At 64.0% G+C, this 49,973-nt stretch carries 38 protein-coding genes and 1 pseudogene; 29 read left to right on the forward strand and 10 right to left on the reverse strand.

The annotated features are described in order from the left end of the window. The 23 genes and pseudogenes from AB3X99_RS38700 to AB3X99_RS38810 all read left to right on the forward strand — a co-directional run. Positions 1-858, forward strand: an 858-nt coding sequence (locus tag AB3X99_RS38700) for an FUSC family protein (RefSeq protein WP_368661812.1), incomplete at its 5' end; no start/stop codon positions are given. After that, on the forward strand, positions 855-2,369 hold the full coding sequence (locus AB3X99_RS38705; protein WP_368661813.1) for an efflux transporter outer membrane subunit: 1,515 nt from the start codon (positions 855-857) through the stop codon (positions 2,367-2,369). The genes AB3X99_RS38700 and AB3X99_RS38705, both read left to right, overlap by 4 nt. Next, positions 2,353-2,553 carry a DUF1656 domain-containing protein gene (locus tag AB3X99_RS38710; protein WP_254316574.1) on the forward strand — a complete coding sequence of 67 codons (201 nt, stop codon included), beginning with the start codon at positions 2,353-2,355 and terminating at the stop codon, positions 2,551-2,553. The genes AB3X99_RS38705 and AB3X99_RS38710 overlap by 17 nt, the downstream gene beginning before the upstream one ends. Before the next feature lie 25 nt (positions 2,554-2,578). Next, positions 2,579-3,538 carry a biotin/lipoyl-binding protein gene (locus AB3X99_RS38715; RefSeq protein ID WP_368602956.1) on the forward strand — a complete coding sequence of 320 codons (960 nt, stop codon included), beginning with the start codon at positions 2,579-2,581 and terminating at the stop codon, positions 3,536-3,538. A gap of 282 nt (positions 3,539-3,820) precedes the next feature. Then, a complete protein-coding gene (locus AB3X99_RS38720; protein WP_368602955.1) occupies positions 3,821-5,035 on the forward strand; it encodes an MFS transporter in 1,215 nt (404 codons plus the stop codon). Between the two features lie 59 nt (positions 5,036-5,094). Further along, positions 5,095-6,231 carry an alkene reductase gene (locus tag AB3X99_RS38725; RefSeq protein ID WP_368661814.1) on the forward strand — a complete coding sequence of 379 codons (1,137 nt, stop codon included), beginning with the start codon at positions 5,095-5,097 and terminating at the stop codon, positions 6,229-6,231. A 13-nt stretch (positions 6,232-6,244) separates the two neighbouring features. Beyond that, complete coding sequence (locus AB3X99_RS38730) at positions 6,245-7,531, forward strand: c-type cytochrome (RefSeq protein WP_368661815.1); 1,287 nt, start codon at positions 6,245-6,247, stop codon at positions 7,529-7,531. After that, a complete protein-coding gene (locus AB3X99_RS38735) occupies positions 7,528-8,013 on the forward strand; it encodes a (2Fe-2S)-binding protein (protein WP_254316579.1) in 486 nt (161 codons plus the stop codon). Before AB3X99_RS38730 ends, AB3X99_RS38735 begins: the two co-directional genes overlap by 4 nt. Continuing rightward, positions 8,010-10,274 carry a molybdopterin cofactor-binding domain-containing protein gene (locus tag AB3X99_RS38740; RefSeq protein WP_368661816.1) on the forward strand — a complete coding sequence of 755 codons (2,265 nt, stop codon included), beginning with the start codon at positions 8,010-8,012 and terminating at the stop codon, positions 10,272-10,274. The genes AB3X99_RS38735 and AB3X99_RS38740 overlap by 4 nt, the downstream gene beginning before the upstream one ends. 6 nt (positions 10,275-10,280) lie before the next feature. Next, positions 10,281-11,201, forward strand: coding sequence for a LysR family transcriptional regulator (locus tag AB3X99_RS38745; RefSeq protein WP_368661817.1), 921 nt, complete (start codon positions 10,281-10,283; stop codon positions 11,199-11,201). A gap of 102 nt (positions 11,202-11,303) precedes the next feature. Continuing rightward, the gene (locus AB3X99_RS38750; protein WP_368602950.1) at positions 11,304-12,023 is read left to right on the forward strand and encodes a TetR/AcrR family transcriptional regulator; all 720 of its coding nucleotides are present in this window, start codon (positions 11,304-11,306) and stop codon (positions 12,021-12,023) included. Between the two features lie 211 nt (positions 12,024-12,234). Continuing rightward, positions 12,235-13,251 carry an XdhC family protein gene (locus tag AB3X99_RS38755; protein WP_368661818.1) on the forward strand — a complete coding sequence of 339 codons (1,017 nt, stop codon included), beginning with the start codon at positions 12,235-12,237 and terminating at the stop codon, positions 13,249-13,251. Positions 13,252-13,387: 136 nt separating this feature from the next. Beyond that, entirely contained in the window at positions 13,388-14,521 is a 1,134-nt protein-coding gene (locus AB3X99_RS38760; RefSeq protein WP_368661819.1) for an NADH:flavin oxidoreductase/NADH oxidase, read from the forward strand. 138 nt (positions 14,522-14,659) lie between these two features. Then, the gene (locus tag AB3X99_RS38765) at positions 14,660-15,154 is read left to right on the forward strand and encodes a VOC family protein (protein WP_368661820.1); all 495 of its coding nucleotides are present in this window, start codon (positions 14,660-14,662) and stop codon (positions 15,152-15,154) included. A 1-nt stretch (position 15,155) separates the two neighbouring features. Beyond that, positions 15,156-16,379, forward strand: a complete 1,224-nt coding sequence (locus tag AB3X99_RS38770; RefSeq protein ID WP_368602946.1) for an FAD binding domain-containing protein — start codon at positions 15,156-15,158, stop codon at positions 16,377-16,379. A gap of 80 nt (positions 16,380-16,459) precedes the next feature. Then, positions 16,460-16,822, forward strand: a complete 363-nt coding sequence (locus AB3X99_RS38775; protein ID WP_368661821.1) for a DUF485 domain-containing protein — start codon at positions 16,460-16,462, stop codon at positions 16,820-16,822. Further along, positions 16,819-18,459: a cation acetate symporter gene (locus AB3X99_RS38780; protein WP_368661822.1), complete on the forward strand. Its 1,641-nt coding sequence runs from the start codon at positions 16,819-16,821 to the stop codon at positions 18,457-18,459. The genes AB3X99_RS38775 and AB3X99_RS38780 overlap by 4 nt, the downstream gene beginning before the upstream one ends. A gap of 44 nt (positions 18,460-18,503) precedes the next feature. After that, positions 18,504-19,619 (forward strand): amidohydrolase family protein, encoded by a 1,116-nt coding sequence (locus AB3X99_RS38785; RefSeq protein WP_368661823.1) that lies wholly within the window; start codon positions 18,504-18,506, stop codon positions 19,617-19,619. A gap of 69 nt (positions 19,620-19,688) precedes the next feature. Continuing rightward, a pseudogene (locus tag AB3X99_RS38790) lies at positions 19,689-20,009 on the forward strand (porin); the annotation flags it as partial. A 38-nt stretch (positions 20,010-20,047) separates the two neighbouring features. Next, entirely contained in the window at positions 20,048-20,527 is a 480-nt protein-coding gene (locus AB3X99_RS38795; protein WP_368661824.1) for a substrate binding domain-containing protein, read from the forward strand. 107 nt (positions 20,528-20,634) lie between these two features. Then, positions 20,635-22,104 carry a winged helix-turn-helix domain-containing protein gene (locus AB3X99_RS38800; protein WP_368661825.1) on the forward strand — a complete coding sequence of 490 codons (1,470 nt, stop codon included), beginning with the start codon at positions 20,635-20,637 and terminating at the stop codon, positions 22,102-22,104. Between the two features lie 305 nt (positions 22,105-22,409). Then, positions 22,410-27,641: an AAA family ATPase gene (locus tag AB3X99_RS38805; RefSeq protein WP_368661826.1), complete on the forward strand. Its 5,232-nt coding sequence runs from the start codon at positions 22,410-22,412 to the stop codon at positions 27,639-27,641. Between the two features lie 58 nt (positions 27,642-27,699). Next, the gene (locus AB3X99_RS38810) at positions 27,700-28,353 is read left to right on the forward strand and encodes a response regulator transcription factor (protein ID WP_368602939.1); all 654 of its coding nucleotides are present in this window, start codon (positions 27,700-27,702) and stop codon (positions 28,351-28,353) included. 24 nt (positions 28,354-28,377) lie between these two features. Here the strand turns inward: AB3X99_RS38810 and AB3X99_RS38815 are convergent, their stop codons facing one another. From AB3X99_RS38815 to AB3X99_RS38835, 5 genes are all read right to left on the reverse strand, one after another. After that, entirely contained in the window at positions 28,378-29,043 is a 666-nt protein-coding gene (locus AB3X99_RS38815) for a YoaK family protein (RefSeq protein ID WP_368603058.1), read from the reverse strand. A 154-nt stretch (positions 29,044-29,197) separates the two neighbouring features. Then, on the reverse strand, positions 29,198-29,860 hold the full coding sequence (locus AB3X99_RS38820; protein ID WP_368602938.1) for a phosphohydrolase: 663 nt from the start codon (positions 29,858-29,860) through the stop codon (positions 29,198-29,200). Positions 29,861-29,955: 95 nt separating this feature from the next. Beyond that, entirely contained in the window at positions 29,956-31,848 is a 1,893-nt protein-coding gene (locus AB3X99_RS38825; protein ID WP_368661827.1) for an amidohydrolase, read from the reverse strand. Between the two features lie 238 nt (positions 31,849-32,086). Continuing rightward, positions 32,087-33,079, reverse strand: a complete 993-nt coding sequence (locus AB3X99_RS38830; protein WP_368661828.1) for an alpha/beta fold hydrolase — start codon at positions 33,077-33,079, stop codon at positions 32,087-32,089. A 214-nt stretch (positions 33,080-33,293) separates the two neighbouring features. Then, the gene (locus AB3X99_RS38835; protein WP_368661829.1) at positions 33,294-36,188 is read right to left on the reverse strand and encodes a winged helix-turn-helix domain-containing protein; all 2,895 of its coding nucleotides are present in this window, start codon (positions 36,186-36,188) and stop codon (positions 33,294-33,296) included. Positions 36,189-36,755: 567 nt separating this feature from the next. Here AB3X99_RS38835 and AB3X99_RS38840 point away from each other — a divergent pair. From AB3X99_RS38840 to AB3X99_RS38855, 4 genes are all read left to right on the forward strand, one after another. After that, positions 36,756-37,676 (forward strand): helix-turn-helix transcriptional regulator, encoded by a 921-nt coding sequence (locus AB3X99_RS38840; RefSeq protein WP_368661830.1) that lies wholly within the window; start codon positions 36,756-36,758, stop codon positions 37,674-37,676. A 121-nt stretch (positions 37,677-37,797) separates the two neighbouring features. Then, the gene (locus tag AB3X99_RS38845) at positions 37,798-38,439 is read left to right on the forward strand and encodes a DsbA family oxidoreductase (protein ID WP_368661831.1); all 642 of its coding nucleotides are present in this window, start codon (positions 37,798-37,800) and stop codon (positions 38,437-38,439) included. Continuing rightward, a complete protein-coding gene (locus tag AB3X99_RS38850; protein WP_368661832.1) occupies positions 38,436-39,605 on the forward strand; it encodes an FAD binding domain-containing protein in 1,170 nt (389 codons plus the stop codon). The genes AB3X99_RS38845 and AB3X99_RS38850 overlap by 4 nt, the downstream gene beginning before the upstream one ends. Positions 39,606-39,626: 21 nt before the next feature. Further along, a complete protein-coding gene (locus tag AB3X99_RS38855; protein ID WP_368661833.1) occupies positions 39,627-40,760 on the forward strand; it encodes an FAD-dependent monooxygenase in 1,134 nt (377 codons plus the stop codon). A 39-nt stretch (positions 40,761-40,799) separates the two neighbouring features. Here the strand turns inward: AB3X99_RS38855 and AB3X99_RS38860 are convergent, their stop codons facing one another. Beyond that, positions 40,800-41,705 (reverse strand): LysR family transcriptional regulator, encoded by a 906-nt coding sequence (locus AB3X99_RS38860; RefSeq protein WP_254316601.1) that lies wholly within the window; start codon positions 41,703-41,705, stop codon positions 40,800-40,802. A gap of 349 nt (positions 41,706-42,054) precedes the next feature. Between AB3X99_RS38860 and AB3X99_RS38865 the strand changes: the two genes are divergently transcribed. Continuing rightward, positions 42,055-43,485 carry a winged helix-turn-helix domain-containing protein gene (locus tag AB3X99_RS38865; RefSeq protein WP_368661839.1) on the forward strand — a complete coding sequence of 477 codons (1,431 nt, stop codon included), beginning with the start codon at positions 42,055-42,057 and terminating at the stop codon, positions 43,483-43,485. Positions 43,486-43,497: 12 nt separating this feature from the next. On the opposite strand, the gene AB3X99_RS38870 is transcribed toward AB3X99_RS38865, so the two are convergent. Then, positions 43,498-44,025 carry a DsbA family protein gene (locus AB3X99_RS38870; protein ID WP_368661834.1) on the reverse strand — a complete coding sequence of 176 codons (528 nt, stop codon included), beginning with the start codon at positions 44,023-44,025 and terminating at the stop codon, positions 43,498-43,500. Further along, on the reverse strand, positions 44,022-44,534 hold the full coding sequence (locus tag AB3X99_RS38875) for a redoxin domain-containing protein (protein WP_368661835.1): 513 nt from the start codon (positions 44,532-44,534) through the stop codon (positions 44,022-44,024). Before AB3X99_RS38875 ends, AB3X99_RS38870 begins: the two co-directional genes overlap by 4 nt. A gap of 290 nt (positions 44,535-44,824) precedes the next feature. Between AB3X99_RS38875 and AB3X99_RS38880 the strand changes: the two genes are divergently transcribed. Continuing rightward, a complete protein-coding gene (locus AB3X99_RS38880; RefSeq protein WP_368661836.1) occupies positions 44,825-46,405 on the forward strand; it encodes a cation:proton antiporter in 1,581 nt (526 codons plus the stop codon). Between the two features lie 641 nt (positions 46,406-47,046). Here AB3X99_RS38880 and AB3X99_RS38885 read toward each other — a convergent pair. Then, positions 47,047-48,180, reverse strand: a complete 1,134-nt coding sequence (locus tag AB3X99_RS38885; protein WP_368661837.1) for a hypothetical protein — start codon at positions 48,178-48,180, stop codon at positions 47,047-47,049. Positions 48,181-48,290: 110 nt separating this feature from the next. Continuing rightward, positions 48,291-49,466: an SIR2 family protein gene (locus AB3X99_RS38890; RefSeq protein ID WP_368661838.1), complete on the reverse strand. Its 1,176-nt coding sequence runs from the start codon at positions 49,464-49,466 to the stop codon at positions 48,291-48,293. Positions 49,467-49,973: the final 507 nt, after the last annotated feature.

Consider the following 49,973-nt stretch of genomic DNA (forward strand, 5'->3'; position numbering starts at 1 on the left):
GCCGCGTGGCAAATCTTCATGGGCTGTCTGGCGGGTTGGCTCACCGGCTTCGGCTTCAGCTTTTTCGCGCTGCCCCATCTCGGCACCTTCACGCTGCTTGCGGCGGCGACCGCCATCGTCGTGATGGTCGGCGGCTACCTCAACACGTTCCCGAGGACGGCCGTACTAGGGCTCGGCTTCAACATCTACTTCTGCTTCATCGTCGGCATTTCGAATCCGGCCGTCTATAACCCGAGCGCGTATCTCGACACGGGCTTTGCGCTGCTGTGCGGGATCGCCACCGCCGCCGTGGCGTTTTCCGTGCTCGCGCCGCGCGCGGGCGAATGGATTGCGCGCCGCTACCTCGCGGACGTGCGCGCCCTCATTACCAGCGACGCGCGCGACGGCGAACTGGACGACGATCTGCTCTACGCGTTCGAACAGAAAGTGCGCGACTGCATCATGCAGATCGCCTCCGCGCCCGCCGATCCGCGCGTGGATCGCGAGCGTATGATCGCGTGGGCATTTGCCGTGCTCGAAGCGGGCCGCGCGATGATCCTGATGCGCCTCGACACGCAGCAGCTTGGCGACTCGCTGCCCGCGGCGTGGGCCGATCGTCTGCAAGCGTGGCTCCAGGCGCTGGCCGAATTGTTCGATGCGCCCGCGCCCGAGCGCGCGAGACGTGCGCTCGCCGCCACCGACGAAGCGCTCGCGGCGCTGCCGCCGGGCATCGATCCGGGCCCGAATGCGCAGGGTGACGCCCCGGCCGATCACGAAGCGCTCATTCGTTGCCGCATGCAGGCGTTGCTGCACTTCACGGAACTGGGGCTGCGCGACGACGCGCTCGCACTCTGGGCGCACACGGAGCGTTCCGCATGAAAACGCGTACCGTGCTGTCCTTTTTCGGTCGGCGCACAGTCGCATTCGCGGCGGAGGTGTCGGCGGCGCTCCTGCTCGGCGGGTGCATCAACAGCGGCGGCATCCACACGCACGCGACGATGGTCGATGCAAGCACGCTCGATCCCGGCGCCGCCTTGCGCGAGACGCAAGCCGATGCGCAATGGCCGCCAGACGACTGGTGGCGGCACTGGGGCGACGAGCAACTCGATCGCGTGGTGGGCGACGCCACGGCGGGCAATCCCGACCTGCAAGCGCTCGCCGCGCGGGTGGAGGCCGCGCGCTTCCAGACGGAAATCGCCGGGGCGAGCGCACTGCCGCAGGCGAACATGGACGGCTCGTTGGAGCGCCGCCGCTACGCGCGTTACACCACGCCCGCGCCGCCGGGAGGCACGACAGTGTGGAGCAACGACATCGGCGCGACGCTGTCTTACGACCTCGATCTCTGGGGCAAACAGCGTGCGATCCGCGCGGGCGCGCTCGACAATCTGCACGCCACAGCCGCCGACGCGCGCTTTGCCATGGTCGAACTGCAAACCAGCGTCGTGCGCACCTATGTCCAGCTTTCGCTCGACTACGCGCTCGCCGACGTGTATCGCGCGGTTCAGGACGAGGAGCGGCGCACCTTCGAGATCGCGACGCAGCGCTGGCGCGCGGGCATCGGCAGCCGCCTCGAAGCGACCCAGGCGCAAACGCAGCTCTCCATGAGCGCGACGCGCCTGCAACGCGCGCAGCAGCAAATCGCGCTGGATTGTCTCGCGATTGCCGCGCTGTGCGGCAAAGGCCCCGGTTACGGCGACGCGCTCGCGCGGCCAACGCTCGCCCTGAGCGTGCCGCTCGCGCTGCCGGATGCGTTGCCGGCGGAGCTGGTCGGTCATCGCGCGGACGTCGTGGCGGCGCGCTGGCGCGTGCTCGAAGCGGACAAGCGCATCGACGCCGCGCACGCCGACTTCTATCCCGACATCAATCTGCTTGCGACGGCTTCGCTCGGTTCGGCGGCCACCTTCGGCGGCTTCTTCAACTTCCTCAATAGCGACGGCATCGGGCATGGCGTCGGCGCGGCGATCTCGCTGCCGATTTTCGACGGCGGACGCCGGCGCGGTCAGTACGGCGTGGCGGTCTCGTCGCGCGACGCCGCCGTGGACGTCTACAACCGCACGGTCGTGAACGCGATGCGCGACGTGGCCGTGCAGGCGGTGTCGCTGCGCGCGCTGGAGGATCAGCAGGCCTCGACCCAGTCGACGCTCGACGCCGCGCGTACGGCATACCGCCTGGCCGACGCGGGCTACCGCAGCGGCATCAGCGAGTTTCTCAACGTGCTGGCCGCGCAGAACACGCAGTTGCAGCAGGAGCAGAGTCTCGCGCAGGTGCAGGCGCAGCGGCTCGACGCGTGGGCGTTGCTGATGAGCGCGCTGGGCGGCGGCTATGACGCCGCGCGCTCCGTGAATTCAGCCCGACCCAATCCAGGAGCGAGCGATGCCGCGCGAGATTGAGTGCTTTTCGCTGCTCGTGCCGGGCTTGCTGCCCATTCTCGCGGCCTGCGCGCTGTTGTTCGTCGCGCTCGATCTCGCGTTCGCGCGGCTCGGCCTGTATCGCTTCGTTTGGCATCCTGGCCTCTTTCGCGTCGCACTGTTCGCGGCGCTGTTCAGCGGCGCGTCACTGCTGTTGCGTCAGTGACCGCGCCCACACTGTGTGACCCACGATGAATACCCGAACCCTCCTGCGCGCCGCCACCACGCTCGTGCTGCTCGCCGTGTCCATCGCGCTCGTGCGAGCGCTGTGGCTCGACTACATGTTCTCGCCCTGGACGCGCGACGGACGCGTGCGCGCCAAGGTCGTGCAGATCGCAACCGACGTGTCCGGTCTCGTGAGCGACGTGCGCGTGCGCGACAACCAGTACGTGCACAAGGGCGACGTGCTGTTCGTGCTCGACCCGGCGCGCTTTCAGTACGCCATCGCCCAGGCCGATGCCGACCTCCAGCGCGCCCAGGCGCAACTCGCCGAAACGAAGGCGCGCATGGCGGCGGCCCAGACCGAGTACGGGATGAAGCGCGCCCAGGCCGCGCGCCGCGCAAGTCTCGCTGGCGACGCGATTTCCGAGGAAAACCGCGCCGACGCCGATTCGCTCGCCCTGCAATCCCAATCGTCCTATGAAGGCGCGGCGGCAGCGTACGCGTCGGCGCAGGCGCAGGTGAAGGCGGCCCAGGTTGCGCAGCGCACGGCCGTGCTCAACCTCGCGCGCAGCGAGGCGCACGCCCCCGCCGACGGCTATATCACCAACCTCGACCTGTACCCCGGCGACTTCGCGAGCGCGGGCGTCGCGCGCGTGGCGCTGATCGACGCGCATTCCTTTTGGGTGTACGGCTATTTCGAGGAAACGAAACTGCCTTCGGTGCGGGTGGGTGACCCGGCGCAGGTGCGTCTGCTCTCGGGCGGCACGCCGATCGATGGACACGTGGAGAGCCTCGCCAGCGGCATTGCCGATCGCGACAACCCCACGAGCCGCGGCGACCTGCTCGCCGACGTCAATCCGATCTTTACGTGGGTGCGCCTCGCGCAGCGCGTGCCCGTGCGGATTCACCTCGACCGTGTTCCCGATGGCGTCAAGCTTGCCATGGGCATGACCTGCACCGTGACACTCACGCCGTCGGCGCGGCCCTAACGGCTCACGCAACGCATGCCCAACCGGCATCGTGCGAATCCGCAAAGCGGGCCGCAGCGCGCAAACACAAGCTTTCCGGCGTGCGCACACTGCGCCTGAAACCGCGTTTTCATTGCGATTTTTGCAACGTGGGGTTGCGTGGCGTCCGGCTTCCGCAGGGCTGGCGCCTCTTCTAACCTTCCGATCTGACAAATGTTGCCCTTTATCCGCGCCAGAGGTCGCCGGCGGCGAATACGGGGTCCCGCCTCGCCAGACCGGGAGGCCATCGTTCAAGGAGTTAGCATGTCCACGCCCTCACGGACCCTCGGCGGCAAAAGCGAAACGGTCCGGCTCACGTCGGGACTCGTCGCGCTGTTCGCCTTCGCCTGCGGCGCCATCGTCGCGAACCTGTACTACGCGCAACCGATCACGCTGCTGATCGGCACCTCGCTTCATATGTCCGGCGACACCGCGAGCCTCGTCGTCTCGCTCACGCAGATCGGCTATGCGCTCGGGCTGTTCTTCATCGTTCCGCTCGGCGACCTGCTGGAAAACCGCAAGCTCATGATCGCGACCGCACTGGTCTCGATCGCGAGCCTCGCGGCGGCCTCGGTCGTGCATTCGGCGAGCTGGTTTCTCGTGCTCTCGTTTCTGATCGGCTTCAGCTCCGTCGCCGTGCAGATCCTGATTCCGCTCGCGGCGCACCTCGCGCCCGACCACTCGCGCGGACGCATCGTCGGCACCATCATGGGCGGCCTGCTGCTCGGCGTGCTGCTCTCGCGCCCGCTCGCGAGCGTGGTCGCCGACCACCTGGGCTGGCGCGTGGTGTTCGGCGGCGCCGCGGTTCTGATGGCGCTCGTCACGGCCGTGCTCGCGCTCACGATCCCGCAGCGCCGTCCCGAGCATCGCGCCACCTACCTCGAACTGCTCGGCTCGCTCATCGCGCTTACGCGCAGCCTGCCCGTGCTGCGTCACCGGGCGCTCTACCAAGGCCTCATGTTCGCCACGTTCAGCCTCTTCTGGACGGCGGTGCCGATCGAATTGACGCGTCAGTACGGCCTCACGCAGTCGGAGATCGCACTGTTCGCACTCGTGGGCGCGATCGGCGCCACCTCCGCACCGGTGGCGGGACGCCTTGCCGACGCCGGTCATTCCGTGCGCGCCACGCTCGTCGCCCTGAGCACGGCCGCGCTGTCGTTCCTGCCCGCGCTCGTGCATCCCGCATGGGGCGTATTCGGCCTCGTCGTCACCGGCATCACGCTCGATTTCGCCGTGCAAATGAACATGGTGCTCGGCCAGCGCGAGATCTATGCCCTGCATGCGTCGAGCCGCAACCGCCTCAACGCACTTTACATGACGAGCATCTTCGTGGGCGGCGCGATCGGCTCGGCGCTCGCCAGCACGCTGTTCGAGCGCGGCGGATGGACGCTCGTTGCCAGCGTTGCCCTCGTTTTCCCGCTCATCGCGTTCGTCCACTTTCTGTTTGTCGGACGCGCCCACGTGCGCAGCAGCCGATAGAACGCGCAGTTCGTACCCGCAGTTCAATTTCGAGAACGTGCCCCCACAGGAAACTCGCCATGTCGTCCTTGCTTACTCCTTACGATCTGTCCGGCCTCGCGCTGCCCAACCGCGTCGCGATGGCGCCCATGACGCGCGCCCGCGCGCCGCATCGCGGCGAAGCCACCGCGCTGATGGCGCAGTATTACGCGCAGCGCGCGTCGGCGGGCCTCTTGATCAGCGAGGCGACGAACGTCAGCCCGCACTCCGCCGCGTTCGAACTCGCGCCGGGCCTCGTGACCGACGCCCAGGTAGCGGCCTGGAAGCCCGTGACCGAAGCGGTGCACGCGAAGCACGGCCACCTCTTCGCGCAACTCTGGCATAGCGGCCGGGTCAGTTCGATGGCGCTGCTCGACGGCAATCAGCCGCTCTCGCCCTCGGGGCTCAACGACGACCTCGAACAACTGCAGGTGTGGGGCCAACTGCAAAACGGCTACTACACGAAGATCCACGCCACGCCCTCGCGCGCCATGACGACCGACGAAGTCATCCAGGCCATCGCCGAGTACAAGCGCGCCGCCGTCAATGCGCTCGCCGCCGGTTTCGATGGCGTCGAAATCCACGCCGCCAACGGCTATCTGCTGCATCAGTTCCTCTCATCGACAACGAATACGCGCGACGACCAATTTGGCGGCTCGCTCGCCAACCGCGCGCGCTTTCTCGCCGAAGTCGTCAAGGCCGTGGGCGAAGTCATGCCGCTCGCCAAAGTGGGCGTGCGCGTCTCGCCGTATGCGGGCTACAACAACGTGCGCGACGCGGACCCCGATGGCACCTACGCCTACGTCGCGCGGATGCTCGACGAAGCGGGCATTGCGTATCTGCATGCGGCCGACACGAACGGCTGGAGCGGCCAACCCGACTTGCCCCGCATGATCGAGACCCTGCGCCCCGCGTTCCAGGGGACGCTGATGCTCAACGGCTCCATCACGCCTGCGGCGGCTGATCGCCTGATCGCCACGGGCGACGCGGATCTCGTCGCGTTCGGCCGCGCGTATATCGCGAACCCGGACCTCGTCGAGCGCATCGCCGCGAACGTCGAACTGGCCGCGCCGCGCCCGGTGGGCTGGTATGGCGGGGACAACGTCGGCTATGTCGATTACCCGCCGCATGGCGCCCCCTCCGGCGAACCGGCTGCGGCAAATGCCCTCCCCTCGTGAACGAGGAGATTGCATGAATCGCAAACACATTGTGCTGGCCGTTGGCGCGCTCGCGGTCGTGGGGCTGGCGGTGGCGGGCGCCATCATGTACGAGCCTGCCATCGCGCCCATCACGCCCCCAGCCCCCGACAGCTTCGACGCCCAGCTCAAGCAGGAAGGTGCGCGCGTTGTCGCCCTGGGCGACTGCGTGGTGTGCCACACCGCGAAGAACGGCAAGCCGTTCGCGGGCGGCCTGCCGCTCGCCACGCCGTTCGGCACGATCTACGCGACGAACATCACGCCCGACTCGCAAACGGGCATCGGCAACTGGTCGGAGGCTGCGTTCGCCCGTGCCCTGCGCCACGGCATCGCGCGCGACGGGCACCAGCTTTATCCCGCCTTTCCGTACGTGCACTTCACGCACATGACCGACCATGATGTTTCGGCGGCCTACGCCTATCTGATGAGCCGCGAGCCGGTGCAGGCCACCGTGCCCGCGAACGCACTCATCTTTCCGCTGAACTTCCGCCCGCTCGTGGCCTTCTGGAATGTGCTGTTCCTGCGCCCCGGCCCGCTCCAGCCGGACCCGGCGCAAGGCACGCAATGGAACCGCGGCAAGCTGCTGGTGGACGGGCTCGGCCACTGCGCGTCGTGTCACTCGCCGCTCAACGCCATTGGCGGAGAAAAGTCGGGGCAGGCGTTCGACGGCGGCATTGTCGACGGCTGGGAAGCGCCTCCCCTCAACGCGCTCTACGGCGCATCGAGGCCGTGGACGCGCGAGCAGCTCGTCACGTACCTGCGCACTGGCCGCGCCTCCGAGCATGGCGCGGCCGCGGGCCCGATGCTGCCCGTCACGCGCGACCTCGCAACCGTGCCGCAGTCGGACGTCGAGGCGATCGCCACGTACATCCTGTCGCTGCAAAAGGGCGAGCCGCCGCATCCGTCGCCAACGGTCGCGACGAGCACCTCGCATGAGGCTACACCGGCCGAGCAACGCGGTGCGGTGCTGTTCGCCGCATCCTGCGCGCAGTGCCACGGCAACGGCTCGCCCATGCAGACGATCGGCGAACGCCCCACGCTCGCCTTCAGCACGGCCGTCAACGCCGACACGCCGCGCAACGCGATCCAGATGATCCTGAACGGCATCAACTGGCACGGCGAGGACGCGATGAACTACATGCCCGCATTCAGCGGCGTTTATGACGACCGGCAGGTTGCCGATCTCCTCGCTTACGTGCGCGCAACGTGGTCCGCGAAACCCGCGTGGCCCGACGCCACCCCGCTCGTCGCCAAGCTCAGAAAGGAGGACAGTGCGCGATGATTACCCTGAATGTCAACGGCGTCCCGCACACGCTCGATATCGATCCGTCCACGCCGCTGTTGTATGCACTGCGCAACGATCTCGAACTGCACGGCGCGAAGTTCGGCTGCGGCCTGGGTCAATGCGGCGCGTGCACGGTGATCGTCGACGGCGAGGCCACGTTCTCCTGCCTCGTGCCGGTGAGCGCGATTGGCGCGCGCCCCGTACGCACACTCGAAGGACTGGGCAGCGCCGCGCATCCCGGAGCCTTGCAGAACGCCTTCATCAAGCACCAGGCGGCGCAATGCGGCTATTGCATCGCGGGCATGATCATGCGCGCCCAGGCGCTGCTCGACAAGAACCCGCACCCAGGCGAGCAGGAACTGCGCGATCACATGGAGCCGAATCTCTGCCGCTGCGGCACGCACATGCGCATTCTCGCAGCCGTGCGCGAAGTTGCAGGCATCGCTCAACCCCACACCGAAACGAAGGCGCAACGATGAGCCACCAGGACGATTTCGTCGACGAAGGCCGCCGCCACTTCATGATTTCGGGCGCGCTGTTCGTTGCCTTCAGCATGGCGCCGGGCGCAAAGGCGTTCGCCCAGGAGGTGATCGCCGACGAAGGCGCGGCGGTGCATGTCTCGAAGGAGACCCAGGCGCTCGCGGGCAGTCTCAAGACCAACCCGATGCTCGACGCGTGGATCAAGATCACGCCCGAAGGCAAGGTCACCGTATTCACGGGCAAGGTCGAACTCGGCACGGGCGTGCGCACGGCGCTGCTCCAGGTCGCGGCGGAAGAACTGAACATGGCGCCCGCGCTCATCACCTTCCTGACCGCCGACACCGGCGCGTCGCCCGACGAAGGCCTGACCGCGGGCAGCCACACCATCGCGGATAGCGGCACGGCCTTGCTCAACGCCGCCGCCCAGGTGCGCGGACATCTTGTGGAAGCCGCCGCGAAGCACTTCGACGTGGACAGCGCGACGCTCGTCGCGAACAACGCCGTGATCCGCGCGCGCGACGGCCGAATGATGAGCTATGGCGAGGCCGTCGGGCTCGTCAATCTCCATCGCAGCGCCACGCCCGCCTCGCCGCTCAAGGACCCGAAAACGTTCCGCGTAATCGGAACCTCGCTGCCGCGCGTGGATATCCCCTCGAAAGTCACCGGCGGCATGAGCTACGTTCAGGACATGGCGTTGCCGGGCATGCTGCACGCGCGCGTGGTGATGCCGCCGGTCTACGACGCACGCCTCATGGCGTATGACGAAGCCACGGTCATGAAAATGCCGGGCGTGGTCAAGATCGTGCGCAACGGCAGCATGCTGGCCGTCGTGGCGAAAGGCGAATGGCAAGCGGTCAAGGCGCAACGCGCGCTCGCCGCGGGCAGCACCTGGACGAATGGCCGCGCGCTGCCCGATCCGCACACGGTGCATCGCGACCTGAAAGTCATCTCGACGGAGCCGATCAAGATCGCGGATCACCACGCGCCCATGGCGCCCGCCGTCACGACGCTCAGCGCACAGTTCACGAAGCGCTACATGATGCACGGCTCGATCGGTCCGTCGTGCTCGGTCGCCCTGTTCGACGGCACGCAGATGACCGTCTGGACGCATTCGCAAGGGGTGTATCCACTGCGAGAGGCGCTCGCCGAAATGCTCTCGCTGCCCAAGATGCAGGTGCGCTGCGTACACGTGGAAGGCTCGGGCTGCTATGGCCACAACGGCGCCGACGACGTCGCCGCCCATGCGGCGCTGATCGCCGCGGCCATGCCGGGCCATCCGGTTCGCGTGCAATGGATGCGCGAACAGGAACATACCTGGGACCACTACACCCCCGCCATGGTGACGGAGGTGAAAGCCGCGATCGACGCGAACGGCCGCATTGTCGACTGGAACTACGCGCTGTGGAGCAGCTCGCACAACGAGCGCATCGTCAACGCGGGGCGTCTGCTGCCCGCGCGCATGCTGGAAAAGCCATTCGTCTCCGCGCCGTCCACCCCGATGCTGCAACCCGAAGGCGGCGGCGACCGCAACGGCATTCCGCTTTACGTGTTGCCGAACATCTACGTGATGAACAACTTCTCGCCGACCATGCCGCTGCAAACCTCGGCCATGCGATCGCTCGGTGCGCACATGAACGTGTTCTCCATCGAAAGCACGATGGACGACCTCGCCCATATGGCCGGCCTCGATCCCGTCGAGTTCCGCTTGCGGCATCTCGACGACGAGCGCGCGAAGGATGTCATCAAGCTCGCCGCGAAACAATTCGGCTGGCCGCGCGCGCCGCGCGCCCGCAATCATGGCGTGGGCTTCGGATTCGCCAAGTACAAGAACCTCATGGGGTACGTGGCCGTTGCCGTTGAAATCTCGATCGAGCCGGAGACGGGCCAGGTGACGCTCGAACACGCGGAAGCGGCGGTCGATTGCGGGCAGATCGTCAATCCCGATGGCATCCGCAACCAGATCGAGGGCGGCATCATCCAGTCTGCGAGCTGGACACTGCACGAGTCCCTGCAATTCGACACACAGCGCATTCGCAGCTTCGACTGGGGCACGTACCCCATCCTGCGCTACTCGTCGGTACCGAAACAGATCAACGTGCACTTGATCGACCGCCCCGGCGCCCCCTTTCTCGGCGCGGCCGAAGCGGCCATGGGACCGACCGCCGGCGCGCTCGGCAACGCGCTGTTCGACGCGAGCGGCAAGCGCGTTCGCGACATGCCGCTGGCCGGCGACTCGCTGCGCAAGCTCATCGAGGTGTGAACGACCATGGATACGCTATTGTCGATGCGCGTGTTCGCACGCATCGTCGAAACCGGCAGCTTCACCCGCGCTGCCGAACTCACGGGGTTCACTACGCCGCGCGTTTCCGCGCTCCTGCGGCAACTGGAGCAGCACTTGCGCTGCAAGCTGCTCAACCGCACCACGCGCCGTGTGTCGCCAACGGAAGACGGCAGCACCTACTATCAGCGCTGCGTTGCGGTACTGGGCGAGATCGATGACATGGAGGCCTCGCTGTCACGCGCGCGTGTTGCGCCCAGAGGCAAGCTGCGGGTCAATATGCCGACGGCCATGGCCAAACGCGTCGTGATTCCCGCTCTGCCCGAGTTCGTCGACCGCTTTGCCGACATCTCGATCGACCTGGCGGTCACCGACCGCCAGGTGGACCTCGTGGGCGAAGGCGTGGATTGCGTCGTGCGCGTGGGCGAATTACCGGACTCCGCCATGGTGGCAAGACGCATAGGCAGCATGTCCACCTGTACCTGCGCGACGCCCGCCTACCTGGAGCGGCACGGCACGCCCGAGAACGTGGACGACCTGACGCATCATAGCGCCGTCGCCTACGTATCGGCGGACACGGGGCGCCCGCGCCCCTGGGAGTATGTGGTGGACGGCGCGTGGCGCACGGTGCCCATGCGCGGAGCGATAGCAGTGAGCGACGCCGACGCGCAGGTCGAGTGCGCGCTCGCCGGTCTCGGCCTCGTCAAAACGTCGCTCTACCTCGTGGAGCCCGCGATTCGCGCCGGCCGGTTGCAGGAAGTGCTGGCCGAGTTCAACACGCCGCCACGACCGGTTTCCGTGGTGTATCCGCCCAATCGCCACATGCCACCGAAGCTGAAGGTGTTCATCGAATGGCTCTCGGCGCTCTACGCGGGCATTCCGGCGTTGCAGGGGCAGCGTCTTTCATGAGCGCGCGCTCACATGGGTACCGGAGAGCGAGGCATGGCGCCTGCTAGCCATCGGCGGACAATCTTTGTATGATCCCCACGACGCAACCAGTGGTGATCCAGCATGCCGCGAAAGAAAACGGAGGAAGCCGCGACGCCGCAAGCGCAACCGGCCACGGCGCGCCGCCTCGCGCCCGAAGTGCGCGAGCGGCAGATCCTGCTCAAGGCTGTCGACCACTTCGCCACGCACGGCTTTTCGGGCAGCACGCGCGAACTGGCGCGTCAGCTCGGGGTCACGCAACCCCTGCTCTACCGCTATTTCCCAAGCAAGGAAGCGCTCATCGACCGCGTGTACGACGAGGTCTACCAATGGGACTCGTCGTGGGAAAAGCTGATTCTCGACCGCTCGATTCCCATTCAGGAGCGCATGGTCACGTTTTATCACGGCTATTCCCGCATCATCCTGCGCCGCGAGTGGATCCGTATTTTCATCTTCGCGGGGCTGACCAAGGAAGGCATCAACTCGAAATACCTCGCGCGCCTGCGCGAGCGCGTGTTCGTTCCGGTGATGAACGAGATTCGCGAGGCTTACGGCGTCGAGCCCGCGAACAGTGCGCAGCAACGCGCGGCCGATCTCGAACTGATCTGGAGCCTGCACGCCAGCATTTTCTATATCGGCGTGCGCAAATGGATTTACGGGCTGCCGGTTCCCGACGACCTCGAAGCCCAGATTGCCTTGCAGATCGATGCCTTCCTCAACGGCGTTCCGGCAGCGCTCAAGCATCTGCGGCCCGCGCCCGCGGCAAAATCGCCCCGCGCGAAACAGGCGAAAACGGCGTCCTGACGCTGGCGTTCGTCATCGCGCTTCACGCGAATGACGCCCGCGTTGACGCACTTACTTCGCATGTTGTTGCGCGATCCGAAACGCGGGATTGCATTGCCCGTAGATTCCGCGTCGCCGCGCCCTCCTTAAGCTACACGTTCCACTTCGCAAACAACCCGCGATCTCGCGCGCGCCCCGTGCGAATCGCGCCCTCATCATCCGGCAGGATCGTATGGACAGCGTGAACATGAAGGTAGTGAAAACGGCGGCCCGGTGGCTCGGCGAGCATCGCAGGGTTTTGCTGGTCACGGTCGTCAAGACGTGGGGCTCGTCGCCGCGGGCGCCGGGCTCGATGCTGGCGATCCGCGACGACGGGCTCGCGGCCGGTTCCGTGTCGGGCGGCTGTATCGAAGACGACCTGATTGCGCAGGTGCGCGCCTCGGGAATCGCGGCGGGAGCGCCGCGCGTGGTGCGCTACGGCATCACCGCCGACGAAGCCCACCGTTTCGGTCTGCCATGCGGCGGTACCCTCGAACTCGTGCTCGAAACCCTGGGCGTTGCGAGCCAGTTGCCGCAGCTACTCGATTCCCTGCAGGCCGGGCGGCTCGTGACCCGCACGCTCGATCTCGCCACGGGGGCCGTACGCATCGGCCCCGCATTCGCGACGGATGGGCTGCGTTTTGACGGCGAGCGCCTGCACACGGTGCTCGGCCCGCGCTACCGCCTGCTCGTCATCGGCGGCGGCCAGCTCTCGCAGTACTTCGCGCGGATGGCCGTGGGACTCGACTACCACGTGACCGTATGCGACCCGCGCGACGACTACGCCGACACGTGGGACGTGCCCGAAGCGAAGCTCGTGCGCGACATGCCCGACGACGTGGTGACCGCCATGCGGCTCGATGAGCGTAGCGCGGTCGTTGCGCTCACACACGATCCCAAGCTCGACGATCTCGCGCTGATGGAGGCGCTCAGGACGCCCGCGTTCTATATCGGCGCGCTGGGCTCGCGGCGCAACAACGACGCCCGGCGCATCCGCCTGCGCGAGTTCGATCTCGACGACGAGCAAATCGCCCGGATGAGCGGCCCCGCCGGCCTGTATATCGGCAGCCGCACGCCGCCCGAGATCGCCATATCGATACTCGCGGAGCTGACCGCCGCGAAAAACGGCGTGCTCGTGCCCGCGCACATGCGGGTGCGCTACGGCAAGGCAGAGGCGGCGAATCAAAGCGCGAGCAGTTGCGGTATCTAGCCCATATTGCGCTGCACGCAACGTCGCTTTCCACTTTGCCGTGATTCTCAGCGTGGCGCTCGCCGCGTAAGGTTTCGTTACGGGATTCGCGAGAGCGCGAATCCCACACCGTCACACACTACGCAAAGGGATCGCCATGTCCAGCACGCTTTTCTCCCCCGTCGATGTCGGCCCGGTCCGCCTGTCCAACCGCGTTGCCGTTTCACCCATGTGCCAGTACAGCGCCACGAACGGCGAAGCAAACGACTGGCACCTCATGAATCTCATGCAGCTCGGCATTTCGGACGCGGGACTTATCATGCTGGAGGCGACCGCCATCGAGCCGCGCGCGCGCATCACACACGGCTGCCTCGGACTCTATGACGACGCAACGGAAGCGGCGCTTGCCCGCGTCATGGCATCGGCACGCGCGGTCGCGCCGCAAGGCGCGCGATGGGGCATCCAGCTTGGCCATGCGGGACGCAAGGCGTCGGCGCAACGGCCGTGGGAAGGCCGCGGCGCGCTCGGCGAGAACGAGCAGCCGTGGACGACCGAAGCCCCTTCCGCCATTCCTTTCGCCGCGGACTGGCACACGCCGCGCGCCATGACAACGAGCGACATCGCCCGGGTTCGTGAACACTTCGTCGAATCGGCTCGGCGTGCCGTGCGCCTCGGCTTCGACATCGTCGAGATCCACGCCGCACACGGCTACCTCCTGCACCAGTTCCTCTCGCCGCTCGCGAACCAGCGCGACGACGAATACGGCGGCAGCCTCGAAAACCGCATGCGCTTCGCGCTGGAGGTTGCCGATGCCGTGGCCGCCGCGCTGCCCGACCACGTGGCGCTCGGCTTTCGCATCACCGGCACGGACTGGCTGCCCGGAGGGATCACGGTGGAAGAAGCGGCGACGCTGGCCACGGCCGTGAAGGCGCGCGGCGTGAGCTACGTGTGCGTGACGTCGGGCGGCGTGACGCACGCCTCGATCAAGGTTACGCCGGGCTATCAGGTGCCGCTCGCCGAGCACGTGAAGGCCGCCAGCGGCATCGTCACGCGAACCGTCGGCATGATCGTCGATCCGCATCAGGCCGAAGCCATCATCGCCGAAGGCCAGGCCGATATCGTCGCCATTGGCCGCGCGTTTCTGGACGACCCGCGCTGGGTCTGGCACGCCGCCGAACGCCTCGATGCGCTCGACGCGATTCAATACCCGCCGCAGTACGAACGCGCGGGCGCACCGCACTGGCGCGGAGCCGCCCTGCTGCGCCCTCACGATGCTCTGAGCCTCGCCTGATTCGAGCGATATGCCCCCAGGAGCGCATGCCCGCTCCAGGGTAAACACCCGCGCGTTTGCGCTTGGTAATCGGGCGGGTTCTTCCCTACAATTTATCAACCGATCAGTTATCGATCGATAAATTACGAGGAGCGTCTCATGCCGATTTCCCAACTCGCCCACTACTCGATCCGCGCGACCGATCTCGAACGTTCGTGCCGGTTCTACGAACGCGTGCTCGGCTTCAAGCGCGGCTACCGCCCGCCCTTCGACTTTCCCGGCGCGTGGCTATACCGGGGCGGCGACGAAGCCGACTACGGCATCGTCCACATCATCGGCGTGGACGCGGACAACCCCGAGGGACTGGCCGCGTACCTGGGAGACAAGGCCCCGGTGGAAAGCGGCACAGGAACCGTCGATCACATCGCATTTCTTGCAACCGGCGTGCAGGCAATGTGGGAAACGCTGCGCGCCGAAGGGCTCGAATGGCGCGACCGCACGGTGCCGAGCCTCGGCCTGCATCAGATCTTCGTGGAAGACCCCTCGGGCGTCACCATCGAACTGAACTTCCCCGCCGCTGAAGTCGAACAAGGCGAGGCGAAAGCGTTGGCAGCATTGAACGAAACAAGCGATCTGGCAAAGGCAGGGAACTGAGATGAACGGCAAAACTACGAAGGGCACCGCGATCGTGGTGGGTGGCTCGCTTGGCGGCTTGTTCGCCGCCAACCTGCTCGCACGTGACGGCTGGGTGGTAAAGATTTTCGAACGCGTGCCGGAAGCGCTCTCGGGACGCGGCGCGGGCATCGTCACGCACCCGGAGCTGTTCGCGGCGCTGAGTGCGGCGGACATCCGCTTTGACGACACGATCGGCGTGAGCGTCGACAAGCGCGCCACATTCGATCAGGATGGCGAATTGATTTCCGCCTGCGAAATGCCTCAGGTGCTCACTGCGTGGGGAAAAATGTATAGCGTGCTGCGCGGCTCGATCCACGACGCTCACTATTACCCCGGCGTGTCGGTCGTGCGCGTGGACGAGGACGCCGAGCGCGCCACCGTCACGCTGGCAGACGGCACGACGCACACGGCAGACCTCGTGATCGCGGCGGACGGCCTGCGCTCGGCAATTCGCGAGCAGTTTTTGCCGCGCGTGGCCTTGCAGTACGCGGGCTATGTCGCATGGCGCGGTCTGGTCGATGAAGCGGCCATTTCCGCGCCCACGCACGCGGCGCTCTTCGACAAGTTCGCGTTCTGCCTGCCCCCGCGCGAACAGATTCTCGGCTACCCCGTGGCCGGCCACGCCAACAGCACCCGGCCCGGCGAGCGGCGCTACAACTTCGTCTGGTACCGCGCGACCGACGAGCAGATAGCGCTTCGCGACATGCTCACCGACGCGTCGGGCAAGCGCTGGGAAGGCGGCATCCCGCCCACGCTGATTCGCGACGACGTGCTGGCCGACATGGAAGACGCCGCGCATGCGCTGCTCGCGCCGCAGTTCGCCGAGATCGTGACGAAAGCCGCGCAGCCGCTCTTTCAGCCCATCTTCGATCTCGAAGTGCCGCGCATGGCCTTTGGCCGCATCGCCCTGCTCGGCGACGCCGCGTTCGTGGCGCGCCCGCACTGCGGAATGGGCGTGACCAAGGCCGCGGGCGATGCGATGGAACTCGTCAAGGCGTTGCGCGAAGGCGCCGACGTGCGCGCTGCGCTGGAAGCCTATAGCGCCGTTCGCACGGAATTCGGGGCCGCCATCGTTCAGCATGCGCGCCACCTGGGCGCGTACATGCAGGCGCAGCTCAAGGATGAGTCCGAGCGCGAGATGGCCGAACGTTACCGCACGCCCGAGGCGGTGATGCGCGAGACGGCCGTTCCCTGGGCGGCTTGACGACACACGCACGGCGCACAACGGCGATGCCATACCCAGGCGACGCCGCGCGAGCCAAACACGACATATACGGAGACAACGTGGAACATACTCTTTCCTCTCACGGCGCATACGGGCCCGAAGAGGCGGCGCTGCCCGCCGCCCCCCCGCAAACACTGGTCGGCAATCCCCGCTTCGCCGCGCTCGTGAAAAAGCGCCGCGCCTTCTCATGGGGACTCACCGCCTTCATGCTCAGCGCTTATTTCGCGTTCATCCTGTCGCTCGCGTTCAACGCGAAATGGCTCGGCATGCCAATCACGCAAGGCGAGCCGATGACCTGGGGGCTCCCGGTCGGCTTTGGCATGTTCGTGTTCACGTTCGCGCTCGTGGCCATCTATGTCGCACGTGCCAACGGCGTACACGACGCGATGGTCGAAGCCTGCGCCAAAGGGGAGAAGTCATGAAACGCCTGGCACTCCTCGCGTGTTATACGCTGTCGGTCGTGCCCGCCGCGGCGCAAGCGGCGCCGGCCCCGTCCATCGCACAAGGCCACAATACGCTGGCCATCGGCATGTTCCTTGTTTTCGTCGCCTCCACGCTCTTCATCACCAAATGGGCGGCGCGCAGGAACAACAGCGTATCCGACCATTATGCGGCGGGCGGCAAGATCACCGCGCTCCAGAACGGCTGGGCCATTGCGGGCGACTACATGTCGGCCGCTTCGCTGCTCGGGATCTCCGCGCTGGTGTTTACGAGCGGCTACGACGGCTTGATCTACTCGATCGGCTTTCTCGCAAGCTGGCCGATTATTCTGTTCCTGATCGCGGAGCCGCTGCGCAACCTCGGCAAATACACGCTCGCGGACGTTGTGTCATGGCGCCTCGCGCAGCGCCCGATCCGTGCGTTCGCGGCGTCCAGTTCCATCGTCATCGTGCTGCTTTATCTCGTCTCGCAGATGGTGGGCGCGGGCAAGCTGATCGAACTGCTGTTCGGCTTGCACTACAGCGTGGCCGTGGTGACGGTGGGCGTGCTGATGGTCGTTTATGTGTTCTTCGGCGGCATGCTCGCCACCACGTGGATCCAGATCATCAAGGCGGTGCTGTTGGTCGCGGGCGCGGCGTTCATGGCGTTCATGGTGCTCGCGCGCTTTGGCTTCAGCCTCAATGCGCTTTTTGCCCAGGCGGTTGCCGTGCATCCGGCGCATGACGCGATCATGCGGCCGGGCGGCCTGGTCTCCGATCCGGTTTCGGCCGTGTCACTGGGCCTCGCGCTCATATTCGGCACCGCGGGTTTGCCGCATATCCTGATGCGCTTTTTCACGGTCCGCGACGTCAAGGCTGCGCGCACGAGCATTCTTTACGCTACGGGCATCGTCGGCATTGGCTACGCCCTCATCATCGTGATCGGCTTTGGCACGATTGCGCTCGTGGCGACGGACCCAAGCTATCACACGCCTTCGGGCGCGGTGATCGGCGGCGTCAATATGGTCGCGATTCATCTCGCGCACGCGGTGGGCGGCAACGTCTTTCTGGGCTTTATCTGCGCCGTTGCGTTCTCGACCATTCTTGCCGTCGTGGCGGGTCTCACGCTCGCGGGGTCCTCCGCGATCTCGCATGACCTCTACGCGAACGTGCTGCGCCGTGGCAAGGCTTCCGAGCGCGACGAAATGCGCGTCTCGCGCATCACCACCCTCGTTCTGGGCGTACTTGCCATTCTGCTCGGGCTCGCTTTCGAAAAGCAGAATATCGCGTTCATCGTCAGCCTGACGTTTTCGATTGCCGCAAGCTCGAATTTCCCGGTGCTGCTGTTGTCGATTTACTGGCGTGGCATGACCACGCGCGGCGCCGTGGCGGGCGGCACGATTGGACTCGCCGTAGCCGTGGCGCTGACCGTGCTCAGCCCAACGGTGTGGGTGCAGGTGCTCGGCCACGCTCACGCGGCTTATCCGTACGAATATCCCGCGCTCTTCTCGATGATCTGCGCTTTCGCGGGCACGTGGCTTTTTTCGGTCACCGACCGTTCAGCGCGCGCGCAACGCGAGCGCATGCTGTTCGATTCGCAAACCGTCAGATGTGAAATGGGCGCCACGCATGGTGCGTAAGCCTCTCAAGACACTCTCAACATAAAAACAGAAGGAGACAGCGTATGGATTGCACGTGCTGTATTTCTCCGGCTCGCCGCCGTTTGCTCGGCGCACTGGGCGCGGTTGCCGGGGGAGCCGCACTCGGCGTGAGCGCCAAACCCGCGCAGGCGGCGCAAGCCGTGGCGGCGCCCATCACCCAGCGTTCGATCGATGTTCATGCGCACTATTACCCCGAATCGTACTGCGACCTCGTGGGTAAGGAAGGCTCGAAATACGGCGGCAGTTTCGTATGCGACGGGCACTCGTTCACCTTCAAGACACCGGCCGGCGGCCTGGGTCCGTTGCCGATGAAGTTCATCAACGTCGACCAACGCCTGCGGGACATGGACGCAAGTGGCGTAGACGTTCAGGCGCTCTCCCTGAGCGTCCCCATGGCGTACTGGGGCGACCGCGCGTTCAATGCGCGATTGGCGAAAACGTGGAACGCGGCCGCGTCGGACGTCTATCGCGCACACCCCACACGATTCGTCGTGCTGGCCACGCTGCCGATGCTGGACGCGCACGACGCGCTCGACGAACTCGATCGCGCAGCGGCGTTGCCGGGCGTGCGCGGCGTGTATATGGGCACGAACATCGACAATCGCGATCTCGACGATCCCCGCTTCGATCCGATTTTCGCCCGCATCGCGCAGATGGGGTTGCCGGTCTTTCTGCATCCCCAACAAACCGTCGGCGGGAGCCGCCTGGCCGACTACTACCTGAGCAATCTGCTCGGCAATCCTTTCGACACCGCCATTGCCGCGTCGCATCTGATTCTCGGCGGCGTGATGGACCGCTATCCCACGCTGGAAATCACGCTCCCACATGCGGGCGGGGCTTTGCCGATTCTGCTGGGGCGCATCGATGCCGGGTGGAACGTGCGGCCCGAAACGCGCAAGCTCGCCCAGCAGCCCAGCAGCTACGCGCGCCGCTTCAGCTACGACTCGGTTTCGCATTCCGGGCCCGTACTCGAGTTTCTCATCAAGAACGTCGGCGTGGATCGACTCGTGCTTGGCAGCGACTACTGCTTCGATATGGGATACGAACAGCCCGTGCGTTTTCTCGACCGCGTTCCACTCGACAACGCCGAACGCAACATGATCGTGGGCGGCAACGCCGCCCGACTGCTGCGCATCTAGCCGCGCCCTCCCGCCTCAATACGCGAGCGTCCCGCCACAGCGCGGGCGCTCGCGTATCTGTACGGTCTCATTTCCGTGGGCATTGCGTGGTCGCCCAATCAATCCGGCCATCACACCTGGCAAGCGCTGAGCGGGCAGAATCAAAGCCCCCGCTGGGGCCTGCGCGGCACGGAGGACCTGGGCGGCGGCAATAGCGCCGTATTCGTGCTGAAAAACGGCTTCAATCCCTACACCGGCGGCGCAAGCCAAATTGGCCGCCTGTTCGGACGCCAGGCCTATGTGGGCCTTTCCAGCCAGAGATGGGGCACGCTCACGGCCGGCCGTCAATATGACGCCGTGGTCGATTACCTCGGGCCGAATATTGCGTGGAGCTGGCTGGGCAGCGGTGGCGACAGCGACAACACGTTCAACAATATCCGCATCCAGATGTGGCCCTGCGTGTGGGCGTGCCCGACCTCGACGACCGTCTCATCGTCAAGACGCCCGGCAGAAGCGAGCGCTTTCTCGTGGCGAGCCCGGCATGGCTGCAGCGCTATGGACACCCCGCAACGCCCACTGACCTGGCACGCGCGGAATGCCTGCAATTCGCCTATAAGCCGGGCCGGCGGCAACGCTGGAATTTTCGCTCGGGCGACGCGATCGTGCCCGTTATAGTGACCGGCCAACTCGTGACCAATAACCTCGACATGATCGCGGGCGCCGCGGTTGGCGGCCAGGGCGTGGCCTTGCTGCCGAAATGGCTCGTCGCGCCCGACGTCGCGGCCGGTCGCCTCGTGAGGCTGTTCGAGGACAGCGAGATCACGGCCGACTCGGGCGAGGCATTCGTCTACGCGACCTACCTTCCCAACCGGCGCCTTTCGCGCAAAGTTCGCGCATTCATTCGATTTGTCGAGAGATTATCCATTTAGAAGGAAACACGCTACAAATTGCAATGAAGCGCGTTTACACTTGAGCACTCCATTGCGCCGTTCATTTTGTCGACGCGCCATTCAACATTAAAGAAGGGAGGCAGAACATGTACGTTTTCGGTCGAGTTTCGGTCTCCCTCGGGGGGCGTCAGGTATATCTCGATGGACAGCCGTTGGCGCTGGGCGCACGGGCGTTCGACATTCTCGAATTGCTCATTCGTGCCGAAGGCGCCATCGTGACCAAAGACGAGATCTTGCGGCTCGTCTGGCCCACCACCTTCGTTGTCGAGAATAATATTCAGGTGCATATTTCGGCGCTGCGCAAGCTGCTTGGCGAAGGATGGATTCGCACTGTCTCGGGGCGAGGCTATCGGCTCGTGCGCCCTTCGTCGCAGCCATCAAGCGCGTCGAGCACCGTTGAGGGTGCGGCCGTGCTGAAGCAGGATAGCGACAACCGCCAGCGCGCATGGGCGCTCGCCGGCCGTGAAGATCAGGCGCGCCGACTGTACGAACGGCTTCAGCACGAATCGCTCATCACGGTCACCGGGCCCGGCGGCGTGGGTAAAACGCGGCTTGCCCTCACCGTGGCGAAAGCGTGGGCCGAGGACAATCGCGCCGCTTTTTGCCACGTCGATTTCGCCGACCATATCGATCGCTGTTCCTGTTATGCGGAACGACTGCCTATGCTGTTGCAGGAACTTCGCGACGGCAGCGCCGGGATTGCGGAAATCGCGAGCGAAATTGGCGATCGGCGCATCGTGCTCGTGCTGGACAATTGCGAGCGTGAAGTGGGGAGCGTCGCCGCACTATGCGAGTGCATTCTCGCCGCGAACCGCAACGCGGTGCTGCTCGCGACCAGCCGCGAGCCGCTGCGCGCAAAGGGCGAATATCTTCACACGGTACCGCCGCTTTCACTGCCCCATGAAGGTGCGGACGAAGCGGCCATTCTCGCCAGCGGTGCCGTAACGATGTTCTTCGATCGCGCGAGAGCCACGGGAACCGAATTTCCGCAAAACCCGCAAACACTCGCGGCAATCGCCGATGTTTGCCGGCGCCTGAGCGGCCTGCCGCTCGCGCTCGAACTCGCGGTTGCGCGCGCCGCGTTGCTGGGCGCACAGGCGCTCGCGCATGAGCTACAGGGTTCTGCTTTGGGTCTCGCCGGCAGGTCGCGAACCGCGCATCCTCGCCAGCGCACCCTGCGCGCTTCGATCGAATGGAGCTATCTCCAGCTTGGCGCAGCCGAACGCGCGGTGCTGCATCGTCTGGCCGCTTTCGAGGCGCCATTCGACCTGGCCAGCGCCTGCAAAGTCGCCGCTGTCGACGGCATTCAGCGCGACACGGCTTTGGAATGCGTACACGGGCTCGCCGCAAAATCGCTGCTGACTTTGCACTCCGAAGGGGCGAACCGGCTCTACTCGCTCTTTCCCATCGTGCGCGCCTACGCTGCCGAGCGGCTGGCCGAGTCCGGGAAGCGCGTTCCCCTTGCGCCGCAAAGCCCGCTTTCGAGCGCCCTTGCACCGGATTGCGCGAACATTCGGTCACTGCGCGACTCGAACAGCAAGCTGTACTCGCATTAACGGCGGGTTCAGCGGGTTCTGAATTAATCTGCTCCACATTTCAGCACGCCGGCGATTTTCCCCAACACTACGCTAATGATTGAGCCGCCTTGCTCAATCATTACGACAACGCCTGCATTCGCTAAAAATCCTTAAGTGTTATGAACGCAGGCGGCAATCGCTGGATATGCCGAAACCTGTCCTCCATACTGCGGCTTACGCGCGAGGAATACGCTATTGCAGTATTCCTTGAATACTTCTCCAGGAGGTTCTTGCGACGGCGCATCCGCGGCCCGCGAACGCGAAGCTAACAAGCTGCCCATTCAATGACCACGCATGCCAAGCCCTCCCACCCGGTTGCCGCACAGATTGAGAATGGCGCGGCCGAGGACGCCGCTTTCCCTGGCGTGCCCTTCGACATCGCCTGGTTCGAGCGCTGCGAGAAGCGCGAACTCGACCATGCCGACGGCGTCACGACCTGCCTGCTGCGCGAGCCCGTTGACGGCAGGTATTGGCTCGCGCGCCATGCGCTGAACACGTCGGCGATCGGCTGTGAGCGCCTGAAGCGCGAACTTGCCGTCAGCGCACGAATTAGCCTCCCTTGGGGCCTGCCGCCGGTGGAGTCCGTCTGGGGTGGCGAACGCTTCGTCATCGTGTACGAGGCAGGCGCGAGCAGCACGCTCGCCTCCTCTCTGGACACTCGGCAACTCGGCCTCGAAGCGTTTCTCGCCGTGGCCGCGGGCGCAGCGCGCGCACTAGGCGAAGCGCATTCAGCGGGCCTTTGCCACGGGGATCTGAAACTCTCCAGCATCGTGCTCGCCAATGCCCAGGCCGACCTCGAAGCCGACGCCGAAGCCTGCGCAATCCGCCTGACCGGATTCGATCCCGCGCCGCCTGAGGCGTATCGCGAACGCCTGAGCGCACAGCCGTATCTGGCTCCGGAAGTCGCGCTCAATGACGCCCCTGCCGATCGCAAAAGCGCAGACCTCTATGCGCTGGGCGTGGCGCTCTACGCCCTGCTGACCGGCGAATTGCCCATCGACGCGCGAAGCGCGGCGGGTTGGTATCACGCGCGCCTCGCAATCGAACCTCTCCATCCGCGCCGACGCCGCGCGGACGTGCCCGAACCGCTCGCCGAAGTCCTGCTCAGGCTGCTCGCGAAAGACCCGCGCGAACGCTATGTCACGGCCGCTGCCGCCTATGCGGACTTGCAACGCATCCGCAACTCGCTTTGCGCGCCTGGCGGCGAAGCCCGCGTGGCCGTGGATGCCGGCGCATCGTCTCATCTCCTCAGCCTGCCTGGCCGGTTGTTTGGCCGGGCAACCGAGAAAGCCTTGCTCGACGATGCGCTTGCGCGCGTGGCCGCGACCGGCAAGACCGAAGTCGTGCTGATCTCCGGCAGCGGCGGCTGCGGAAAGTCAGCGCTCGTCGAATCGCTTTTCAACGACGTGCAGCCCCTCGGCTCTCGATTCGCGTCCGGCAAGGCCGACAAGCTTCGCACCACCATCCCTTACGCGCCGGTCGTCCAGATCGTGCGCGCCTTGACGCTGGCGCTGCTCGGCGAGGCCGACAACCTGCTCGAGTCCGTTCGCGAACGCTGGACTCAACGCCTCGAGGGGCAAGGGCGAGCGATCGCCGAACTCGTACCAGAAGTCGAACACGTCATCGGCCCCGGCGCGCCGCTTGCCGACGTGGCCGCGCCGCTCGCCCAGGCGCGTCTCGTGCGCGCGCTGCTGCACACATTCGCAGCGCTCGCACAGCCAGGCGCGCCGCTCGTCATTTTCTTCGACGACGTTCAATGGGCCGACCCCGCGAGCCTCGCGTTTCTGAGGGCGTTCTCTTCGGAACCGCCGCCGAACGTGCTGCTTCTTTGCGCGCACCGCGAATCCTCCGTCGAGCGGCCTGGCCCGCACCAGTGGCTGCGCGAGCTCGACGCATGCAAGACGATGCGCGTGACGCAAGTGCGTCTGCAAGCGCTTTCGGAGCGTGACCTCGCCGGTCTGATTGGCGCGACGCTCAACGAACCGGCCGAGCGCGTCGAGCCTCTGGCGCGCGCCGTACACGCGAAAACGGCCGGCAATCCATTCTTCTCGCGCCAGCTCCTGCGCATGCTGATCGACGACGAAGTGCTGGGCTACAGCGTCAAAGCCGCGGCCTGGACGTGGGACGAAGCGAGCATCGCGCAGCGCCTTTACTCCGACAACGTGATTGACCTGCTGATTCGCCGCTTCGATCGATTTCCGCAGGAAAGCGTGAAACTGGTCGAGTGGCTCGCCTGCGTCGGGATGCGATGCGACGTGGCACTGCTCGCGCAAATTGGCGGCATCACGCCGGGCGACGTTCATGAGCGTCTGCGCCCATTCGTCGATGCGAATCTGCTCGCGGCTCAACCCGAGGCTTACGCGTTTTTGCACGATCGCGTGCTCGAATCCGCTTACGCGCGTATCGATGCGCAAACGAAGCCGCATTATCACGCGCGCATCGCCTCCGTGATGATCGACTACTGGCGTGCGAGTCTCCCCGAGTCTGCGTTCGATATTGCCAGTCAGATCGAGCGCGCACCCAAAGAAGCGCTCGACCCCGAAACGCGGGTTGCGTATGTTCGTGTATTGATCCTGGCGGGCAAGCGCGCACGCAACGCCGCGGCCCTGGACCAGGCAACGGAATATGCCAACGTGGCCCTCGGCATGGTCGATGAACAGTGGTGGTCGAACCACTATGGCCTGACTTACGGCGCCCAACTGCTGCACTGCGAGTGTTTGCTGGCGCAGGCCAGACTCACGGATGCTCAACAACGCATCGACGCGTTGCTCGCCCACCCGCTCGCGATTCTCGACCGGGCCGGCGTGCATCGCCTCAAGGCCGTCCTGCAGACCGTCCAGTCCGATTACGAAGGCGCTTTGTCCACCGCGCTGGCCGGGCTTGCGCTGCTTGGCGTACATCTGCACCGCTCGCCAACGGCCGAACAGATGCGCGCCGCGTGCGAGTCGGTACAGATCGCGTTGCGGGGCCGCGCGATCGCGAGCGTGCGCCATCTGCCACCCTGCGAGGACCGGCGCATTCAGATCGTCATGGGCCTGCTCGCCACGCTCACTTCCTCGTTCTTCGTGACTGACGGGCTCGGCATCCTGCATCTCGCCAAGATGGTCGAACTCACGCTCGAACATGGCGTGACGCCCGAGTCGCCGTATGGTCTCGCGTGGTTCGGCGTCCTGTTCGCAGGCATGTACGAAGCGGCTGACGAAGGGCTCGCATATGGACAGGCTGCGCTGACGCTGGTCGATCAGCACGGTTTCGAAGCGCAGCGCGTGGCCACGCTCGTTGCCATCGATCAGGTCAGCGTATGGACGCGCCCGCTCTCTTTCGCGCTCGAGCACGCGCGGCAGGCGCGCGTGCTGGGGCGTGCCTCGGGCGACATCGGCATGGCCTGTTACGCGTGCAATCACATTGTTTCCGACCTGATTGCCATGGGCGAGAATTTGTCGCTCGTCGACGAAGAGGTCGAACGGGGACTCGAACTCACAGCGATCATCCAGTACCGCGATATCGAAGCGGTCCTGCTGGCACAACGCGATTTCGTTCACCGGTTGCAGCGAGCGAAGGACAGCACGGATCGACCCGAGCACACCGGCGCCGCGGTTTCGCAGATCGCCCGCTTTTTCCTGTACTTTTATGACGGCCTCGCGAAGCTATTCGCCGGAGCGTATTGCGCCGCGCGCACTCGCCTCGACGATGCGCGGGCGCTTGCCTGGACCGTGCCCGCGCATATCAACGTGGCCGACTGCCACTGGTATGGCGCGCTCGCAATTTCACGCGGGCAATTCACTTCGCACGACAGCGCGCTTTTCGAGCTTCGCACGCAGCGCGTGCAGTTCGCGCGCTGGGCCAATCAAAACGGTGCGACGTTTCGCAACAAGCTCCTCCTGATCGACGCTGAAATCGCGCGGCTCCAGGGCGATGCCTTCGGCGCGCTCGTCGCTTACGAGAAGTCCGCACAAGCCGCCGAAGCAGCGGGATTCACGCACGAACAGGCGCTCGCGCACGAATTCGCGGGCGAGCTTTGCATGGCGCATGCGCTGGAGAGCTCCGCGCGCCATCATTTGCATCAGGCAGCAATCTGCTATGGCCGCTGGGGCGCGGCGTTACCCGAGGAGCGTATTCGCGAACGCCACCCGCAACTGGCGTCCGTGGCGACCGACGAAGCGAGTCCGCGCAACGAAGTGCGGCAGCAGCCCTTTGTCGAGCTCGGCGTCGAAGCCGCGAAGGCAATCTCGGGCGAAGCCGTGACCGATCGCCTGGTCGAGAGGTTGCTGACGGGCATCACCGTGTACGCCGGGGCGCAATACGGCCTCTTGCTGCTCATGCACGACGACGGGCCGAAAATCGAAGCGTTGGCGCGCGTCGAATCGAATCACATGGCGGTCACGCTCAGATCCGTGGCACCCGACGATGAAGCCTTGCCGCTCGCCGTGCTCAATAGCGTCGTTCGCACGCGAAAGACGCTGGTGTTCGCGGAAGCAAGCGTCGAATCGCCGTCGCTGCGCGCGCGCACTAGCGCCGGGCGCACGCAACGCTCGGTGCTCTGCATGCCGCTGTTGCGGGGCGGATCGCTCGTTGGCGTCGTCTATCTGGAGAACAATCTCGCGCCTGGCGTCTTTGACCCGAGCCGCGTCGCCGGCCTTGAAGTGCTCGCGCCGCAGGTCGCGGTTTCCCTCGAAACCGCCCGCCTGTACGAAAGGCTCGTCGAGGAAAGCGAGCACCGCCTGAATGCGGAAGTCAGCCTGCGCTACGCGCGCGACGAACTCGCGCGCACCTCGCATCTCACGGTCATGGGCAGCGTCGCAGCCTCCATCGCCCACGAGGTGAACCAACCGCTCTCCGCAATCGCCACTTCGGTCGACGCCAGCCTGCGCTGGTTGCAGCGCGCCACGCCCAATCTCGAGGAAGTCGCGGCGGGCCTCGACCACATCAAGAGAACGAGCTTGCGTGCGGTCGAAATCATTCGCGCGCTGCGCGCACTCGCCAAGCAGGCGCCCGCGATTCTCGCGCCGCTACGCATGGACGACGTCGTGCGCGACGTGCTGGACCTGCTCCAACCGGAAGCACTAGCGCAGCAAATCCGCGTCGTCACCCAACTGGAAGCCGGCGACGCGATCGTTCAGGCGGATCGCGTCCAGCTGCAGCAGGTGGTGCTCAACCTGTTTACCAACGCCGTGGAGGCGATGAGCGAAACGGTGCTGGAAACGCGCACGCTTGCGATCTCCACGAGAGTGAGTGAGGGAAAGGTCGTGATGTCCGCGCGTGATCGCGGCACTGGAATTCCGGCAGACGTCCTCGAGCGGATATTCGATCCGCTCTATACGACGAAGGCGTCGGGCATGGGGATGGGCCTGGCGATTTGCCGCTCCATCGTCGAGAGCCATCACGGGACGCTCGATGCCTTTAACGTGGAGGACGGCGCCGAGTTTGTCATGACGCTGCCTATCGCCTGGCACGATGTCGCACCCCGGCGCGCGCGCAGCATTAACATTCAAGACTTTCCCGGTTACGCGCGTTAGCCTCCTGTCTGTTCGGATCCCACGCAATCCGGGTTGAATCGTGAAATCAGCGACATTCTTGAACCAAGAGCTAGCCAGCGAAGTCTTCACGGTCTATGTCGTCGAAGACGACATAGTCATGAACGAGGCCATCTGCCTGCTTGCGCGCTCCGTTGGCGTCGATGCACAGGGCTTTCTGAGCGTGCAGGACTTCCTCACTTGCAAGCGCAGCACGGGGCCGAGTTGCCTCGTGCTCGACATTCGACTGAGGGGAAGCAGCGGGCTTGCTCTGCAAGACCTGCTCAAATCGGAGCATGACCCGATTCCGGTGATTTTCGTCACCGGTCATGCGGATATTCCCATGAGCGTGCGGGCGATGAAGGCGGGCGCCATCGACTTCCTCACGAAGCCGTTTCGCGATCAGGATCTGCTCGACGCCATTGCGATCTCGCTGGAACGCGACGCCGCAAGGTTGACCCGCGAGCGGCACGATAACGATGTGCTCGCGCGCTTCGAAGCGATGATCGAGCGCGAGCGCGAGGTGATGGCCGCCGCCGCGGCCGGTAAATTGAGCAAGCAGATCGCGGACGAGCTTGGCATTAGCGAAGTCACCGTGCGCGTCTACCGCAGCAGTGCGATGCGCAAGATGCGTGCGCGTTCGTTCGCAGAACTTGTCATTCTCGCGCATCGGCTGGGGATCGTCGTGAAGGACGACCGGACGCGCCTGAATTGAAGGCTGAAGCGTGTCGGCCAGTCGTCACGCGCTTTCGCGCCCCATTCGCGACGCGCAGCAAGCGAGCACCCCAAGCAGCACGAGGGGCAAGATGAGCGCCCAGAACGAGCCCATCAACCAGCCCAGCGCCCCGCCGCCCGCGCCCAGCGCGAATGCGAGGACCGGCGGCAGCGTGCGCACGAGCCGCGTGCGCGCTTCGCCCCGGTCAATGTGCGCCGTGCCGGGCGCGAGCAGATCGAATGCATCGATCACGGCCTGCGTGACGTTGCCCGTCATCACCGTGTTCGCGGCCACGCTGCGCGTCGCGAGCCGCGCGTGGGCGTTCTGCACGCCCATGCCGGCCGCGCCCAGCAGCCCGCAAACGATGGTCAGCGGCGCATTCGCGTTCGTGATGGGCGCAGCGAATAAGCCTGCGAGCATGAAGGCAACGAGGAAAGCGATCTGCAAGAGGTAGAGGCCCACCGCGCGTGTGCTTTCGGGGCGCTCGCGCAGTGTGTCGTCGAGCAGGCGCGCGACAACAATGCCGCTCACGAACGCCGGAAACGCCAGCAGCTTGATCGAAAGGCCGTTGCCCGCACCCGCGAGCCCTGAACCGATCAGGATGAAGTTGCCGGTGACATGTGCGGTGAAAAGACCGTAGAGGGCCACGAAGCCGAGCGTGTCGACATAGCCCGCGATGAAAGCGAGCATGCCGTTCTCGCCCGAAAGCGATTCGAGCACGCTTCCCGCGAAGCGCGCTCGCGTGTTTAGTGTTCGTTGTTGCACGATGATTCGCTCGTGAGTGTGATGGATTTCATGGACGACATGTCGCGTTCTCCAAAAAACAGCGCGGCCCCTGCATCCTCTACTCCAGCCAGGGCGAACCCAGTATCTGCCCGCAAAAATTGATGCGGCGATAGTTGGGGTCGATCCGGTCCAGCACGTCGGCGCACTGATTGCCCACGGTGGTCTGTGGCCGAAAAGCGATGCCGCGCCCGAAGGCGCGAATGACTTCCTGCTTGTAGCCTTGCCCGCGAGGAAACGCCGCAAGCACGCTTGCCCGCTCGTGCTCCGTGTACAGATGCAGGTTCGCACCGATCAGATCCGTGCGAACCGCCGCCGCGAGCAGATCCGAAAGCGGCGTCACCCGCGCCGGAATGCCAGGCGATGTATGCAGGGCGATCGCCAGCCACGCGTCATGCTGCTTCTGGCTGTTCACGCCGTAGTGATGCAGCAGATGCCGGGCCGCGTCCGCGCTGTCGATTTCATAGCGCAGCGTCGAATGCGAATACGCGGGGCTCAGGCCCATGTTCGCGTACATTGCACTGACGTAAAGCGAATCCGTGTCGCATTCCATGCCCGAGCGCTGCGCCCTGAGCATCGCGAACATGAACACCCGGTTGGCGTGCCCGAGCAGAATGGGCGGCAACGTGGCCCATGCACTTTCCACAGCCGCGGTCGCCACGGGCGTGCGCGGAATCCGCACGCCAGCGACTTCGCTGACGGTGCACCACGACGCTGTTTGCATAGAAGTCCTTCCGGATGTCCCGATCGTTATTTTCGGTGGTTGACGCAAGCGCGGCGCGAGTGACGTCGATGCGTTTCATCTCAGCGTGCTCCCGTTCAAAACGCGAAGCAACTGCAACCCAGCGCGCCCCAGAACCCGTTCTGGTCCGATACCGGGGCGTTGCTGCTCCACGCCCGGCCATGCGCGTGCTGGTGAATGCCGCACAGGATCACGCAAGCATCGCTGCACGACTGCGCGGGCACGGCGGCATGAAGCGCGGTTGCCGGCTTGAAGCGCGCATAGCTGCCGAATTCGGCCACGGGCGACCACGACGGGCTCACCGGCAGCGCGGGCGGGCTCAGTGCGTCGAACTCCGCGGCGGCATAAACGATGCGTCCGCCCACGACCGTCAGCACCGAAGTCAGATGCTTGATCGACGCTTCCTCGATCGTGAAGAAGTCGTCGCTCAGCACGGCGAAGTCGGCAAACTGGCCCGGCACGAGTGCGCCCTTCCTGGTTTCGTCGTTCGAGAACCAGGCGCTTCCCACCGTGTAGCGGCGCAACGCTTCCATGCGCTCGAGCCGGTCGCGCTGCGCGTACATCGGCGTGCCGCCCACCGTGCGCCCCGAAATGAGCCAGTAGAGCGAAACGAAAGGGTTGTAGCTCGCCACGCGCGTGGCGTCCGTACCCGCGCCCACGGGCAGGCCCGCTTCCAGCATCTTGCGTACGGGCGGCGTGTGGGCCGCCGCTTCGGCGCCGTAGCGCGCGATGAAATACTCGCCCTGGTAGGCCATGCGATGCTGCACGGCAATGCCGCCGCCCAGTGCCGCAATCCGCTCGATGTTGCGGTCCGAAACCGTTTCGCAATGGTCGAAGAACCAGCGCAGGCCGTTGAAGGGCGTGTCGGCGTTCACGCGCTCGAACACGTCGAGAAAGCGGCTGATCGACTCGTCGTAGGTCGCGTGCAGGCGCCACGGCCAACGGTTCTGCACCAGCAGGCGCACCACGCCTTCCAGCTCCTTCTCCATCTCCTCGGGCAGATCGGGGCGTGGCTCCAGGAAGTCCTCGAAGTCGGCGGCCGAAAAGACCAGCATTTCGCCCGCGCCATTGACCTTCAGGAAGTCGTCGCCTTCGCCTGGGCGCGTGGCCTTAACCCAGCGCGCGAAGTCCTCGATCTCGCGCTTCGCGTTCTGCGTGAAGAGGTTATAGGCGATGCGGATCGTGAGTTGCTCGCGGCGCGCGAGTTCCATGATGACGGCGTAGTCGTCGGGGTAGGCCTGGTAGCCGCCGCCCGCGTCGATCGCGCTCGTCACGCCGAGGCGGTTCAACTCGCGCATGAACTGGCGCGAGGAATTCATCTGGTCGTCGATCGGCAGCTTGGGGCCCTTGGCAAGCGTGGCGTACAGCAGGCCCGCATTGGGTCGCGCGATCAGCATGCCGGTGGGGTTGCCGCGACGGTCGCGCTGGATCTCGCCGCCCGGCGGATTGGGCGTGTCGCGCGTGTAGCCGACGGCGCGCAGCGCAGCCGCGTTCAGCAGCGCGCTGTCGTAGAGGTGCAGGATGAATACCGGCGTGTCCGGCGCGATAGCATTGACCTCTTCAAGCGTGGGACCGCGCTTTTCGGCGAACTGGAATTCGTTCCAGCCGCCCACCACGCGCACCCATTGCGGCACGGGCGTGCGCGCGACCTGCGCGCGCAGCATCTCCAGCGCGTCCTGCAACGAGGGCACGCCGTCCCAGCGCAACTCCATGTTGAAGTTCAAGCCGCCGCGAATCACATGCAAGTGCGAGTCATTCAGGCCGGGAATCACGGTGCGGCCGTTGAGGTCGATGCGGCGCGCGTCGTCGCGCGCCCATTGCATGACGTCGCGCTCGTTGCCGGACGCGACGATCTTGCCGTCGGCAACCGCGAGCGCCGTGGCGAACGAGCGGCGCTCGTCCTGCGTCGCGATCTTGCCGTTGTAGATCACCAGGTCGGCAATACGCCGAGGTTGATCGGATGCGCTCATCGACGCTCTCCTGTGTCTTGAGGGAGTTCTTTTGCAGTCCGAATATCGCATCCGAAAAATCGTTGCGTCTTCAAGGACTTCGCAGGAACCCCACTCTATGGAATCTGCAACTGAAAGTCCTGTGTAAAACCTGAAGATTTATGACGGCTTTTCGAAGCGCGAGGCGACGCCATTCAAGCCGCGCCGGATAGGCGGCGCGGCTTGAATCACTTTCCCTTCTGCTTCTCAGGCAGGATCGTCAGGCCTTGAGGAAGGCGAGCAGATCCGCGTTGACCTGATCGACGTGCGTGCTGCACATGCCGTGCGGCGCGCCATGGTAGATCTTGAGCGTGGCGTTCTTGACGATCTTCGCCGAGAGCTTCGCCGAGTCGTCGATCGGCACGATCTGGTCGTCGTCGCCGTGCAGGATCAGCGTGGGCACGCTGATCTTCTTCAGGTCGTCGGTGTAATCGACTTCCGAGAATTGCTTGATGCACTCGTACTGGCCTTTGATCGAGCCGGCCATGCCTTCGCGCCAGAATTCCTGCACGAGACCTTGCGAGACCTTCGCGTTCGGGCGGTTGAAGCCGTAGAACGGCGTGGCGAGATCGAGGTAGAACTGGGAGCGGTTCGCGGCCACGCCAGCGCGAATGCCGTCGAACACCGACATCGGCAGACCGTTCGGGTTGTTGGCCGTCTTCACCATGATCGGCGGCACCGCGCCGATCAGCACGGCCTTGGCCACGCGCTTTTCACCGTGGCGGCCAATGTAGTGCGCAACTTCACCGCCGCCCGTCGAATGGCCCACGAGCATCGCGCCCTTCACGTCGAGCGCGTCGAGCACGGCGGCCAGGTCGTCGGCGTAGGTGTCCATGTCGTTGCCCTCGGAGGGCTGGCCCGAGCGGCCGTGCCCGCGGCGGTCATGGGCGATCACGCGGTAGCCCTGGTTCACGAGGAAGAGCATTTGCGCGTCCCAGGCGTCGGCGCACAGCGGCCAGCCGTGCGAGAACACCACCGGCGTGCCCGTGCCCCAATCCTTGAAGTAGATCTGCGTGCCGTCCTTGGCGCTCACATAGTTGCCGCCGTGATGATGGCCCGTGCCGTGCGCATGCGCGGGCGCCCCGGTCGTGGCGGCCGCCGCGGCCGGCAGGCTCGACATGGCGGCCATGGCGCCGGCCACGCCCGCGCCTGCGGAAAGGATGCGGCGGCGCGAGGTGAGAATGGTATTCGTATTGATTTGTTGCGTAGTCATGTGTTCTCCGTCGTTGCTTCGCCGCGGAAGGCCCGGGCGAGCTCACTGCGTTCAGGCTGATGAGCGATGGGCGCACAGACCCTGAAACGTCGAACGGTCTGCACCCCGATTTCGCTACCGCAGCTTAGCGACGCGGAAAAGCCATGTCTTTTGTGAAACCTGAATAATCCTGAAACCGCTCTTCAGAAAGCCGAGTGCGCGTGTTACCCACGCGCTACATGGCGTCGGCCATGTCGACGTCACGCAGCCCCGGCGTGTCGAGCTTGCGGCGCAGCGCGGCCAGCTTGCGCATTTCGGGCAGGCGCGGGCCTTCTCCCTGTTCTCCCTGCGCCGCTTGCTCGCCGCCGAAGCGCTCGAACGGCGCGAGCAACGCATAGGCATCGCGAAGCGCGCCCTCCTGCACCATCGACTCGCCGAGATCGAGCGCCGCGCGCAGTTCGAACAGCCATGCGCCCTGCTCGCGTGCAAGCGCCATCGCTTGAGCAAGCTTGCGATGCCCAGCGTCGATGAGGCGCGCGCGCGTCTTGTCGCCTGAAGCGTAACCCGCCCGCGCACGCGCGAGGTGCACCTGGGCGCTTGCCCGCATCAGTTCGGCCTCAAACGCGTGGTCGCCATCCGCGGCAGTGCGCCGCTGCGCCTCGTCGATTGTCGCGAGCGCCTCGTCGAGCCGCCCTTCCAGCAACAACGCTTGCGCGAACGAAACCGTCAGGGCCGAGGTCAGCCTGCGGAATCCACGGGCCTCCAGGCTCGCCAACCCCGCTTCGAGCCGGGAAAGCCCCTCTTCGTGGCGGCCCGCCTCCAGCGCCAACTGGCCCGCGAGGCATTCGCCGTAGTCTTTCCACACTTCGAAACGGTTGAGCGCCGCTTGCGAGCGTAGCAACGCCAGATGGCTCGCCGCGAGATCCGACTCCCCGCACGCCAGCGCAATGGGCACCGCCACGACCGCAAGCAGATGGCACAGCGAAGGCTCGAGCATGTCCGCGCGCACGAGGTTGATCGCGCGTTCGATCAGGTCGAGCGCGAGCGCGGTTTCCCCCTGCATCCACGCGATGCGCGCGAGCGTGCCCGTGCCGAAGATGCGCGGATCGATGCCGAGGTCGGTGTCGGCGCGGCTTTGCGGCCCGCTCACCTCAAGCGACGCGAGCGTGCGCTCCAGCCGGTCGCGCGCCTGTTCGTGTTCGCCGAAGCAATGCAGCGATGCCGCCAGCGTCGCGCTCGCGCAGAGTTTTTGCCACGCCGAACCGCCCCGCAACGTGCGCGCCTCGAAACGCGTGGCGAAGCGCAGCGACGCATGAATGTCGCCCGCGGTCATGGCTGCATTCCACAGGCCCCACATGGCGCGCGTCTCGAAGACGGCGTCCGCGCAACCCGTGGCCCGCTCCAGCACCCGGCGCCAGAGCGCGGCGGCGTCGGCCGCCGCGCCATCCGTCATCAGGAGCGCGGCCGCGTACGCGGAGCACACGCGCATTTCGCAGGTGGCGTCCACGGCGCCCTTGGGTAGCGCGTCGAGCGTTTCGAGCGCCCGATGGGCGCGCTCGCGGCATTCGTGCACCAGCGAGGCGTCGAGCAGCGTGCCCACCAGTGAGCCCGCCAGCGCCACACCCAGTGCCGCATCGCCATCGGATGAAAACGCCCAATCCCACGTGCTGCGCGCCGCGTCGAGCGAGGAATGCGCTTGCGCGCTCTTGCTTCGATGCGGCACGAGGGCCGAGCGATCTTCGATCTGGCGCTGCAAATAACGCAGATGGCGCTGCGCGACGCGCTGGACCTCTCCTTCGTCGTGGAGTTTTTCCATTGCATAGGCGCGCGTCGACTCCGTGAGCCGGTAGAGCGCGATCGCACCATGAAACTCGACCGTGAGCAGCGATTTCGCGGCCAGTTCGCCGAGCGCCGTAATGGCCGCCGCGATCGGCACGCCGGGTTCGGTGGCCACGGCGCAAACCGCGTCGAAGGCGAATGTGCCGGTGAAGAACGCGAGGCTGCGGAACAGCCCCTTTGCCTCAGCGTCGAGCAGCGCATAGCTCCAGTCGAAGGTGGCGCGCAAGGTCTGGTGGCGCGGCAGCGCAAGGCGCAAGCCGCCGCTCAAGAGATCGAGCCGGTCATCGAGCCGCGCCGCCACGCCTTCGATGCCGAGCGTCGCCACGCGCGCCGCCGCAAGTTCGATCGCGAGCGGCAAGCCCTCCAGTTGACGGCAGATGTCCGCCACCGCCCGGACGCTGGCCTCGTCCCCCGCGCAACGCGGCGCGATATCACGCGCGCGCTGAAGAAATAGCTGAACCGCGCCATGATCGAGCATGGCTTCGACGGTATCTTCCGTAGCGGGCACGGCCAGCGGCTCGACCCGATAGACGGTCTCCGCGCGGATGGTGAGCGGCTCGCGGCTCGTGACGAGCACGCGCAGCCAACGCGCATGGGCGACGAGATTTTCGACAAGCTCCGCGACTTCATCGACCACATGCTCGGCGTTGTCGAGCACCAGCAGCACGCCCTCCGGCGGCATTCTCGCGAGCAGCGCGCGCGTGTCCTGCAAGACTTCGGCGGGGCTCACCTGAAGGGCCAGTGCCATCGTAGCGAGCATGGACTCGCGTGCATTCGCGGAGGCCAGTTCGACGAAGCAAACGCTATGGGCGAACTGCGCCTGCGCGACCTCGGCGACGCGAATCGCCAGCGCGGTCTTGCCGATGCCGCCTGCGCCAACGAGGGTGACGACGGCCGACTCCGCCAGCTTCGCGACCACGTTTTCGACATCCGCGTCGCGGCCCACCAGCGCGGTGGGGCGGCCCGGCAGAGTCGAGGCGAGCGCGCCCTGCGGCGCCAGCGGCGCTTGAGGAATGAGAATATAACCGCGGCCCGTGACAGTTTTAATCAGCTCGCGATCGGCCTCCAACGCCTTGCGCAACGCCGCGATGTGCACTTGCAGGCGGTTTTCCTCGACGATCTGGTCTGGCCAGACCGAGTCGATGATGTCGTCTTTGGTCACGATCGAGCCATTGGCCCGAAAGAGCACTTCCAGAATGTCGAACGCGCGCGCGCTTATACGCAACGGCAAGCCGTTGCGCAGAATCTCACGTTGCTCGAAATTCACGAGCAATGCGCCAATTTTGATCATGGACGTTCCCTTGAGCCGCCGGACGGTGCGGCACGATCACTGCCAATTCTGCCTGGCCGAGCTTGCCATCAAAGATCACACGACCGGATTGTAAGCATGATGTAACGCGCGAGTCTTGAAGAAAAATGCACACCGGGCGGCGAGCGCGCTTTGCATGCCAACCCGCTTGAAACAGGGGATAAAATCATCGTATGCACCGTTTTGACGCAGAATTTGATGACTTTTGAACAAGGCGGCTCCAACGCCGTCTTATCCGGCTTCCGAGACACATTAAAAATCAACAGGATGGATCCGGCTTAAGATGGGTCCGAACTGCGTCGCCACAAGGCCTGACCTGCTCCCGATTGCCTCCCGTCCCAATCGAATCGGTTTATTGGACTGCATTTGACGTGGCTGCTCTAATTAAAAAACTTTAATCTTCAGACGTGTTTTAGCGCCCGCAACGCCAATCGCGAGTTCCGATATAATCGACCCGAGTTATTTTTGACTTACGGCGAATGCCGCGAGCGCGGTGACTTCACGCCGGTTGCGCCACCGTACGAGCCATTCCGCACGAGGATCCGCCCAATGCAGCTCGCTAACGAAATCAGCCCGTCTCGCGCCGCTGCGCCAGTCAAGCGCGACGGGCTCGGCTGTACCGCGAGCCGGTTGCGCAAGGACCTGCATATCGGCAGCGGCGACCTCCAGATCTACCGAAAGGGCATGGACGACGCCCGGGCGGAGCGCGTCTCGACCGAGGCCTGCGATCGCGGCTTTCTGGCCGGCATTGCGTTGCAGGGCGGGCATCGGCGCAATCTCTTTCGCGGCGCACGCAGCGAAGAACGTCGCTTCGATTCGAGCTCGATTTATATTCGCGATTTTTCCGAGCCGTATTCCGCTGAACTTCACGGCGATTTCGATTTCGTTCTCGTCGAGTTATCGCCCGAATTCCTCGCCCGTCTCGCCGACGAACACGGCAGCCCCGTGATCCGCGGGCTCACCTGCTCGCCGCGGAAAAAAGACACTGTCCTCTATCACCTTGCGAGCGCGCTGGCTGCAACCACCGACACGTCCGGGCCGTTGAACAAGCTGTTCGTCGACCACGTCGGCCTGTGCATCGGCATCCATCTCGCGCGTCAATATGGCGACTTCGCGCATCACGAAGCGCAGTCCAAAGGGACGCTCACGCCCGCACAGGAAGCCCGGGCGAAGGAGCTTCTGCTGCTGCGCTCGGACAGCGGCAACTCGATCGCCGACATTGCGAGCGAGTGCAATCTCTCGCGCGCCTATTTCATTCGTGCGTTTGCGCGAACCACGGGTCGCACGCCGCATCAATGGTTGCTCGAACAGCGCATTACCGAAGCGCGCGTGCTGATCGAAACCACGGAAAAGTCGCTCGCAGAAATCGCCATGATCTGCGGCTTTTCGGATCAAAGTCACCTGAGCAGGGTGTTCCTCAAGATGTGCGGTGCGACGCCCGGCGCGTGGCGGCGCGCCGCCAGGACCTAGGGCCTGCTCGCACGCGGTAAGTTGCGCGCCACGCAATCTGGTGTTGCGCGGTCATGGCATTCTGTTCCCACGCCTTCCCGTATAGCCTCCATACGACGCATTTTTGTCTGGAGCACGTTTCGTGGAACGCACACAACTCGTACTTGCGTACGACTTCATATGCCCCTGGTGCTGGATCGGCCATCGCAACCTGAAGGCCGGCGCAAAGATAGCGGATTGCGAGAATCGCTACGACACCATCTTTTTGCCTTTCGAACTGAACCCGGGAATGCCGCGTGGCGGCATGAACCGCCGCGCCTACCGCACGCGCAAGTTCGGCAGCCTCGCCCATTCGGACATGCTCGATGCGGCTGTGACGGCGGCAGGCGTGGCGGCCGATGTCCATTTCGACTTCAGCCGCATCGAACTCACGCCCAATACGCGCCTCGCCCATCGCCTGATCCATCACGCACTCGGCGCGGGCACGCCTGGGCAGGCCGAACAGCTCTACGACGCCATCTTCGGCGCGTACTTCGCGCAGGGCCGCGATATCGGCGAGCTCGACACGCTGGTGGATCTCGCGGCGAGCGAGGGCTTCGACGCCGACGCGGCACGCACCTACCTCGACTCCGACGCGGGCGACATCGACGTCAAGGCCTCGCGCGTGAAAGCCGACGCACTCGGCATTCGCTCGGTCCCGACGATACTCGTCGACAAATTCATCGTGAACGGCGCACAACCACCGGTTGTTTTCGCCAAGGCGCTTCAAGGGAGATTCGCATGAGCCGTGATACCCAACCGCACGCCGTCGTGGTAGGCGGATCGCTGGGCGGACTCGTCACCGCGGCGGCGCTGCGCGCGGCCAACTGGGACGTGACTGTGTACGAGGCCTCGGCGCATGAACTCGAAAGCCGCGGCGGCGGCGTCGTGTTGCAGCCCGATGTGACGCATGCCTTCGAATTCGCGGACGTCCCCGTGCCGCATCCGCCGGGCGTGCTTTCCGGCGACCGGATCTACCTCGACGAATCGGACCGCATCGTCAGCCGCTTCTACATGCCGCAAATGCAAACGTCGTGGAGCCTGCTCTACAAGGCACTCAAGCGCGCGCAGCCGGACGGCACGTTGCACGCTGGCGAGCGCTTTACCCGCTTCGAGGACGATGGCGAGCGCGTCACGGCGTACTTCCAAAGCGGCCATCGGCACACGGCCGACCTGCTGATCGGGGCGGATGGCGTTCGATCGACGCTGCGCACGCTGCTCGAACCCGACACGAAACCCCGCTATGCCGGCTATGTCGCGTGGCGCGGACTGGTCGACGAACCGGACCTGGCCGCCGTCGCCGCCGACACATTGCGCGATCGCTTCGCGTTCTCGGACGGCGTGGGACACTCCGCGCTCGCCTACATGGTGCCGGGCGAGGACGACTCCACCGAGCCCGGCCGCCGCCGCTGGAACTGGGTTTGGTACCGCCGCTACGACACCGATGAACTGCAAGACCTGCTCGTGGATCGCAACGGCGTGCAACGGCCATTCTCGCTTCCGCCCGGGACTGCCAAACAAGTGGACATCGACCGCCTGAAGGATGAAGCGCAAACGCTGCTCGGGCCGACGTTCCGCGCGCTCGTGCATGCCACCGACATTCCGTTCATGCAGCCCATTGTCGACGTGCAGACGCACTCGATGCGCTACGGCCGGGTGCTGCTCACCGGCGACGCCGCTTCGGTTCCGCGCCCCCACACCGCCGGCAGCACGGCCAAGGCGGCCGCCAACGCTTACGCCCTGGCGCGCGAACTGGAGGCGGCGCAGCAGCCGCAGCACACGGGCGAAGGCGCGCTCGACCGGGCGCTCTCGCGCTGGAACGCGGAGCAGATGCGAGTGGGCCGCGCCATGACGACGCGAGGCATCATGCTCGGCAACCAGTTGATGCGCATTCCCGCGCACAGCGTCTGAACGTCCGGATGGGTGACGCACATGAAAACTGCCATTGTCGGCGGCTCGATTGCGGGTTTGGCGGCCGCGCTGACGCTGCGTTGCGTCGGCCACGACGTAACGATATTCGAGCGCACGGCCGCCGGCATGCGCGGCCACGGTGGCGGCGTTGCGGTCCTACGCCAGATGATGCGCTTTCTGGAGCAGCACGGTCATGCTACGCGCAAGACGCTTGCCGTGCCGGTCGAGTGGCGGCGATGGCTGGCTTCAGATGGCTCTCTCATCGACGAGGGCCGCGAAATCGTGCCGTTTTCGTCGTGGGACGCGGTCTATCGCTCGTTGAGCGAGATGCTGCCACCCGATGCCGTTCGATATGGCGAGCCGGTCACGAACGTGCGAAACCTGCAAGGCAGCGTGGAAATCGAAATCAACGCACGCGAAATGGTCACCGCCGATCTGCTGGTTGCGGCGGACGGCGCAGGCTCCGGCTTGCGCGCCATGCTTTTCCCTGATTATCAATCGTCGTATGCGGGCTATCTCGCGTGGCGCGGCGTGGTTGAAGAAGCGCAGCTTCCGGCACATCTGGTCGCCGAACTGGATAACAGCATCACGCTCCTGCGCGAACGGGATGCGTTGTTCATGACGTTTCCCATTCCCGCACTGGATGGGGCGATCGAACCGGGCAAACGGCGATTCAACTGGCTGTGGTATCGAAACGAACCCGACGCAGCGCTAAGCCGCTATCTAACTGATCGCGAAGGACATCGTCACCATGCCTCCGTGAGCCCCGGAGGGCTTTCCGCCGAAGCTACGGCGTACCTGCACGATTGCGCGCGCGAAAAGCTGCCGCCTGTCTTGCAGCAATTGATGACGCACACGCAGGCACCATTCATTCAGGCGATTTTCGACGCATTGAGTCCGTCGTTTGCCGAGGGACGCGTCGCCCTGGTGGGCGACGCCGCATGCACGGTCCGCCCGCACACGGCCTCCGGCACCTCCAAGGCGGCCGACGACGCGATCACGCTTGCACAAACCTTGAGCGGCCTGAACCCAGCCGACAATGTCGAAGCCGCGCTGGCAACGTGGGCAACGGCGAGGCGCACGGAACTCGGCCCGCTCATCGTGCGAGGCAAACAACTAGCGCAGTCGTTCGGCCTCGGCGCAAGCACGCAATAGCGTGATCGCGCGATGCAGTCGCGTCAGTCGATCAATGCTCTATTCCACCCGGCCCTCGACGAACTGGAGAAACGCCCGCACTTTTCGCGAGAGCCGCCGGTTAGGCAGATACGCCGCATACGCGACTGCCTCGTCGCCGTGCGGCGTCACGCGGTAGTCCGCGAACAGATGCATGAGTCGACCCGCGTTGATATGTTCCCTGACCTGCCATTCCGGCAATAGCGCGAGCCCCTGGCCCGCGAGCACGGCCTCGAGCAGCATATCGAGACTATTGGAAACGAGCCGCCCTCGCACGTTGATTCGTTCCTGTTCTCCCGCTCGCATGAACGTCCACGTTTGACGGGCGCGATAGCTGCCGCCGTACGCGATGCGCAGGCATTGATGGTCGGTCAGTTCGGCGGGCGTGAGCGGCACGCTGTAATGCTCCAGATATTCGTGGCTCACCACTACCACGCGTGGATTCTCCGCCAGCTTTTTCGCTATGAGATTGGGGTTATCGGAAGGCAGGCCGATGCGGATGGCGATATCGATACGCTCCAGCGCCAGATCGATCATGTGATCGGCAACGACAATGTCGAGCGCTACATTGGGATGCTCGCGCAAAAACGCTGCAAGGTGCGGCGCGAGCACGACGCGGTTGTAGGTCGTGGGAACCGTGATGCGCAGCGTGCCGATTGGTGCCGCGCCGCTGTCGAGGATGCTTTCGTCAGCCTCCGTCAATCCGTCGAGCACCTTGGATACCTGCTCGACATAGCTCGCGCCAGCGTCGGTCAGGCTCACGCGGCGTGGCGTGCGCGTGAGCAGCGCCGTGCCGAGTTGCGCCTCCAGGGCGTCCATCAGGCGCGCCACCGACGAGGTGGCGACCCCCATGCGCTTTGCCGCTTTGGCGAATCCTCCGGCGTCCGCGACCTCGAGCAGGGTCTTGAGGGCTACAAGTTTATCCATGGCTCCATGACGCGCATGCTGCGCAATGACTTTGTGACGGGGAGGTTACACCCTAACGCCGCGCGGTTGTTGAATGCGTGTAATGAGCAATGCGGCCAATACACTTTAAGGAGCCCGTTACGAGTTCCTTAAATCGTATTGCGCACCGCGCAACCTCATGACCGATTCCATGCATATTCACTGCTCGCTTCGAGATCGATAGTCTTACGGATACTGCGCGCCCGTATAAGGATTGGGACGCAGGTGCATGAAGAGACCATTGCAAACCAGACCGGATGGAATGATGAAACGCATCGGAAATGTCGAAATCGATCTCGTGGCGAGAAAGGTCTATCGGGCAGGATCGGAAATGACGCTGGGAACACGCGCTTTCGACATTCTCGAAGTCTTGATTCTCGCGGATGGCAAGCTCGTTTCCAAGGATGAAATCCTGCAAAAGGTGTGGTCGGATTGCGTGGTCGAGGAAAATAACGTGCACGTACACATTTCCGCCATTCGCCGCGCGTTTGGGAAAGACCGCGATCTGATCACCACGGTTTCCAGGCGTGGCTACCGCTTGAAGCAATGCGAAGCCACTCCCGGAACCGGCGAACCCTCGCGCGCAAAGACCGAAGCAGCACGTCATAACCTGCCCCGCACGCCCGGCAAAGTGCTGGGCCGCGAGCACGCCGTGGCGACGCTGCCGGCGCGCGTGGGCGAAACACGGCTTCTTACGCTGCTGGGAGCGGGCGGCATTGGCAAGACGCGATTGGCCGTGGCTTTGGGGTTCGAAGCACTGCCAAACTTCAGCGACGGGGTATTCCTTGTTTCGCTCGATTCCGTCTCGTGTATCAAGGAGATTGTCGCGAAGATCGCAGAGGCAACGCTTGCAGGGTCGGCACAGTGTGCACATTCTCTTGCATCATTGACGCAGGCGGTCACTGCAAAGAAGGCGCTCCTGATACTCGACGGCTGCGAGCTTCTGGCGGATGCGGTGGCGCACTGCGTGGACGCCGTCCTGAAAGACTGCCCCGGCATCCACATGCTTGTCACGAGCCGCGTGCCGCTGAACCTCTCTTATGAGACGCGCGTGATCGTCCCGCCGCTGTCGTCTTTAACTCCGCTTGCAGACGCGAAACGCACACCCGAATGCGCAGCGGTCCAGCTATTTCTCGCGCGTTTTTATGCGTTGAGCGGAGGCATTGACATGAGCGAAGCCGGTATGGCCGCCGTGCGAAAAGTATGCGATTCGCTCGACGGCGTACCGCTCGCCATCGAACTCGCCGCCGAAACTGCCGCGATAGTCGGACTCGACGCTTTCGCGGGCGACTTCAAGCGGCGCATCCTGGAGTTCGAGTCGCGCATGAAGGATTTGCCCGCGCATCATCGCACTCTAAAGGCGAATTTCCTGCGCAGCGAAAATACGCTCTGCGATCTGGAACGCGTGGTCCTGCGGCGGCTGGCTGTTTTCCCACGCGCTTTCGATGCGAGCGAAGCCGTTCGGATCGCTGCCGATTCTCAGCACGACGCTGCGTCCGTGGAGCGTGCGCTTGCGTTGCTTGCGGAAAAGTCGCTTTTGCTGCGCCGGCGAGAAGGCATGAAAACACGCTTCGAAATGTTCGCGCTGACGAGAATCTTCGCCCATGAGCGGCTCGCGGCATGCGGCGAAATGGCCGACATGCAGAATAAGTTCGACCGCATGCGCAGAGAGCAAGACGGCCCTGCCGCCAAGGTGCGCATCGTCGCAAATCATGCGTGGCCCTTCGCAGAAAGCCAGAGCCGGGTGCTCACCCCGGCTTGACGGTCTGCCCTCTCACTTGCCGGCCGCGACGGCGTTGAGCGCTTCGAGCATGCTCCCGGCGTCCCGATCGCCGTCATAACGCCGGCCGTTGATGAACAGGGTCGGCGTGCCGTTGACGCCGCTGCGCAAGCCGCCGTCGAAATCGCCTTGAATGCGTTCGTCATACGCGCCTTCAAACGCCGCCTTCAAGTCGCTCGCGCGAATGCCGATATGCGAGGCGTAGGTCGCGAGCGCCCCGTCGTTCAGCGCGCTCTGGTTTTCATAGAGCACGTCATGCGCTTCCCAGAAGCGTCCGATCGCCGCTGCGGCCTCCGACATTTCGGCTGCATGAAGCGCGTGCGGATGCATCGAAGCGAGCGGAAATTGCCGGAACACGAAGCGCAGACGCTCGCCCATCGCTTGCTGGACTGCCTTGATGACGGGATACATCGCGCCGCAATACGGACATTCGAAGTCGCCGTATTCGACGAGCGTGACCGGCGCATCCGCGGCGCCCTGCACATGATCGGCGTGCCCAACGGGCGGAGTGAGATGGCTCATGACAGGTCCTGTTGCGTGGTGGAGACGAGATGCTGGAGGGCGTCGAGCACGCCGTCCACGCCCGGATTGATGCTGATCGGCGAGACTTCCGACCAGCGCACGACGCCTTCCCCGTCGAGCACGAAAAGCGCCCGTTCGCTCACGCCTTCCGCCGCGCGATACACCCCGTAGCGGCTGGCGACCGCCCCTTTGGGCTCGAAGTCCGCCAGCAGCGGAAAATGATAGCTGCGCTGCGCGGAAAAGGCGGCGTGCGACCACGCACTATCCACGGAAATGGCCACGAACTGCGCCTTGTACCGCTTGAACATGTCGAGTGCGGCGTTGAACAAGCCGAGTTCGTCGCCGCAAACCGGACTCCAGTCGGCCGGGTAAAAGGCGATGATGACCGGCGCGCCGCGCAATTCCGACAACGACATTTTCTGGTCCGGCGTGGCCAGCAACGTGAAGTCCGGCGCTTGCACGCCGGGCTGTAGCGGTGAAGCGAGGTTTTCGGCAAGCAACGTGTTCATGTTCTGAAATGCTCCTGATGGGCTTCGTTGAGTTGTCGCATGGTGCGGCAACCGATGCGTTCCAGAATATCGCCGGGCTCGGCGGCCTCGCAATTATGCAATCGCATCGTGGTCTCACGAGAAAGTTAAAGTGACCGAAACCTTCGTATAACGGTCGGGCCACAAAGTCGCGTCCCGCCGCCTTCGCTTAACGACACGCAAATATGAAGTGATATATGCTGCCGTTCGGCTCCAACCGTCGGCGTCCGCTTTTTCTGAGCTTCTCCCTATCACTCAACGCACCAGGCATCGTGACCAACGTCGAATTTTTCCACTATCTGCTCTTGTTGATCTGTGGAGCGGGCGCGCTGACATGGCTTGCCGAGCGCATTGCCATTCCTCCTGCGGTCGTGCTGCTTTTTGGCGGCTGCGTGATTGCGGTCGCGGGCAAGCGCGTGCCGCAAACGGACCCGGATCTGCTGCTTGCGGCCATCATGCCGCCGCTCTTGATGTCGAGTTCTTTCTATACCGCGTGGAAGGAGTTTCGCGAGGAACTGGGCACCATCGTCTCGCTTGTGCTGGGCGCGGTGACCTTCACGACGGTTGCCGTGGCGGTCACTGTCCACACCGTCAACCCGGCGTTGCCGTGGGCCGCGTGCTTCACGCTCGGCGCAATCGTCTCGCCGCCCGACGCCGTGGCGGCGAAAGCGATTCTGCAGCGTTATCCCCTGCCCGCCAGACTCGTGGCCGTGCTCGAAGGCGAAAGCCTCGTCAATGACGCTTCGGGCCTGCTGCTGTATCAAATGGCCGTTTCGGCGGCGCTCGCGGCCACCATCACGTTCGCGAGCGCGACGGGCCTGTTCGTCGAGTTGATCCTCATCGGCATCATCGTCGGCCTGCTGTGCGGCCACGTCATGTGCTGGGCCCTGCCGCGCCTGCGCGAGCCGATGCTGGGCATCGTCGTCACCTTCGTGATGGCGTGGGCGAGCTACGGCATCGCGGAAGCCGTGGGCGGCTCGGGCGTGCTGTCGGTCGTGACGTGCGGGCTCGTGCTGGGCATCCGACAGCACCGTGTGTTCAGCGCCGACCTGCGCATCAAGGCGAAAGCGACCTGGGAAGCGGTCGTGTTTATCCTCGACGCGCTAGTGTTCATCATGATCGGCCTCGTGCTGCACGAGATCCTCGCGCGCGTGAATCACGAAAGCGCCGTGGTGATGGCCGGCTTGCGAGTCGCGCTGCCGGCAACGGCGGCCGCTATTGTCGCTCGGCTGGTCTGGGTGCTCGCTGCGGTCTGGTTGCCAAGCCGTTTGCGCGCGCGCCGTTCGGGCGGCGAGGCATGGTCGTTCGCCGAAGCGATCGTCATGGGTTGGGCGGGCATGCGCGGCGTGGTCAGCCTGGCGGCGGCCATCGCGTTGCCGGAGAACTTTCCGGGGCGCGACGTGATCGTCTTCAGCACCTTCCTGCTCATCATCGCCACGCTCGTCGTGCAGGGCGGCAGCCTCGCCCCGCTGATCCGCTGGCTCAAACTACGCCCCGCCACGCGCCATACGATGTCCGAGCACGAAGCGCGCGCCCATTCGTTCGGCGCGGCGCTCGACGCGGTGAAGGACATGGCGAAACAGGGGCTGCCTATTCCGCGTGCCACGCTCGATCGCCTGATCGCCGAATACAAGGTTCGCGTGACTGCGAACAAGGGCGCGCACCTCACAGGCGGCTTGAGGATCGAAGAGCGTGCGCAAGTCTTGCGCGTAGAGCTCGAACTCGTCGGTGTGACGCGGGGCGCGTTGCTCGATCTGCATCGCAACGGCCGAGTGGACGACGCCGTGCTCCATCGCATCGAATCGGAGCTGGATTTCGAGGAGATGCGGCTCGTTCGTTTGCTGGAGCCCTGAGGCCACGGAGACCGCTGGGGCCACTGAGAGGATAGCGGCGCGCCCCTCACGAAGCCGGCACTCGCCGCGTAAGATCGAACGCGACGAGTTTGCCCGACACGACCAGCAACAGGCCGACCACACCCAGCAGGGACCAGCGGTAGCCTTCGTAACCTCACTGAACTACGACCGTCTCGATCGGGAGCCGCTACACCGAGCAGCAAGCGCCCCGGTCGGAGCCAGCGCGTCCGACGAGCATCAGGTAAGCGGCGACACCGATCATCAAATCTGGTCACCACGAGCGACAGCGCCGACCGGGCATGCATCTATCTCGATGCGACACTCCCTTAGGTAAGACCGAACTCCCGGAAAACACACCAGTATTTTCTTAGCTTTAGGATAAGTTTAATTCTATCTAAACCGCAGGAACGCACCCCCGCGTCGCCCCGACGTTCTCCCGGCGCTACATAGCTGCCCTCTCGGGTGAACTCGTGCGCCCCGAAGGTCAGACAGCGAGCTTCCGGTGTCGGCCATAATCGGCCATTCAACATCAATGTGCAGATCGTCAACAATGTGTGCTTCCGAGCCTGCTGTGGAGCGGTTGCTCCCCCTTGTGTCTGGCGCTCGCTGACAGGAGGGGGTGAACTTCGATGCACACAGGGTCAAGAGGTTTCGATTGCAGCTTGCATTGCTCTCTTGCACGCAATCACGTGTACGTGTGATTGAATATCGCGCGGCAATTTATCTATACGCTTTAACACTTCCTCGCAAAACCCGACCACGTCTTTCTGTTGCTTATCGTCCATATTCAGACGATGTTGCCCCAAATAATCAACCACACCTGCAGCTACTCGATACGGGTAATGCTTTGTTTCGCGAAGAATCTGCTTTTGGATGATGGATTTCGCTTGCAGATAGTATTCGAATGCCACGGCGGAATTCTGTTCGCGAGTTGCTTTTTTTAAAAGAAAGCGCGCGTAATGGTTGTCGATCTGATAGGGATCGTAGTTTGAACCCTTGGCGTATGCGTAGGCTGCTTTAAAATACGGTTCGACATCATCCAAGTCGTCGTCGAACGAAAGCCGCGCAATGGCATATTGAAGCCAGTAATGAGGGTTTCTTTTCGCAACTTTGGTGTTTTGAATCGCTTCGTAAAATCTGATCGTGGCCGCTCGCAGCCCGGTTTCAGGAAGAAGTTTTTGAAGCGCACTAAAACTCATGACGCTTCTCAAAAAATATTGATATTCCGATCGAACGTCGGTACGCTCAAGCGCCTGAAGATACATTTCGGTGAGCACATCGACAACCTCGCCGGCGTCACCGAGGCTGGTCAAGTAAAACTCTGCCAGAACAGACGACCGAAGCCGAATCTGTCCTGCAGTTTCGCTCCACAAGAATTTTACGCTTTCTCGATCTGTATTCGACAGTCTTATGAACGGCGAGTTCTTCAATAAATCATCCAGCGAGCGACGATCTAAGGTAATTCCACTTCCGCGTATGATAAATGCAGCAATAGCAACTCTCCGAACGGATGGTTGAATTGCCGTAAAAATATCGGAAACCTTTTTTGCGATGTTTGGCGAGCGATACAGTTTTAGCAGAATTTGATGTAATTGCGAATTGCAGTCCTTGGTAACAAGTTGATATTTTTCCGAATCGGATTTCGCTGAAAACTCAGCCCACAATCCGTAACTATCAATCAAATCTACGATCTCGGCTAATTCGCGCTTATCAAGCTGGTTGATCTCAAACTCTGCGACGTGGCGAACATGCAGAGCAAGTTCGAGGCGGTCCAAGTATGCATCATGGACGTGTGAGCGCCCACCGAGCAAAAATCTTATCGGCTTCCCGGTTCTGCGAATGGAAACAAAATCGATAAATTTGAGTAATGGTATATAGTTGTCGATTACAAAGACCGTATGACCGGGAGGGATATTGCATGTTGAGCTTCCTTAAGTGCTTCTTTCGAATCTGATTTCACGCGAAACACATTCCATCCAAGTGTTCCAAGCCTCAGTGCCAATTGCTCTAGCAGAATAGTCTTGCCGTTGCCCAGGTCTGAAATCACTACTGCGTCGTCACCTTGGCCTAGAGCGTCGAGGATTTTTTGACAATGAGTTCTTTCAATCAGATATGCGCGTTTCTGTTCGTCCTTGGTGCTGGCGACATTAACCAGTGAGCGATTTACCTCGCCGTAAAGGAATAACTTTTCAATGTCAGAATTCGATGCGACATCTTTTGTGAGTTTGAAATCAATTTTCTCGAGCGCGAGAAATGAATGCAATTGCTTTGATGGCGTATGCGTCTTCTGCTCTAGCTCAATTTGCTTTGCAAATTCCTCTATGCCAACGGGATAGACGTCACCGAACATCGGTAGAAAAAGCTTGTCGGGGCCAATATTTTTATCGGGACTCGTTATGAAAATCGCTTTGTTTTTGGTGTCTTCAACGTGAACGATGCGTTGGATGTCCAGGTCATACATTGAATATCCAATGAATATCACCGCCCGCGCAAGCTGAAGGTCTTGGCGAAATACCGTGCTCCACGGAGAGGCGTTGAATTCGTCAACAAGATAACTTGCGGCCGTCAGCTTGAATCCACCGGTTAAATCGTTTTGAGTCAGGCGAGTGATGAGGCCATTGATGTGCAAACAAACGCGTGATCCCGATAAAAAACTTTCGGGAGCGTCGCTTAGTGTTACCGGAACCAGTTGTTTTCCAAGGTTGGCTGCGCTTTTTTCAGCGAGGTCATCGTAGTTTGTAGTGTAAATTCTGTGCCATGGCAGGCTAAGGAGTGCCTCGTGATGCGGGGCAGCTTCGCGGATTGAAAAGACATTCCGGCACAGATCAACTAGGCCCAAGGCTCCGCCATGCCCTTTGTCTCCCAAGTAGCATTGGGAGGCGAGAGCAAGATTGTCATCGTCGGTATCGATCCCGCACAATTCGTACAGGTGACGGGCGAAGGCGCGACCTGTCATCGGACTCTTGTTCTCTAAATTCTTTGCTTTGTAGGAAAACCCCGAGCCCATAAACAGGATCGCATTGCCATCTATTGCGTGGCGGATTGCCTCGTTCAGATCCATTCGTGTCCCCAGAATACGCGGTTGCGCGAAACGGCAGATTGCCGTGGCTTTGATATTCGTTTTAGATTGTCGGGGAATTTCAAGAAACGAACAAGCGATCGCGTTCCTTCCGCATCGCGGACGATGAGACGTGGATCGCGTCCCCTGTATGACGAAGCCGGTACAGAGCACGCAAGGGGCTTGGGTGCGCGCGCGTGCAATCCTGCCCGCGATTGCCCAGCAATTTGATGCAGGTTAGGTCATTGACGCGGGCAAAAATGGACGGTGTTGGTGGGGGCCGCTACGGAGAAGTCTAAACGTCCCTTGTGGGTCGGTCAGGGTCATCTGGCCGATGCGGCGGACCACCGCGTTGACGTCAGTCTCGGTACCTGTCGCGGCTTTTCGCGTCCTTGATCCATGCATGGACGCCCCCAGTTTGCCAAGCGCTCAGTTCGTGACAGGTTATAGGTCAAGATTGCAGCCATGCATTCGGACTTCGCACGGCACTCGCCGACGGTCCCTGATGGA

The sequence above is a fragment of the Paraburkholderia sp. BR10882 genome, from assembly GCF_040948855.1.
GTDB lineage: Bacteria > Pseudomonadota > Gammaproteobacteria > Burkholderiales > Burkholderiaceae > Paraburkholderia > Paraburkholderia nodosa_A.

Excerpts from the sequence above, each read along its gene's own strand:
- AB3X99_RS38870 (WP_368661834.1), bottom strand. The coding sequence starts at position 44,025 with ATGAGCCATCTCACTCCGCCCGTTGGGCACGCCGATCATGTGCAGGGC.
- AB3X99_RS38765 (WP_368661820.1), top strand. The coding sequence starts at position 14,660 with ATGCCGATTTCCCAACTCGCCCACTACTCGATCCGCGCGACCGATCTC.
- AB3X99_RS38770 (WP_368602946.1), top strand. The coding sequence starts at position 15,156 with ATGAACGGCAAAACTACGAAGGGCACCGCGATCGTGGTGGGTGGCTCG.
- AB3X99_RS38875 (WP_368661835.1), bottom strand. The coding sequence starts at position 44,534 with ATGAACACGTTGCTTGCCGAAAACCTCGCTTCACCGCTACAGCCCGGC.
- AB3X99_RS38825 (WP_368661827.1), bottom strand. The coding sequence starts at position 31,848 with ATGAGCGCATCCGATCAACCTCGGCGTATTGCCGACCTGGTGATCTAC.
- AB3X99_RS38750 (WP_368602950.1), top strand. The coding sequence starts at position 11,304 with ATGCCGCGAAAGAAAACGGAGGAAGCCGCGACGCCGCAAGCGCAACCG.
- AB3X99_RS38890 (WP_368661838.1), bottom strand. The coding sequence starts at position 49,466 with ATGGATCTGAACGAGGCAATCCGCCACGCAATAGATGGCAATGCGATC.
- AB3X99_RS38860 (WP_254316601.1), bottom strand. The coding sequence starts at position 41,705 with ATGGATAAACTTGTAGCCCTCAAGACCCTGCTCGAGGTCGCGGACGCC.
- AB3X99_RS38820 (WP_368602938.1), bottom strand. The coding sequence starts at position 29,860 with ATGCAAACAGCGTCGTGGTGCACCGTCAGCGAAGTCGCTGGCGTGCGG.
- AB3X99_RS38800 (WP_368661825.1), top strand. The coding sequence starts at position 20,635 with ATGTACGTTTTCGGTCGAGTTTCGGTCTCCCTCGGGGGGCGTCAGGTA.
- AB3X99_RS38725 (WP_368661814.1), top strand. The coding sequence starts at position 5,095 with ATGTCGTCCTTGCTTACTCCTTACGATCTGTCCGGCCTCGCGCTGCCC.
- AB3X99_RS38780 (WP_368661822.1), top strand. The coding sequence starts at position 16,819 with ATGAAACGCCTGGCACTCCTCGCGTGTTATACGCTGTCGGTCGTGCCC.
- AB3X99_RS38735 (WP_254316579.1), top strand. The coding sequence starts at position 7,528 with ATGATTACCCTGAATGTCAACGGCGTCCCGCACACGCTCGATATCGAT.
- AB3X99_RS38840 (WP_368661830.1), top strand. The coding sequence starts at position 36,756 with ATGCAGCTCGCTAACGAAATCAGCCCGTCTCGCGCCGCTGCGCCAGTC.
- AB3X99_RS38865 (WP_368661839.1), top strand. The coding sequence starts at position 42,055 with ATGACGCTGGGAACACGCGCTTTCGACATTCTCGAAGTCTTGATTCTC.
- AB3X99_RS38835 (WP_368661829.1), bottom strand. The coding sequence starts at position 36,188 with ATGATCAAAATTGGCGCATTGCTCGTGAATTTCGAGCAACGTGAGATT.
- AB3X99_RS38760 (WP_368661819.1), top strand. The coding sequence starts at position 13,388 with ATGTCCAGCACGCTTTTCTCCCCCGTCGATGTCGGCCCGGTCCGCCTG.
- AB3X99_RS38720 (WP_368602955.1), top strand. The coding sequence starts at position 3,821 with ATGTCCACGCCCTCACGGACCCTCGGCGGCAAAAGCGAAACGGTCCGG.
- AB3X99_RS38830 (WP_368661828.1), bottom strand. The coding sequence starts at position 33,079 with ATGACTACGCAACAAATCAATACGAATACCATTCTCACCTCGCGCCGC.
- AB3X99_RS38740 (WP_368661816.1), top strand. The coding sequence starts at position 8,010 with ATGAGCCACCAGGACGATTTCGTCGACGAAGGCCGCCGCCACTTCATG.
- AB3X99_RS38755 (WP_368661818.1), top strand. The coding sequence starts at position 12,235 with ATGGACAGCGTGAACATGAAGGTAGTGAAAACGGCGGCCCGGTGGCTC.
- AB3X99_RS38850 (WP_368661832.1), top strand. The coding sequence starts at position 38,436 with ATGAGCCGTGATACCCAACCGCACGCCGTCGTGGTAGGCGGATCGCTG.
- AB3X99_RS38815 (WP_368603058.1), bottom strand. The coding sequence starts at position 29,043 with ATGCTCGCTTTCATCGCGGGCTATGTCGACACGCTCGGCTTCGTGGCC.
- AB3X99_RS38705 (WP_368661813.1), top strand. The coding sequence starts at position 855 with ATGAAAACGCGTACCGTGCTGTCCTTTTTCGGTCGGCGCACAGTCGCA.
- AB3X99_RS38805 (WP_368661826.1), top strand. The coding sequence starts at position 22,410 with ATGACCACGCATGCCAAGCCCTCCCACCCGGTTGCCGCACAGATTGAG.
- AB3X99_RS38745 (WP_368661817.1), top strand. The coding sequence starts at position 10,281 with ATGGATACGCTATTGTCGATGCGCGTGTTCGCACGCATCGTCGAAACC.
- AB3X99_RS38730 (WP_368661815.1), top strand. The coding sequence starts at position 6,245 with ATGAATCGCAAACACATTGTGCTGGCCGTTGGCGCGCTCGCGGTCGTG.
- AB3X99_RS38710 (WP_254316574.1), top strand. The coding sequence starts at position 2,353 with ATGCCGCGCGAGATTGAGTGCTTTTCGCTGCTCGTGCCGGGCTTGCTG.
- AB3X99_RS38855 (WP_368661833.1), top strand. The coding sequence starts at position 39,627 with ATGAAAACTGCCATTGTCGGCGGCTCGATTGCGGGTTTGGCGGCCGCG.
- AB3X99_RS38785 (WP_368661823.1), top strand. The coding sequence starts at position 18,504 with ATGGATTGCACGTGCTGTATTTCTCCGGCTCGCCGCCGTTTGCTCGGC.
- AB3X99_RS38715 (WP_368602956.1), top strand. The coding sequence starts at position 2,579 with ATGAATACCCGAACCCTCCTGCGCGCCGCCACCACGCTCGTGCTGCTC.